This window comes from Streptomyces sp. bgisy159 (genome assembly GCF_057707805.1).
On sequence record NZ_JBYIQX010000022.1, the window covers coordinates 57,672 to 113,180 of the forward strand.

Consider the following 55,509-nt stretch of genomic DNA (forward strand, 5'->3'; position numbering starts at 1 on the left):
CGGGCTCGACCTCATCGCCACCGCCCCCAACGTGGTCTACCGCGTGATCATGGAGGACGGCAGCGAGGTCACCGTCACCAACCCGAGCGAGTTCCCCGAGGGCAAGATCGACGAGGTGTTCGAGCCGGTCGTGCGGGCGACCATCCTCGCGCCGACCGAGTTCATCGGCGCGATCATGGAGCTGTGCCAGACCCGGCGCGGCACCCTGCTCGGCATGGACTACCTCTCCGAGGACCGGGTGGAGATCCGCTACACCCTGCCCCTCGCGGAGATCGTCTTCGACTTCTTCGACCAGCTGAAGTCCAAGACCCGCGGATACGCCTCCCTGGACTACGAACCCACGGGCGAACAGAGCAGCAGCCTGGTCAAGGTCGACATCCTGCTGCACGGCGACAAGGTGGACGCCTTCTCGGCGATCACCCACAAGGACCAGGCGTACGCGTACGGCGTGCGGCTCGTCGCCAAGCTCAAGGAGCTGATCCCGCGGCAGAACTTCGAGGTGCCGGTGCAGGCCGCCATCGGCTCCCGGGTCATCGCCCGCGAGACCATTCGCGCCATCCGCAAGGACGTCCTCGCCAAGTGCTACGGCGGTGACATCTCCCGTAAGCGCAAGCTGCTGGAGAAGCAGAAGGAAGGCAAGAAGCGGATGAAGATGGTGGGTTCCGTGGAGGTTCCGCAGGAGGCCTTCATCGCGGTGCTCTCCAGCGATGACGGCTCGGGGTCGGCCAAGAGCAAGAAGTAACCGCGGGTTACCGGTGGCAGGCGGTGTGAACCGGGCAACGGGGGGTCCGTCGCGCGAGAGCGCGGCGGGCCCCTCGGGCCTCGACGTGGCACTCTCTGTGGGAAGTGACAGGGCGCGGGCCCTTACGAACCGGCCGGTCGGGCTCTACTCTGATCCCTGCTCGATAGTTACTCGTGAGTTAAACAACGGCGCGAGCGTGACGCAGCGGATGTGGATGACCGCAGCGAGCCGTGCGTGAACGCATCGAGCCGTGAGTGACCGCACTACAACGACCCGTGAGTGAACCCAGCCGCACTGAGCCAGCCGCACCGTCGCGGGCCCCGGAGGATGTCGTGAGCGACACACAGACCCTGATCGAGAACCGTCCGCCGTCCGTCGCGGGCCTCTTCCTGGAGCGGGTGGCGGCCACGCCGGACGCCGAGGCCTACCGCTACCCGGTGCCGGCGGCCTCCGGCGAAGGCCCCGACGAGTGGAAGTCGCTCAGCTGGGCGCAGGCCGCCGACCGGGTCTACGCCATCGCCGCCGGCCTCGTCGACCTCGGCATCGAGCCCGAGCAGCGCGTCGCGCTGGCCTCCTCCACGCGTCTGGAGTGGATCCTGGTCGACCTCGGCATCATGTGCGCGGGCGCGGCCACCACCACGATCTACCCGCAGACCAACGCCGAGGAGTCGGCCTTCATCCTCTCCGACTCCGAGAGCCGGGTGCTGATCGCCGAGAACGCCGACCAGCTCGCCAAGGCGGTCGACAAGCGCGGCGAGCTGCCCGACCTCACCCACGTGGTCGTCATCGACTCCGAGGGCGTGGAGACCGGCGACTGGATCCTCGGCCTGGACGAGCTGGAGAAGCGCGGCGCCGCCCGGCTGGCGACGGAACCCGAGCTGATCAAGGAGCGGGTCGGGGCGCTCACCTCCGAGCAGCTCGCCACCCTCATCTACACCTCCGGCACCACCGGCCGCCCCAAGGGCGTGCGCCTGCCGCACGACAACTGGTCGTACATGGCGAAGGCGATCGCCGCCACCGGCCTGCTCGGACCGGACGACGTGCAGTACCTGTGGCTGCCGCTCGCCCACGTCTTCGGCAAGGTCCTCACCTCCGGCCAGATCGAGGTCGGGCACGTCACCGCCGTCGACGGCCGGGTCGACAAGATCATCGAGAATCTGCCGGTCGTCCAGCCGACCTACATGGCGGCCGTCCCGCGCATCTTCGAGAAGGTGTACAACGGGGTCGCCGCCAAGGCCCGGGGCGCAGGCGGGGCCAAGTACAAGATCTTCCAGTGGGCCGCGGAGGTCGCCCGCGAGTACGCCAAGGTCGCGCAGGACACCTTCCGGCGCACCGGCACCATGTCCGTGCCCTTCGGCCTCGGAGCCAAGCACAAGGTCGCCGACGTGCTGGTCTACGCGAAGATCCGCGAGGCGTTCGGCGGCCGGCTGCGCGCGTGCATCTCGGGCTCCGCCGCGCTCGCCCCCGAGATCGGGTACTTCTTCTCCGGCGCCGGCATCCACATCCTGGAGGGCTACGGCCTCACGGAGTCCTCCGCCGCCTCCTTCGTCAACCCGGGTGAGGCCTACCGCACCGGCACGGTCGGCAAGCCGCTGCCCGGCACCGAGGTGCGCATCGCGGACGACGGCGAGATCCTGCTGCGCGGCCCCGGCATCATGCAGGGCTACCACAAGCTGCCCGACAAGACCGCCGAGGTGCTGGAGCCCGACGGCTGGTTCCACACGGGCGACATCGGCGAGCTGTCTCCCGACGGGTACCTGCGCATCACCGACCGCAAGAAGGACCTCATCAAGACGTCCGGCGGCAAGTACATCGCGCCCGCCGAGGTGGAGGGGCAGTTCAAGGCGGTGTGCCCGTACGTCTCCAACATCCTGGTGCACGGCGCCGACCGGAACTTCTGCACGGCCCTGATCGCGCTGGACGAGATCGCCATCCTGGCGTGGGCCGAGGAGAACGGGATGGCGGGCAAGGCGTACGCGGAGGTCGTCGCCGCCCCGGAGACGGTCGCCCTCGTCCAGGGATACGTGGACCACCTCAACCAGGGACTCCAGCGCTGGCAGACGATCAAGAAGTTCCGGCTGCTGCCGCGGGACCTCGACGTGGAGCACGGTGAGATCACCCCGAGCCTGAAGCTGAAGCGGCCCGTCGTGGAGCGGGAGTACAAGCACCTGATCGACGAGATGTACGAGGGGTCGCGCGAGGCGTAGGGCCGGTTCTTTCGCGCACAGGCCCTCGGAGTTCCGGACGGACCCGGCGGCGAAACGTTCGACTTCGGTCTACTTCTGTAACTCGGTGCTTAGGAACGGGTTCGGTCTGTCACCCTGGCGGCTGTTCGAGGCGTTGTCGATCCAGCCGTTCCGGGGAGCCGTCCATGGGGGCCGTACCGACCCAGCGGGAGAGCGGGTCCCACGCCGGGGAGCCGTCCGTCGCGCACGCCCGCGGATCCTGGACGGCGCGCACGGCGCTCCCCGGCAGCTCGCTCGCGCCGGGGGCCGCCCGCGGCCTGCTGACCGACGCGCTGCGGGAGTGGGCCGGGCTCGGGCTGACGGTCCCGGAGCAGCTCGCGGAGGACGCGGTGCTGGTCGTCAGCGAACTGGTCACCAACGCCGTCGTGCACGCCGGAACGGACATCGAGGTCGGCTGCCGCGTCGAGGAGAGCGACGGGACCGCGACCGGTGAGGCGCGCGCCCTGGTGGTGGAGGTGTCCGACCACCACCCGGCGCGCACCCCGCGCCAGAGCGACCCCGCGCATCCCTGGAGCACCCCACGCCGCGAGGCACCGGAGTACGGGCGCGGGCTGCGGCTGATCACCCTGCTCACCGAGTCCTGGGGCGTCACCTACCGCTCGGGCGTCAAGACGGTGTGGGCGCGGCTGGTCGCCGGGCACGCCGGCGAGGAACCCCCGGACGACGATCCCCTGGCCGGCCTGGCACCCGACCCGGACCCCCTCGGCCTCGCCGGCCCCGGTACGCCCGTTGCCGAGCCGCCCGCCTCCGGACGGGACCGGGAGTGGCTCAACCGGGGAGCGCTGTCCTTCCTCGCCGAGGCGTCCGACCTGCTCGCCGGGCAGCTCGACGAGGACCTGGTCGCCTCGCTCACCGGTCAGCTCCTGGTTCCGCGCCTGGCCGACTGGTGCGCGGTCTGGCTGGAGGACGAGGTGCCCGGGCGCGTCTCCTGGGGCGAGGCGGCCGGCGCCGACTGGCAGCGCCTGGCCCGCGTCTGGCACGGCGACGAACGCCACCTGGAGGAGCTGCGCCGCGCCCTGGAGAAGGACCCGCCGCCGCTCACCGAGCCGCCCCGCTCCGGCCCGGACACCTACCCGTGGCCCGGCGAGGCGCTCGGCGCGCGTGGCGCGGCACTGTCGTACCGGCTGATCGCGGGCGGCCGGCCGCTGGGCACGCTGGTCATCGGGCGGGCCGGACTGCTGCGCTTCCCCGACGAGGTCACCGGGCTCGTCGAGGACCTCGGCCGCCGGGTCGCGCTCGCCGTCGGCGCCGCCCGCCAGTACGCCCGGCAGGCCACCATCAGCGCCGTCCTGCAGCGCGGCCTGCTGCCCGGCGCGGTCGCCGAGATCCCCGGGGTGCGCAGCGCGCTCGTCTACGAGCCGTGCGAGCGGGGCGGGCCCAGCGGCGACTTCTACGACCTGTTCCCGGCCGGCGACGGCCGCTGGTGCTTCGCGGTCGGCGACGTCCAGGGCAAGGGCCCCGAGGCCGCCGTGGTGATCGGCCTGGCCCGGCCCTGGCTGCGGCTGCTGGCCCGCGAGGGCTACCGCGTCGCCGACGTCCTCGACCGCCTCAACCAGTTGCTCCTCGACGACGCGACCGAGGCGGCGGACGCGGCGGCCCGGGCGTTCGTCGGCCCCGCCGGCCCCGAGGACGGGCCGCAGACGCGCTTCCTGTCGCTGCTGTACGGCGAACTCGTGCCGTTCGCGGACGGCGGCGTCCGCTGCACCCTCGCCTCCGCCGGCCACCCCCTGCCGCTGATCCTCGGGCCGGACGGCGAGGTCCGTACCGCGGCCCGGCCGCAGACCCTGCTCGGCGTCGTCGAGGACGTGACGTACACCAGCGAGAGCGTGCTGCTGCGGCCCGGCGACAGCCTGCTGTGCGTCACCGACGGCGTCACCGAGCGGCGCTGCGGCTCGCGTCAGTTCGACGACGGCGACGGCCTCGCCCACGCGCTCGCCGCCTGCGCGGGCCTCGACGCCGACCGGATCGCCGAGCGGATCCGGAGCCTGGTGCACGACTTCGGGCGGCGCCCGCCGGAGGACGACCTCGCCCTGCTGGTGCTCCAGGCCGAGCGGACGCCCGCGACCCGGTAGCCGGCCGCGTGCGGGACAATGGAACGCATGCCCTCCGCACTCCCCGACGGCGAGCCCGTCCCCGCCGACGGCGCGCTGCCCGCGACCGCGCTCGCCGGGTCCGCCGACCGGCCTCTCGGCTTCTACCTGCACGTCCCGTACTGCGCGACCCGCTGCGGCTACTGCGACTTCAACACCTACACCGCGACCGAGCTGCGCGGTACCGGCGGTGTCCTCGCCTCCCGGGACAACTACGCCGACACCCTGATCGACGAGGTCCGCCTCGCCCGCAAGGTCCTCGGCGACGACCCGCGCGAGGTCCGCACGGTGTTCGTGGGCGGCGGGACGCCGACGCTGCTGGCCGCCGGCGACCTCGTGCGGATGCTGGGGGCGATCCGCGAGGAGTTCGGCCTGGCGCCCGACGCGGAGATCACCACGGAGGCGAACCCCGAGTCGGTCGACCCGTCGTACCTGGCCGCGCTCCGCGAGGGCGGCTTCAACCGCGTCTCCTTCGGCATGCAGAGCGCCAAGCGGCACGTGCTGCGGGTGCTCGACCGCACGCACACGCCGGGGCGGCCCGAGGCATGCGTCGTGGAGGCGCGGGCGGCGGGTTTCGAGCACGTCAATCTCGACCTGATCTACGGCACCCCGGGGGAGAGCGACGACGACTGGCGGGAGTCTCTGGAGGCGGCGCTCGGCGCCGGCCCGGACCACATCTCGGCGTACGCGCTGATCGTCGAGGAGGGCACCCAGCTGGCCCGACGGATCCGGCGCGGCGAGATACCGGCGACCGACGACGACGTCCACGCCGACCGCTATCTGCTCGCGGAGTCCGTGCTGTCGGCGGCGGGCTACGACTGGTACGAGGTCTCCAACTGGGCCACCTCCGAACCGGCCCGCTGCCTCCACAACGAGCTGTACTGGCGCGGCGCCGACTGGTGGGGCGCGGGCCCCGGCGCGCACTCGCACGTGGGCGGGGTGCGCTGGTGGAACGTGAAGCACCCGGGGGCGTACGCGGCGGCGCTGGCCGCCGGACGGTCGCCCGGGGCGGGCCGCGAACTGCTCTCGGCGGAGGACCGCCGCGTCGAACGCGTCCTGCTGGAACTGCGGCTGCGGGAGGGAGCCCCGCTGGACCTGCTGCGCGAGGCGGGCCTCGCGGCCGCGCGGCGGGCACTGGACGAAGGGCTGCTGGAGAGCGGTCCGTACGAGGAGGGGCGGGCCGTGCTGACCCTGCGGGGGCGGCTGCTGGCGGACGCGGTGGTACGGGACCTCGTGGACTGATCACTCGGGTGAGTGAATCAGTGCGGAGCGCCGGTTCGATCCCTAACCTGGTTCGTAGGCTGCCGCCAAAAGTACGCGGCGGATGTGGAGGGCCACGGAGATGACCGCTGTGGACGAGCGTGGGATGACCAAGTACTTCGAGGAGCTTGAGCCTCCCGAGGGCGTCAGGGTCGAGCTTCTCCGGGGGGAAATCGTGATGATGGCTGCTCTCGATCTGGTGCACAACCGGATCGTGGCGGACGTGCAGGACCAGATTCCGCGCAAGCCCTGGGAACGACTCCAGACGACGGACCTGGACATCATCGACGAGGCCAGCGAGCCCATTCCGGACCTCGTGGTACTGGAACGTGGTGTGGCTCCGGACTCAGGGAACCTCGTGCCGTCCCAGATGGTCACATTGGTGGTCGAGGTGGTCTCGAAGACGAGCGTCGACCGGGACTACGGGATCAAGCGATCTATCTACGCAGCAGGCAGAATCCCTGCCTACCTGATCATCGACCCGATCATGGCTCACTGCGTTCTCCTCACCGACCCCATCGGCGACGGAGATCAAGCCGACTATCGCGGGCAGTGGATCACGAAGTTCGGTGACCCCGTGTTGCTCGAACTGCTCGGTGTGGAACTGGACACGAGCGAGTTCGGAACCTTCACCGGGGTTCGGCGTCACCGGCTGCCGTGACGAAGTCGATCAGTTCCTCCACCCTCCCCAGCAGCTCCGGCTCCAGGTCCTTGTAGGAGCCGACCCTCTTCAGGATCGCCTGCCACACCGCGCCCGTGTTGCCGGACGGCCACCCCAGCGCCCGGCACACCCCCGTCTTCCAGTCCTGGCCGTGCGGCACCTTCGGCCAGCCCGGGATCCCCACGGCCGACGGCTTCACCGCCTCCCAGATGTCGATGTACGGGTGGCCCACCACCAGCGCGTGCTCGCTCGTCACCGACCGCGCGATGCGCCACTCCTTCGAACCCGGCACCAAGTGGTCCACCAGCACACCGAGGCGGGCGTCCGGGCCGGGGGCGAACTCGGCCACGATCGACGGGAGGTCGTCCACGCCCTCCAGGTACTCCACGACCACGCCCTCGACGCGCAGGTCATCGCCCCACACCTTCTCGACCAGCTCGGCGTCGTGGCGCCCCTCCACGTAGATGCGGCCGGCGCGGGCCACCCGGGCGCGGGCGCCGGGGACGGCCACCGAGCCGGACGCGGTGCGGGCGGGACGGGCCGGCGCCGCGGACGGCGGCCGCACGAGCGTCACCGCCCGCCCCTCCAGCAGGAACCCGCGTGGCTCCAGTGGGAACACCCGGTGCTTGCCGAAGCGGTCCTCCAGGGTCACCGTGCCCGCCTCGCAGCGGATCACCGCGCCGCAGAAACCGGTCCCGGGCTCCTCCACCACCAGGCCCGGCTCCGCCGGGACCTCGGGGACGGGCTGCTGCTTCTTCCACGGGGGAGTGAGATCGGAGGCGTACTGGCGCATTCGGACGACGATAGGAGAAGCCGGCGGCCGGCGCTCAGGACACGCCGAAACGAGTCGCGAGCGCGTCCCGCTGCGCCCGGACGAACGCCGCGTCCACCACCGCCCCGTGACCCGGCACGTACACCGCGTCCTCACCGCCCAGTTTCAGCAGCCGGTCCAGCGCGGCCGGCCACTGCCCCGGCAGCGCGTCCGGCCCGGCCTGCGGCTCACCGGACTCCTCGACCAGGTCGCCGCAGAACACCACCTCCCGCTCGCCGGGGACCAGCACCGCCAGGTCGTGCGCGGTGTGCCCGGGCCCCACGTTCGCCAGCAGCACCTGGCAGTCGCCCCCCAGGCCCAGCGTCCACTCGCCGGACACCAGATGCCGGGGCCGGACCACGGCGTCGGCGGCCTCCTCGGCCAGCGCCGGGTCCAGCCCCTGCCGCACCGCGTCCGAGCGCAGTTCCTCGGCGTGCGCCAGCACCGCGTCCACCCCGACCGCCCCGAACACCTCCGCGCCCGCGAACGCGGCCGCCCCGAGCACATGATCGAAGTGGGGGTGCGTCAGCGCGATATGGGTCACACGACGGCCGGCGAGTTCCTCCGCCTCGTACCGCAGCCGCGCCCCCTCGGCCAGGCTGGCCCCCGGGTCGATCAGCAGCGCCGCGTCCGCCCCGACGACCAGCCCCGCCGTGCAGTCCCAGACCGGGAGCCGGCACCGCCCCACCCCGGCCGCGAGGCGTTCCCAGCCCAGCTCTTCCCAAGTCACCGTCATACCGGGACGCTATCCGTAAGACCCGTACGAGGGGACCGACCTTGCCCAGTGCGCACCCCACCGCCGTACACTGGGCCGGGGAACGCTGGCACTCACCCGCGAAGAGTGCCAGGCGAGACGTCAAGGGACAGCGACCGCTGGAGGTGTGCGCGCGATGCTGAGTGAACGAAGGCTCCAGGTGCTGCGTGCCATCGTCCAGGACTACGTGGGCACCGAGGAGCCGGTCGGTTCCAAGGCGCTGACCGAGCGCCACAACCTCGGCGTCTCCCCGGCCACGGTCCGCAACGACATGGCCGCCCTGGAGGACGAGGGGTACATCGCCCAGCCGCACACCAGCGCCGGGCGGATCCCCACCGACAAGGGCTACCGGCTGTTCGTCGACAAATTGGCCGGCGTCAAGCCGATGACCGGTCCCGAGCGGCGGGCGATCCAGAACTTCCTCGACGGCGCCGTCGACCTCGACGACGTCGTGGCGCGCACCGTGCGGCTGCTCGCGCAGCTGACCCGGCAGGTCGCCGTCGTGCAGTACCCGTCGCTCAGCCGGTCCACGGTGCGGCACGTGGAACTGCTGGCGCTGGCCCCCGCACGGCTGATGCTGGTCCTCATCACCGACACCGGCCGGGTCGAGCAGCGGGTGATCGACTGCCCGGCGCCGTTCGGCGAGGCGTCCCTGGCGGATCTGCGGGCGCGGCTGAACAGCCGGGTCGCCGGCCGCCGCTTCACGGACGTGCCGCGTCTCGTGGAGGACCTGCCCGACGCCTTCGAGGCGGAGGACCGCAGCACTGTCTCGGCGGTGCTCTCCACCCTGCTGGAGACCCTCGTCGAGGAGAACGAAGAGCGGCTGATGATCGGCGGAACCGCCAATCTGACCCGCTTCGGACATGACTTTCCCCTCACCATCCGACCCGTCCTGGAAGCGCTGGAGGAGCAGGTCGTCCTCCTGAAGCTGCTGGGCGAGGCGGGGGATTCGGGCATGACCGTGCGCATCGGGCACGAGAACGCCTACGAGGGACTCAACTCCACCTCGGTGGTGTCGGTGGGCTACGGTTCGGGCGGCGAGGCGGTTGCCAAGCTCGGCGTGGTCGGACCGACCCGCATGGACTACCCGGGAACGATGGGAGCGGTACGCGCAGTGGCACGGTACGTCGGACAGATCCTGGCGGAGTCGTAAGTGGCCACGGACTACTACGCCGTTCTCGGCGTGCGCCGCGACGCGTCGCAGGATGAGATCAAGAAGGCGTTCCGGCGGCTCGCTCGCGAGCTGCATCCGGACGTCAACCCCGATCCGAAGACCCAGGAGCGGTTCAAGGAGATCAACGCCGCCTACGAGGTGCTCTCGGACCCGCAGAAGAAGCAGGTCTACGACCTCGGCGGCGACCCGCTCTCGCAGGCCGGCGGAGGCGGCGCGGGCGGCTTCGGCGCCGGCGGCTTCGGCAACTTCTCGGACATCATGGACGCGTTCTTCGGCACGGCGTCGCAGCGCGGCCCGAGGTCGCGGACGCGGCGCGGCCAGGACGCGATGATCCGGCTGGAGGTCGACCTCGACGAGGCGGCCTTCGGCACCACCAAGGACATCCAGGTCGACACGGCGATCGTCTGCACCACGTGCAGCGGCGAGGGCGCGGCGCCCGGCACCTCCGCCCAGACGTGTGACATGTGCCGCGGCCGCGGCGAGGTGTCCCAGGTGACCCGGTCCTTCCTGGGCCAGGTCATGACCTCCCGCCCCTGCCCCCAGTGCCAGGGCTTCGGCACCGTCGTGCCGACGCCGTGCCCCGAGTGCGCGGGCGACGGCCGGGTACGCTCCCGCCGCACCCTCACGGTCAAGATCCCGGCCGGTGTCGACAACGGCACCCGGATCCAGCTGGCCGGCGAGGGCGAGGTCGGCCCCGGCGGCGGTCCCGCCGGCGACCTGTACGTCGAGATCCACGAGCTGCCCCACTCGACCTTCCAGCGGCGCGGCGACGATCTGCACTGCACGGTGACCATCCCGATGACCGCGGCCGCCCTCGGCACCAAGGTGCCGCTGGAGACCCTGGACGGCATGGAGGAGGTCGACATCCGGCCCGGCACCCAGTCCGGCCAGTCGATCCCGCTGCACAACCGGGGCGTCACCCATCTGCGGGGCGGCGGGCGCGGCGACCTCATCGTCCACGTCGAGGTGCAGACCCCGACCAAGCTCGACCCCGAGCAGGAGCGCCTGCTGCGCGAACTGGCGAAACTGCGCGGCGAGGAACGCCCCCAGGGGCAGTTCCAGCCCGGTCAGCAGGGGCTGTTCTCGCGGCTGAAGGACGCCTTCAACGGCCGCTGAGGCGGCTCGCGACCAGTGGACCACGCCATCGGAAGCCCGGGTTCGGTGTTGTCCGGAGGACGTGACAACATGCCGTCATGTCCTCCGCACTGACCGATCTGTTCCCCCTGCCGATCGTGCAGGCACCGATGGCGGGCGGTGTCTCCGTGCCTCCGCTCGCCGCCGCTGTCAGTGAGGCGGGCGGACTGGGGTTCCTGGCGGCCGGGTACAAGACGGCCGACGGCATGTACCAGGAGATCAAGCGGCTGCGAGGACTCACCGGCAGGCCCTTCGGCGTGAACCTCTTCGTGCCCCAGCCGGAGTTCGCCGAGACCGGGTCACTGGAGCTCTACGCCCACCAGCTCGCCGGCGAGGCCGGCTGGTACGAGACCGGGCTGGGCGACCCGGACAGCGGACGGGACGACGGCTACGACGCCAAGCTGGCCGTCCTGCTCGACGACCCGGTGCCGGTGGCCTCCTTCCACTTCGGCGTGCCGAGCCCCGAGGCGCTGGCCGCGCTGCGCCGCGCCGGCACCGTCACCCTGGTGAGCGCCACCACCGCCGAGGAGGCCCTCGCCGTGGAGCGGGCCGGCGCCGACGCGGTGATCGTGCAGGGCGTGGAGGCCGGCGGCCACCAGGGCACCCACCGGGACCTCCCCGAGAACGACGGCGCCGGCATCGGGCTGCTCGCCCTGCTCGCCCAGGTCCGGGAGACCGTCCGGCTGCCCCTCGTCGCCGCCGGCGGCATCATGCGGGGCAGCCAGATCGCCGCCGTCCTCGCCGCCGGCGCGAGCGCCGCCCAGCTGGGCACCGCGTTCCTCGCCACCCCCGAGTCCGGCGCCGCCCCGGCGCACAAGCAGGCGCTGACCAACCCCCTGTTCACCCGGACCGAACTGACCCGGGCCTTCTCCGGGCGCCTGGCGCGCTCCCTGGTCAACCGGTTCGTGCGCGAGCACGGCCCGTACGCGCCCGCCGCCTACCCGGAGGTCCACCACCTCACCGCGCCGCTGCGGAAGGCCGCCGCCAAGGCGGACGACCCGCAGGGCATGGCGCTGTGGGCGGGCCAGGGCCACCGGATGGCCCGCGACCTGCCCGCCGGGCGGCTGGTCGAGGTGCTGGCGGACGAACTCGCCGCGGCCCGGACAGCGTTGTCGTACTACGAGGAGGAACGATGACGGCACCCGTCTTCGTGGTCGAGACCCTGCGCCCGTCGGACCTGCCCGGAGGGGAGTACGTCCTCGACGGGCCCGAGGGGCGGCACGCCGTCTCCGTCAAGCGGCTCAGGCCCGGCGAGGACGTCGTTCTCACCGACGGGCAGGGCCACTGGGCGCAGGGTGTCGTCAAGGCCGCCGAGGGCAAGGACCGCCTGGTCGTCATGGACCTGGCGAGCATCGACGAGGAGCCGCCGCCGCGGCCCCGGCTCACCGTCGTCCAGGCCCTGCCCAAGGGCGACCGCGGCGAACTCGCCGTCGAGACCATGACCGAGGTCGGCGTCGACGCCATCGTGCCGTGGGCCGCCTCGCGCTGCATCACCCAGTGGAAGGGCGAGCGCGGGCTGAAGGCGCTCGGGAAGTGGCGGGCCACCGCCCGCGAGGCGGGCAAGCAGGCACGCCGGGTGCGCTTTCCCGAGGTCGCCGACGCGGCCACCACCAAGCAGGTCGCGGCGCTGCTCGCCGACGCGGACTTCGCCGCCGTCCTGCACGAGAGCGGCGAGCAGCCCCTGGCGACCGCCGCACTGCCCGCCGACGGCGACATCGTGCTGGTCGTCGGGCCCGAAGGGGGTGTCGCGCCGGAGGAGCTGGCGCTGTTCGCCCAGGCCGGGGCCCACCCGTACCGGCTGGGCCCCAGCGTCCTGCGCACCTCGACGGCCGGCACGGCCGCCGCCGCCCTGCTGCTCGGCCGCACCGGACGCTGGTCCTGAACCGGCGCGGACCTCTGCCGTGCCGGGGCCCCTGCCGTGCGGGGACCACCGTCCGCCGGGACCCCTGCCCCGCCGGGGCCACCGCCTGCCGGGGCCACCGCCCGCTGTGCCCCTGCCGCGCGGCTCCGCCGACGGTCGGGTGCGCGTCGCCCGTCAACGACGGGCCGCGCACGCGGCGCCCGGCCTCAACGACCGGCCGCGCGCGCCGCGCCCGGCCTCAGCGACCCGCAGGGGAATCCGGCGGAACCGCGGGAGGGGGTGCCGCGCGGCTGACCGCGACTGCCTCGAACAACTCCCAGCCGTCGTACGCCCCGCCCTCGGCGAGCAGCCCGCGCCGGGCCGCCTCGTCGACGAACGCCGCGACGACGCCAGGCTCATGGAGATTGAGGTACCGCCCCTCCTCGTCCACCGCGAGGCCCGACGGCAGATACCCCCCGCCCACCGCCCGCCCCTCACCGGTGACGAACACCAGCCGGGTGCGCACTCCGTCCAGGATCAGCGTGAGTACGTCCCGGCAGGCCTCACCGTCGGTGTGCCGGTGGCGCAGCGACCACAGACAGACGGTGTCCGGGGCCACGGTGAGCCGGCGCAGACTGCTCTTCTTCCGCATGGGGCCACGCTAGGGCCTGGCGGGAAAGTCCCTTCCGCGTCGCGGCGCGTGGCCGCATGTCGTCTTCCGGGCCGGGAACACCCGTGGCAGGCTGCCGTGCATGAGGGCGCTTCGCAGACGGACGCGCGGGGTACGGCTGGCCGGCGCGGCGGGTGTGGTGGTGCTGGGCGTCGGCGGGGCCGTCGCCTGTGAGCCGGGCGGCGGGCTCGGCGCGGCCTCCGTGGCGTACACCACCGACCGGGCCGCCACCCACGAGATCGAGCAACACCACGTGAAGGTGCAGTGGTTGACCTGCACCGCGCGGTACGGCGACGGCGGGGACGCGACGGCTTCGGCCGGCGAGCGGGGCATCGCCTCCGTGGACTGCGAGGGCCGGACCGGCGACGGCAAGGACATCACCGTCAAGGGACGGGTCACCCGTGCCGTCGACGGGGCCTGTGTGCGCGGTGACCTCACCGCCGAGGTGGGCGACCGGCAGCTGTTCAAGGTGAGCGGTCTCGGCGACTGCGGCTCCCGCAGCCCCTCCCCGGTCGAACCCCCGGGCACCGGGCGGCCGAACGACCCGGGGCGTCCCACCGTCACCGTCACCACCACCGTGTGGTGCCCGGGTGATCCGCGCTGCCCCGTCCAGGGCAAGTGACCGGCCCGGCGGCCACCACGCTGCCGCGCCAAGTGATCGAAACCCCTGTCCGAAGGCCGGACGGGTGCATAGGGTTGATCGGGTGACACAGTCCTCGACGACCGCCGCATACCTCCGGTTCCCCCACCCGCACGGCGACTTGGTGACCTTCACCGCCGAGGACGACGTGTGGCTCGCGCCGCTCGACGGCGGTCGCGCCTGGCGGGTCAGCGCCGACAACGTCCCCGTGTCGAGCCCCCGTATCTCGCCCGACGGCGCCACCGTCGCCTGGGCCTCCACCCGCGACGGCGGCCCCGAGGTGCACATCGCCCCCGTCGACGGCGGGCCCTCCACCCGCCTGACGCACTGGGGCAGTTGGTACACCCGGGTGCGCGGCTGGACCCCCGACGGCCACGTCCTCGCGCTCAGCACCCACGACCAGGCGACGCTGCGCCGCAGCTGGGCGCGCGCCGTCCCGCTGGACGGTGGACCCGCCACCACGCTGCCGTACGGGCCGGTCGGCGACATCGCCTACGGTCCGCACACCGTGCTGCAGTCCGCGGCCAGCCGGGAGGCCGCCCACTGGAAGCGCTACCGGGGCGGCATGGCCGGCAAGTTGTGGATCGACCGGGACGGCACCGGCGAGTTCGTCCGGCTGCACGAGGACCTGGACGGCAACCTGGAGTGCCCGGTGTGGGCCGGCGACCGCCTGGCGTTCCTCTCCGACCACGAGGGCACCGGCGCCCTGTACTCCTCCCTCGCCGACGGCTCCGACCTGCGCCGCCACACCCCCCTCGGGGGAGGCTTCTACGCCCGCCACGCGGCCGGCGACGGCACCCGGGTCGTCTACTGCTCGGCCGGTGAGCTGTGGATCCTCGACGACCTCGACGGCGCCGAGCCGCGCCGGCTCGACATCCGGCTCGGCGGACAGCGCGTCGACCGCCGCCCCCGCCAGATCACCGCCGCCCGCTGGCTGGGCGGCGCCGCCCCCGACCACACCGCGCGGGGCAGCGCCGTCGAGGTGCGCGGCGCCGTCCACTGGGTCACCCACCGCAACGGGCCCGCCCGCGCGCTCGCCGCCGAGCCCGGCGTACGGGCCCGGCTGCCACGCACCTTCCGCGCCGACGGCGAGGAGTGGGCCGTGTGGGTGACGGACGCCGAGGGCGAGGACGCCCTGGAGTTCGCGCCGGCCACCGGCCTCGCCCCCGGCGCCACTCCGCGCCGGCTGGGCGCCGGACGCCTCGGCCGGGTGCTGGAGCTGGCCATGGCACCCGACGGCAGCCGGGCCGCCGTCGCCGCGCACGACGGACGGCTCCTCCTCGTCGAACGGGAGACCGGCGAGGTCCGTGAGGTCGACCGCAGCGAGGACGGCGACGTGAGCGACCTGGTCTTCTCACCCGACTCGGCGTGGCTGGCCTGGTCCCACCCCGGGCCGCGCCCGCTCAGCCAGCTCAAGCTGGCCAACACCACCGACCTGTCGGTCACCGAGGCCACCCCGCTGCGCTTCCGCGACTACGCGCCCGCCTTCACCCTCGACGGCAAACACCTCGCCTTCCTGTCCACCCGCGCCTTCGACCCGGTCTACGACCAGCACGCCTTCGACCTGTCCTTCGTCGTCGCCGCCCGTCCCCACCTGATCACCCTGGCCGCCACCACGCCGTCCCCGTTCGGGCCGCAGCGCCACGGGCGGCCCGTGGACGCGCCCGACAAGGACGAGACCCCGGACAGCGAGGGCACCCGGACCACCAGGATCGACCTGGAGGGGCTCGCCGAGCGCATAGTGCCGTTCCCGGTGGAGGCCGGGCGCTACTCCGGGCTGCGCGCCGCCAAGGACGGTGTGCTCTGGCTGCGCCACCCCGTCAGCGGCGTCCTCGGCGCCTCCCGGGCCACCCCCGAGGACCCCGGCCCGGACACCGAGCTGCAGCGCTACGACCTCCTCCAGCAGCGCGTCGAGCATCTCGCCGGTGACGCCGACGACTTCGAGGTCAGCGGCGACGGCAAGCGGCTGCTGCTGTGGACCGACGACAAGCTCAAGGTCGTCCCCAGCGACCGGCGCGCCTCCGGCGACGAGGACAGCGACTCCAACCTCAGCGTCGACCTCGGACGGATCCGGCAGACCCTCGACCCGGCCGCCGAGTGGCGGCAGATGTTCGACGAGAACGGCCGCATCATGCGGGACAACTTCTGGCGCGCCGACCTCGGCGGTGTCGACTGGGACGGCGTCCTCGACCGCTACCGGCCGGTGCTGGACCGGGTCGCCACCCACCACGACCTGGTCGACCTGCTGTGGGAGGTGCACGGCGAGCTGGGCACCTCCCACGCCTACGTGATGCCCGGCGGCGGGTACGGCGGCGGACCCCGGCAGGGGCTGCTCGGCGCGGACCTCTCCCGCCACGAGGACGGCACCTGGCGCATCGACCGGATCCTGCCCTCGGAGACCTCCGACCCGCAGGCCCGCTCCCCGCTCACCGCACCCGGCGTCGCGGTGCGGACCGGTGACGCGATCGTCGCCGTAGGGGGGCGTCCGGTCGACCCCGTGACCGGGCCCGGACCGCTCCTCGTCGGTACGGCGGGCAAGGCGGTCGAGCTGACGGTCTCCCCGGCCGGCGGGGGCGAGCTCCGGCACGCGGTCGTCGTACCGCTCGCGGACGAGGAGGCGCTGCGCTACCACGCGTGGGTCGCGGACCGGCGGGCCCATGTGCACGAGCGGTCGGCGGGCCGGCTGGGCTATCTGCACGTGCCGGACATGCAGGCGTTCGGGTGGGCGCAGATCCACCGCGACCTGCGCGTCGAGGTGGCCCGGGAGGGCCTGGTCGTCGACGTCCGCGAGAACCGCGGCGGGCACACCTCGCAGCTCGTCGTCGAGAAGCTGGCCCGGCGGATCATCGGCTGGGACGTGCCGCGCGGGATGCGGCCGTTCAGCTATCCGGAGGACGCTCCGCGCGGGCCCGTCGTCGCGGTCGCCAACGAGTTCTCCGGGTCGGACGGCGACATCGTCAACGCGGCGATCAAGGCGCTCGGCATCGGCCCGGTGGTCGGGACGCGGACCTGGGGCGGGACGATCGGGATCGACAGCCGGTACCGGCTCGTGGACGGGACGCTGGTGACCCAGCCCAAGTACCCCATCTGGCTGGAGGGTTACGGCTGGGGCGTCGAGAACCACGGGGTGGACCCGGACGTCGAGGTGGTCCAGCGGCCCCAGGACCACGCGGCCGGCACGGATGCGCAGCTCGACGAGGCCGTCCGCCTTGCACTGGCGGCGCTCGACGAGCACCCCGCGAAAGTACCCCCGGCCCTGCCCTGACCGCGGCCGGGCCGGCCCGCCCCGGGGCGCGGGGAACCGCGCGAGCGGCGGCGGTCGGCCGGGACCGGCGACGATACGATGCCCCATATTCCGCTGAACCCACCGGAGGAAACGTATGGCAGGGGAGCCGCAGGACGACTGCCTGTTCTGCAGGATCGTGGCGGGACACATCCCGGCGACGATCGTGCGGGAGACCGAGACGACCGTCGCCTTCCGGGACATCAACCCGCAGGCGCCCACCCACGTCCTGGTGATCCCGAAGGCCCACCACCGGGACGCCGCCGCCCTCGCCGCCGCCGCACCGGAACTCGCCGCCGACGTCCTGCGCGAGACGCAGGCCGTGGCCGACGAGGACAAGCTGGAGAGCTACCGCGTCGTCTTCAACACCGGCGCCGGCGCAGGCCAGACCGTCTGGCACGCCCATGCCCACGTCCTCGGCGGCCGTGGCCTGAACTGGCCCCCCGGATAACCGCGATGTCCGTCCGCGAACTCGTCGTCCTCGGCACCGCCAGCCAGGTCCCCACCCGGCACCGCAACCACAACGGCTACCTGTTGCGCTGGGACGGCGAGGGCATCCTGTTCGACCCGGGCGAGGGCACCCAGCGCCAGATGGTGCGCGCCGGGGTGGCCGCGCACGACCTGAACCGGATCTGCGTCACCCACTTCCACGGCGACCACAGCCTGGGCCTGGCCGGCGTCATCCAGCGCGTCAACCTCGACCAGGTCCCGCACCCGGTCACCGCCCACTACCCCCGCTCGGGGCAGCGTTTCTTCGACCGGCTGCGGTACGCCACCGCCTACCGGGAGACCGTCGGGGTCACCGAGGCCCCGGTTGCCGCCGACGGCGTGATCGCCGAGACGGGCGCCTACACCCTCGAAGCGCACCGGCTCTCCCACCCCGTCGAAAGCTACGGCTACCGGCTGGTCGAGCCCGACGGCCGCCGGATGCTGCCCGACCGGCTCGCCGCGCACGGCATCCAGGGCCCCGACGTGGGCCGTATCCAGCGCGAGGGCTCGCTGGGCGGGGTCCCCCTGGAGGCCGTCAGCGAGACCCGGCGCGGACAGCGGTTCGCGTTCGTCATGGACACCCGGCTGTGCGACGGGGTGCACGCCCTCGCCGAGGGCTGCGACATGCTGGTCATCGAGTCCACCTTCCTCGACGAGGACACCGACCTCGCCGTGGAGCACGGCCATCTGACCGCCGGTCAGGCGGCCGCCGCGGCCCGCGACGCGGGCGTACGGCACCTGGTGCTCACCCACTTCAGCCAGCGCTACTCCGAGCCCGAGGAGTTCGAGCGGCAGGCCCGGGCCGCCGGGTTCGAGGGCGAGCTGACCGTGGCGCGCGATCTGCTCCGGGTGCCGGTTCCGAAACGCAGGTGAAACGGCCGTACGATGCGTTGATGGTCCTACCCAAAGCGGAACTGCACCTCCATATCGAAGGCACCCTGGAGCCCGAGCTGGCGTTCACCCTGGCCGAGCGCAACGGGGTGACGCTGCCGTACGCCGACACCGACGCCGTGCGCCGCGCCTACGACTTCGACGACCTCCAGTCCTTCCTGGACCTGTACTACGAGCTGATGACCGTGCTGCGCACCGAGCGGGACTTCGCCGACCTCGCCGACGCCTACCTGGCCCGCGCCGCCGAACAGGGCGTCCGGCACGCGGAGATCTTCTTCGACCCGCAGGCCCACACCCAGCGCGGCGTCGGCCTCGGCACGGTCGTCGAGGGGCTGTGGCGGGCGCTGGGCCGCAGCGAGGAGAACCACGGGGTCTCCACCCGGCTCATCATGTGCTTCCTGCGCGACCAGCCGGCCGAATCGGCGCTCGCCACCCTGGACGCCGCCCGGCCGTACCTCGACCGGATCACCGGGGTCGGCCTCGACTCCGCCGAGGTCGGGCACCCGCCGGCGAAGTTCCGCGCGGTGTACGAGGCGGCGGCCGCGCTCGGGCTGCGGCGCGTGGCGCACGCCGGGGAGGAGGGACCCCCGCAGTACATCACCGAGGCCCTGGACGTGCTCGGCGTCGAGCGGATCGACCACGGCCTGCGCTGCCTGGAGGACCCGGCGCTGGTGGACCGGCTGGTGCGCGAGCGCGTCCCGCTGACGGTGTGCCCGCTGTCCAACGTCCGGCTGCGCGCCGTCGACACGCTCGCCGGCCACCCGCTGCCCGCCATGCTCGACGCGGGTCTGCTGTGCACGGTGAACTCCGACGACCCCGCCTACTTCGGCGGCTACGTCGGCGACACCTTCGACGCCGTGCACCGCACCCTGGGGCTCGACGAGGAGCGGCTGCGCGAACTGGCCCGCAACTCCTTCCTCGCCGCCTTCCTGGACGACGACGAGGAGCGGCGGGCGCGGTACCTCGCGGAGGTGGCGGCCCACCGGTTCTGACCACACCCCCCCACGCCGGCCGGCCCGGGGGTTCCGTCGCGGCGACGAGATCGCCATACTCATATATGGACGACGTCTATATGGGGAGACGGCATGACCCGTGACCTGACCATCAGCGAAGTGCGGTTGACGCCGATCCTCGTCGCCGACCCGCCCCTGCTGAACACCCAGGGCGTGCACCAGCCGTACACCCCCCGGCTGATCGTGGAGGTGGTCACCGCCGACGGCACCACCGGCCTCGGGGAGACCTACGGGGACACCAAGTACCTGGAACTGGCCCGGCCGTTCGCCGAGAAGGCCGTCGGACGCCGGGTCGACGAGCTGAACAGCCTGCTCCTGCTCGCCGACGAGGTCGCCGTCGACTCCTCACGGGTGGCCGACGCCGTCGACGTCGGCGGACTGCGCGGCGTCCAGACCGCCGACAAACTGCGGCTGTCCGTCGCATCCGCCTTCGAGGTCGCCTGCCTCGACGCCCTCGGCAAGGCGCTCGGCCGCCCCGTGCACGCGCTGCTCGGCGGCAAGGTGCGCGACACCGTCGAGTACAGCGCCTACCTGTTCTACAAGTGGGCCGCCCACCCCGAGGGCGTCACCGCCGAGACGGACGACTGGGGCGCCGCCCTCGACCCCGCCGGCATCGTCGCGCTGGCCCGCCGGTTCAAGGAGGTGTACGGCTTCACGTCGTTCAAGCTCAAGGGCGGCGTCTTCCCGCCCGCCGAGGAGATCGCCGCCGTACGGGCGCTGGCCGAGGCGTTCCCCGGCCACCCCCTGCGCCTGGACCCCAACGGCGCCTGGTCGGTGGAGACCTCGCTGCGGGTCGCCGGGGAACTCGCCGACGTCCTCGAATACCTGGAGGACCCCACGCTCGGCACCCCGGCCATGGCGGAGGTCGCCGCCCGGACCCACGTGCCGCTGGCCACCAACATGTGCGTGACCACGTTCGCGGAGATCCCGGAGGCCTTCACCCGCGGGGCCGTACAGGTCGTCCTCTCCGACCACCACTACTGGGGCGGTCTGTCCAACACCCGGCAACTCGCCGCGATCTGCCGGACCTTCGGAGTCGGAGTGTCCATGCACTCCAACACCCACCTCGGGATCTCGCTCGCCGCCATGACCCACGTGGCGTCCACCGTGCCGCACCTGCACCACGCCTGCGACTCCCACTACCCCTGGCAGTCCGAGGACGTCCTCACCGAGCGCCTCGCCTTCCAGGACGGCCGGGTGGCCGTCTCCGACCGGCCCGGCCTCGGTGTCGAACTCGACCGCGACCGGCTGGACCTTCTGCACCGGCGCTGGCTGGCCGACGACGGGGCGCTGCGCGACCGGGACGACGCGGCCGCGATGCGGGTGGCCGAACCGGGCTGGGTGACGCCGGTCATGCCGCGCTGGTAGGCGCTGGACCGGACCGACGAGCGGATCACCGCGTCGCGGGCGGACCAGCCGGCGTCATGAGCGCCGTCGGACAGGGCGGCGTGGTCCGCCCCGGCGACCCCGGCCGGGTGGACTCCCGGACGGCCCGCACCGCCCGCCCGACCGCGTCTGACACCCCCCGCCCGCCGGGGCGCGCGGCGTGAGCCGCGCACCCCTCACGAGCTGCGGTGAAGGCGAGAGTCGCCCGGGACGGTCGTGATCTGGTGCACACTGGCCGGGTCAGCACCACCTCAGGGAGCACCGCCGTGACCGCGTCCACCGCGCCCGTCGCGTCCACCGGAGAGACACCCGCGCCGTCCACCGGAGAGCAGCGACCGACCCGGGACCCCGCCCCGCTCGACCCCCTGGCCGCCCTGCGCGGACCCGACGACCCGCCCTGGGACGTGTACCTCACCGGCACCGTCTTCCTGGACATCATCTTCACCGGCCTGGACTCGGCCCCCGTGCGCGGCACCGAGTCCTGGGCACGCGGCATGGGCTCCAGCCCCGGCGGCGTCGCCAACATGGCCAGCGCACTCGCCCGCCTCGGCCTGCGCACCTGCCTCGCCGCCGCCTTCGGCGACGACCACTACGGCGACTACTGCTGGGACGCGCTCGAACAGGGCGAGGGCATCGACCTCTCCCCGTCCCGCACCGTGCCCGGCTGGCACTCGCCGGTGACCGTGTCGATGGCCTACGAGGGCGAGCGCACCATGGTCTCCCACGGCCACGAGCCGCCCCCCGAGGAACCCGCCCCCGACTGCCCGCCCGCCGCCCGCGCCGCCGTCGCCTCCCTCGCCCCCGGCACCGGCGCGCCCTGGATCGGGCAGGCCGCCGCCAAGGGCACCAGGATCTTCGGCGACGTCGGCTGGGACGACACCGGCGCCTGGGACCTGGCCGCGCTGCCCGACCTCAAGCACTGCGAGGCGTTCCTGCCGAACGCCGAGGAGGCCATGCGCTACACCCGCACCGACTGCCCGCGCCGCGCCGCCCACGCCCTCACCGACCACGTACCGCTCGCCGTCGTCACCCTCGGCGCGGAGGGCGCCTACGCCGTGGACCGGCGCACCGGCGAGAGTGCCGAGGTACCCGCCATCGCCGTGGAGGCGCTGGACCCGACCGGCGCCGGGGACGTCTTCGTCGCCGGCTTCGTCACCGGCACCCTGGCCGGCTGGCCGCTCGCCGACCGGCTGGCCTTCGCCGGGCTGACGGCGGCCCTGTCCGTCCAGGAGTTCGGCGGCTCGCTCTCCGCCCCCGGCTGGTCGGAGATCGCCGCCTGGTGGCGCAGGGTCCAGTCGGTCGAGGGCCAGGACCCGCAGGCCCTGCACCGCTACGCCTTCCTGGACGCCCTGCTCCCGGCCCGCGCACAGGCCCGCCCCTGGCCACTGCGGCGGGCGGTGCCGACCATCGGGTTCCGCAGGTCGGCGTGAGGGCCGGGGCGGCGTGCGGTCGGAAAAGCCCTACGGTCCTGTCGGCGCCCTGACGTACTCTGGAAGTCGCCAGGCCGCCCTCGTGGCAGGCGAGACGCATCCGGGAGGACGTAGAGGCCCTTGGGGCCGGCCTATGACTCAGACACCCACAGCTCAGACCCCCGCGCAGGAACCGGCGAGAGCCCAGATCACCGTTCCCGCCCAGCACCCCATGGTGACCGTGCTGGGATCCGGCGACTCCCTCCTGCGCGTGATCGAGAAGGCCTTCCCGGCGGCCGACATCCACGTCCGGGGCAATGAGATCAGCGCGGTCGGCGACCCGGCGGAAGTCGCCCTGATCCAGCGCGTGTTCGACGAGATGATGCTCGTGCTCCGCACCGGGCAGCCGATGACGGAGGACGCAGTGGAACGCTCGATCGCCATGCTGAAGGCGAGCGAGGCAGGGACGAGCGACGGCCAGGAGACCCCGGCCGAGGTACTGACGCAGAACATCCTGTCCTCGCGGGGCCGCACCATCCGCCCGAAGACGCTCAACCAGAAGCGCTACGTCGACGCCATCGACAAGCACACCATCGTCTTCGGCATCGGCCCCGCCGGCACCGGCAAGACCTACCTGGCCATGGCCAAGGCCGTCCAGGCCCTGCAGTCCAAGCAGGTCAACCGCATCATCCTCACCCGCCCGGCGGTCGAGGCCGGCGAACGCCTCGGCTTCCTGCCCGGCACGCTGTACGAGAAGATCGACCCGTACCTGCGCCCCCTGTACGACGCCCTGCACGACATGATCGACCCGGACTCGATCCCCCGGCTGATGGCGGCGGGCACGATCGAGGTGGCGCCGCTGGCATATATGCGGGGCCGTACCTTGAATGACGCCTTCATCATCCTCGACGAGGCGCAGAACACCTCGCCCGAGCAGATGAAGATGTTCCTCACCCGGCTCGGCTTCGACTCGAAGATCGTGATCACCGGTGACGTGACCCAGGTCGACCTGCCCGGCGGCACCAAGAGCGGTCTGCGGCAGGTGCAGGAGATCCTGGAGGGCCTGGACGACGTCCACTTCTCCCGGCTCTCGTCGCACGACGTCGTACGGCACAAGCTGGTGGGCCGTATCGTCGACGCGTACGAGAAGTACGACGACAAGCACGGCACTCAGAACGGCACCCACCAGGGCGGCCGGGGCGGCAGGGCCGGGCACAAGGGGAAGTAGAGAGCACGCACGACCATGTCGATCGACGTCAACAACGAGTCCGGCACCGAGGTCGACGAGCAGGCGATCCTCGACATCGCCCGCTACGCGCTCGCACGGATGCGCATCCACCCGCTGTCCGAACTCTCGGTGATCGTGGTGGACGCCGACGCCATGGAGCAGCTGCACATCCAGTGGATGGACCTGCCGGGGCCCACGGACGTCATGTCCTTCCCGATGGACGAGCTGCGCCCGCCGTCCAAGGACGACGACGAGCCCCCGCAGGGCCTCCTCGGTGACATCGTGCTCTGCCCGGAGGTGGCCGCCAAGCAGGGCGAGGACGCGCCGACCCGGCACTCCATGGACGAGGAGCTGCAACTGCTCACCGTCCACGGCGTGCTGCACCTGCTGGGGTACGACCACGAGGAGCCCGACGAGAAGGCCGAGATGTTCGGTCTGCAGGCGGCCATCGTGGACGGCTGGCGGGCGGAGAGGGGCCTGACCGGCCCGTCCCCGGCGCCCACTGTGTCATGACCCCGCAACTCGTGCTCGGCGCGACCGCCCTGGTCGTCGTCGCGTGGCTCGCCGCGTGCGCGGAGGCCGGCATCGCCCGGGTGTCCAGCTTCCGGGCCGCCGAGGCCGTGCGGACGGGGCGGCGCGGCAGCGCCCGGCTCGCCCAGGTCGCCGCCGACCCGACCCGCTATCTCAACGTGGCCCTGCTGGTGCGCGTGGCCTGCGAGATGGCGGCGGCCTCGCTCGTCACCTACATGTGCCTGGAGGACATCGACGGCACCTGGCAGGCCCTGCTCGCCGCGATCGGCGTGATGGTGCTGGTGTCGTACGTCGCCGTCGGGGTGTCCCCGCGCACCATCGGCCGCCAGCACCCGCTGAACACGGCCACGGCGGCGGCGTACGTCCTGCTGCCGCTGGCCCGGGTGATGGGCCCCATCCCGTCGCTGCTGATCCTCATCGGCAACGCGCTCACCCCGGGCCGGGGCTTCCGGCGCGGTCCGTTCGCCTCGGAGGCGGAGCTGCGGGCGATGGTCGACCTGGCGGAGGCCGAGTCGCTGATCGAGGACGAGGAGCGCCGCATGGTGCACTCGGTGTTCGAGCTGGGCGACACCCTGGTGCGGGAGGTCATGGTGCCGCGCACCGACCTCGTGGTCATCGAGCGCTACAAGACGATCCGGCAGGCGCTCACCCTGGCACTGCGCTCGGGTTTCTCGCGGATCCCGGTGACCGGGGAGAGCGAGGACGACGTCGTCGGGATCGTCTACCTGAAGGACCTGGCCCGCAAGACGCACATCAGCCGGGACGCGGAGAGCGAGCTGGTGTCGACGGCGATGCGGCCGGCGACGTTCGTGCCCGACACCAAGAACGCGGGCGACCTGCTGCGCGAGATGCAGCAGGAGCGCAACCACGTCGCCGTCGTGATCGACGAGTACGGCGGCACCGCCGGGATCGTCACCATCGAGGACATCCTGGAGGAGATCGTCGGCGAGATCACCGACGAGTACGACCGTGAGCTGCCGCCGGTGGAGGAGCTGGGCGAGGACCGGTTCCGGGTCACCGCCCGCCTCGACATCACCGACCTGGGTGAGCTGTACGGGCTGGAGGAGTACGACGACGAGGACGTGGAGACCGTCGGCGGCCTCCTCGCCAAGGCGCTCGGCCGGGTGCCCATCGCCGGGGCGTCCTCGCTGGTGGAGCTGCCGGACGGGCGGGCGCTGCGGCTGACCGCCGAGGCGGCGGCCGGCCGCCGGAACAAGATCGTGACGGTGCTGGTGGAGCCGGCCGAGCCGGTGGTGGCCCCGGGGAAGGAGTCCGGTCCGGAATGACCCCTCAGGAGTTGCGCGCCCTGTGTCTGTCCTTCAACGAGGCGGTGGAGGATTTCCCGTTCAGCCCGGAGGCCTCGGTCTTCAAGGTCCTGGGCAAGATGTTCGCGCTGAGCCGGCTGGACGCGCGGCCCCTGACGGTCAACCTCAAGTGCGACCCGGAGGACGCGGTCCGGCTGCGCGGTGAGCACGAGGGGCTGATCACCCCCGGCTACCACATGAACAAGCGGCACTGGAACACCGTCGTGGCCGACGGCGAGCTCCCGGACCGGCTGGTCCGGGAGCTCGTGGAGGACTCGTACGACCTGGTCGTGGCCGGTCTACCGCGAGCCGAGCGGCTCCGTCTCGACCGCTCCTGAGGCCGTGCGGCGGGTGCGCAGGCCGAGGCCCACCAGGACCGCCGCCGCCAGGACGATCGCCGCGTCCAGCGCCAGCACCAGGTGCACGCCCGCCAGCAGGCTGTCGGACGTGGTCGCGAGCACGCCGAGCAGCGGGATGCCGACGGTGATGCCGACCTGCTGGGTGGAGGTGACCAGGCCGGTGGCCAGGCCCTGCTCCTCGTCCGGGACGCCGGAGGTCACGGTCAGCCCGTAGGAGATGATCGCACCGAGGTGGCACATGCTGGCCAGCGCGACGGCGGCGGTGGCCAGCCACACCGACCGGCCGCCCTCGTCAAGGCCCAGCAGGGTGGCGATCAGCAGGCCCTGGCCGGTCAGGGAGGCGACCAGGGTGCGGCGGGCGCCGAGGCGGCCGATGACCTTCGGGGCGAAGGTGCCGGCGACCGCCGAGAGCAGGCCCTGCACACCGAAGACGAGACCGGTCCGGAACGCGGACAGGTCGAGGACCTCCTGCAGGTACAGGGTGAGGACGAAGACCACCGTGGACATCATGGAGAAGGTGACCAGGCCGCCCAGGTTGCCCCACGCCACCGTGCGGCGGCGCAGCATCGGCAGGGAGACCAGCGGGGCCGCGCTGCGGGACTCCACGACGGCGAACGCGGTCAGCAGGGCGAGGCCGGCGATCAGCGTGACGATCACGTCGGGGCGGGCGAAGCCGTGGTCGGCGGCCGTCGACAGGGCGTAGATCAGGGAGAGCAGTCCGCCGGTGACGGTGACCGCGCCGGGTACGTCCAGGCGGGGCCGCTCCGGGGTGCGGGACTCCGGCAGCAGGCCGGGCGCGAGCGGCAGGACGAGCACGGTGCACAGGGTCAGCAGGCCCATGGTGGAGCGCCACCCGAGCGCGTCGGTCAGGACGCCGCCCGCGATCATGCCGATGGTGAAGCCCAGGGAGAGCAGTGTGCCGGAGATGCCGAGCGCGCGGTCCCGGGCGGGGCCCTCGGCGAACGTCGTGGTCAGCAGGGACATTCCGGTCGGCACGATCGCCGCCGCGCCGAGTCCCTGCAGGGCTCGTCCGGTCAGGAAGGACGCCGGGTCCCAGGCGAGGGTGGCCAGCAGGGAGGCCGCGCCGAACAGCGCCAGCCCGGTGAGGAAGAGCCGGCGGCGGCCGAACAGGTCGCCGATGCGGCCGAAGAGCAGCAGGAAGCCGCCGGAGGGCAGCGCGAACGCGGTGACCGCCCACTGCAGCGCCGAGGTGGACATGCCGAGGTCGGTGCCGAGGGCGGGCAGTGCCACGGTCAGGACGGAGAAGTCCAGCGCGACCATGAACTGGGCCGCGCACAGGACGAACAGGACGAGCCTGTCGCGCGTCGACAGCCGGGGGGTGTCGGACGAGGGGGACAACGGGGAGGAGGAGTCGGGGTGTCGGGGGTCGGTGGGTCGGGTGTCGATCGCCATGCGGGAAGCCTGCGGCGGCCGGAACAATCCAGGGGAGTCGGAACTTATGGTGGTGGTGGCACCACCAGACACGCGAGGGGGAGCGACACGTGGCGGACGCGCTGACGACCGGACGGCGCAGTGAGCTGCGCGAGTTCCTCAGGAGCCGGCGGGCCCGGGTGACGCCGGCCGAGGCCGGGCTGCCCGACGGCGCGGGCCGGCGGCGTACGCCGGGGCTGCGGCGCGAGGAGGTCGCGGTGCTCGCCGGGGTGGGCGCGTCCTGGTACCAGTGGCTGGAGCAGGGCCGGGACATCTCCGTCTCGCCGCAGGTGCTGGACGCGGTGGCCCGCGTGCTGCGGCTGAGCAACGCCGAGCGGCGCCATCTGTACGTGCTGGCCGGGCTGAACCCGCCGGTGCCGGAGGTGGCGCCCGAGCAGCGGCAGGCCCGCTGCGAGGGGCTGCGCCGGCTGATCGACACGTGGATGCCGTATCCGGCGCACATCATGGACGCGTACTACCACTGCGTGATGTACAACGAAGCGGCCGGGGCGGTCCTCGGCATGCGGCCCGAGATCACCCAGAACTGCCTGGTCGACTTCTTCACCGACCCGATGTACCGCTCCCGTTCGCACAGCTGGGAGCGGAACGCCCGGACGGTGGTCGCCCAGTTCCGGGCGGTGGCCGGGGCGCGTCCCGACGACGGGGGCTACCGGGCTCTGGTGGCCGAACTGCGGTCGAAGAGCCCGGAGTTCGCGGCGATGTGGGAGGCGCGGGACATCGAGGACGCCGGGCAGATCCGCAAGGAGCTGGACCATCCGCTGGTCGGGCTGCTGGTCGTGGAGTCCACGGCACTGCGGGTGCCGGCCCGGCCGGACCTGACGATCGTGCTGCACACCCCGCTGGACGAGGCGAACACCGCGGCCAAGCTGGAGTGGCTGGCCACGCCGGAGGGCCGGCGCGGGGCGATGTACCAGGTGGCGGGGTGAGCGGGTGGCCGGCGGCGGGGCTCCGTATGCTCGGGGCATGACCGACAGCAACGCGCTTGACCCCGAGGACCGGAAGATCGTCACCCTGGCCCGTTCGGCCCGGGCCCGCAACGGGGTGCCCGAGGGGGCGGCGGTACGGGACGACACCGGCCGCACGTATGTCGCCGGCTCGGTGCACCTGGCGTCGCTGAGGCTGAGCGCGCTGCGGACGGCGGTGGCGATGGCGGTGGCGTCGGGGGCGAAGTCGCTGGAGGCGGCGGCGGTGGTCAGCGAGTCCGAGGGGGTGGCGCCCGAGGACCGGGCCGCGGTGGGCGATCTCGGCGGCCCGGAGACGCCGGTGCTGCTGGCGGGGCCCGACGGGACGGTACGGCTGACCGTGCAGGCCGGGGGCGCGGAGTAGGCCGGCGCCGGGGGCAGGCCGGCCCCGCGGAGTAGGCCGGAATTCAACCTTGTCGGGTCCGCTGCCCCGCGCATCAATGGAATGGTTGATTCCCGACGGACCGTCAGATCCGGCCCGGGGCCAGGTGACCGCACCCACCCCTCACGGGCCGGGGTCCGTCGTCGCGCACGGAATCCGGGAAGGGAGCCGGAACCCATGACAGGCAAGCGAACAGGAACAGGTGCGGCACTGCTGGCCGGGGCCCTCGCGGTCACCGGCCTCGCCCTCGCGCCCACGGCCGCGGCCGTCGCCCCCGACACGGCGACGATCACCGCGAGCTGCGGCATCTTCGGCGGCGGCGAGGCCACCCTCACGGCCACCCAGGACGGCACCGACGCCACCCTCACCCTCAGCTCGACCGCGATCACGGTGCCGCTGGCGCTCGGCGCGGACAGCATCCACTCCACCCTCACCCTGGTCCGGCCGGACGGCACCACCGCCGTCTTCGCCGGCACCGAGAACCCGGCCATGGCGGCCGGCGACCCGGTCACCGTCGGGCCGCTGCCCGGCACCGTGGCCTCCGGGGACAGCCTGGAGGCGTACGGCGGGTCGCTGAAGATGGTCGTCTTCGGCATCACCATCACCTGTACGGCGACCGGGCCGCAGGCGCCCGGACCGTTCGTCTTCGACTGAGCGCCCGCACCCTCGGCCGAACAGCTCCCGGATCCGCGCCCTGCCGCCGAAGGCTGATGGCACGTCATTTGACGGTTCATCAGTTTTAGGCGGCAGTTCCATTGACTTCTCACCTCCCCTCCACGTCAATGACCCCCGTCGGCGCAGAAGAGCCGCTGCGCCCGCATCCCTCAGGAGGGGAGACCATGGGTCCGACAACCCGAAGATCCCGTCGACGGCGCTGTGCGGCGCTGCTCGGGGCGGCCGCGCTCGCGGTCACCGCGGGCGGAGCGCTGGCGACCCCGGCCGGTGCCGCCGCGAACGCCTCCGCGAACGCCTCCGTGAACGTCGACTTCCCGACGCACTGCATCCCGCCGCCCGTCGCGGGACTCCCGCCGATCGACGGCACCACCACCGCGAAGATCGAGGTGGACAACGCCAGCCCCAAGGTCGGCGACACCGTCGGTGTGACCTACACCGTGGTCTCGCCCGCCGCCAGCAACCCCACCGACCTGGCGCTGCCCGCCGACATCATGACCCCGACCGGCAAGGTCGCCCTGGGTGGCGCGCAGACCGGCGCCGTCACCGTCACCGGACCGAGGAAGAACCCGCCGGTGCCCGGCCGGGGCGCCTTCCCGTCCTTCTCGATGACCGGCACCTTCACCGTCACCGCGCCCGGCGCGATCACTCTGTCGCCCGGCGACTACAACATCCACACCAGCTACATCCTGGAACTGGACACGCCCTGCACGGTGACCGACCCGCCCGCCCCGGTGTCGGAGACCGTCACGGCGGCCGACGACCCGCCCGCCAACACCCGGGCCATCTCCCTCGGCTCGGCCTCCGGCAGCCCGGGGGCGAGCGTCGTCGTCACCGGCAGCCACTTCACGCCGGGTGCCGCCGTCACCCTCGCCGGCCGGTCCGGGTCCGCCCAGACCGCGGACACCGCGACCGTGACCGCCGACGCCCAGGGAGCCTTCAGCGGCTCGCTCGTCGTCAACGACCTCACCACCACCGGTGTCGTGGCCTACGAGGGCGGCGCGTGGTCCGCGGACAAGGGCGCCGGGCCCGTCGCGTACGTCGTCGTCGACGACACTCCCGTGCCCGCGAACAGCCAGAAGCTGACGGCCACCGTGAAGGCGGGGACGCTGTCCATGTCCCAGGCCGGGGACTCCGTCGCCCTGACCGCCGTCGACTTCGGTGAGGGCGGTGCCGCCACCGGCGCGCTGCGGAGCGTGACCGTCAAGGACTTCCGCGGCGGTCCCGCGGGCTGGTCCCTGACCGGCAAGGTCACCGACTTCACCGGACCCGGCGCCACCGTCCCCGCCGGGAACCTGAGCTGGACACCCGCCTGCGCCACCGAGGCGGGCAGCCCCAGCACCTGCCGGGCCGGCTCCGCGGGCACCGTGGGCAGCGCGGGAGCCACCCTGGCGTCCGCCGCCGACGCCGCGCTCACCGGCGGTGAGTTCACCGCCGACGCCCGGCTCTCCCTCGACGTACCGGCCTTCACGCCCCCGGGCGGCTACGCCGGCGTCCTGACCCTCACCCTCACCTGACACCCAGTCGACCAAGGCCGGGCGCCCCGCCGTGCAACCCGGGGCCGCACCCGCCCGACCTGCCCGACGCCCCTGGGGGGTCCGCACCCATGCGTACGCCGCACCGCCTCCTCCTGAGCCTGCTCCTCCCGGCACTGTTCCTCGCCGCCCCCGGCACCGCCCGCGCCGCCGACAACGGCAGCTGGTCCGTGCGGCCCGTCTCCTCGGCCGTCGCCGCGCGGCCCTACTTCCAGATCGCCGCCGACCCCGGCCAGACCGTCCGGGACGAAGTGGTCGTCACCAACAGGACTGCCGGCCCGCTGACCTTCCGGCTGTACGCCGCCGACGCCTACAACACCCCCCGCGACGGCGGCTTCGCCGTGCGCGGCGCGGAGGAGCCCATGCGGGCCGTCGGAGCCTGGGCACGGCCCGCGAAGGACCGGATCACCGTCCCCGGGCACGCCTCCGTCACCGTGCCGTTCACCCTCCGGGTGCCCGAGGACGCCGAGCCCGGCGACCACCCCGGGGCGATCGTCGCCCTCGACGAACGGACGGAGAAGGCCGCCGCGGGCGGTGTCGCCCTCGGCGTCCGGCGGGCCGTCGGCGCCCGGGTGTACCTCCAGGTCAGCGGCCCCGCCCTGCCCGCGCTCACCGTCGAGGACGTACGGATCGTCCAGCACCGGCCGCTGGTGCCCGGCCTCGGCGGCAGCACGGCGACCGTCCACTACGTCCTGCGCAACACCGGCAACGTCACCCTCGCGCCCCGGGTGCGGCTGACGGCGCGCGGACTGTTCGGCCGCACCCTCCTCGACCGCGACCTGACAAAGGTCCCCGCCGAGCTGCTGCCGGGGCAGAAGGTCGAGCTCAGCGAGGTGTGGCGAGGCGCGCCCCAGCTGGACCGGGGCCGGGTCACCGTGACGGCCGCCGCGCGGGACACCCGCGAGCGGGCCGGCGCCTCGTTCCTCGCGGTGCCGTGGCTCGTGGCGGCGGTCGTCCTGGCGCTCGCCGGCGCGGCCGGGGCGCTGGGGGTCAGAGCGCGTCGGGCCCGCGCTCGCCGGTCCGTACCCGCACGACCGTCTCCACCGGCACGGCCCACACCTTCCCGTCCCCGATCTTCCCCGTCTGCGCGGCCCTGACGACCGCGTCGATCACGGGCTCCGCGTCGGCGTCCTCCACGACGACCTCGATGCGGACCTTCGGTACCAGGTCCACCTGGTACTCGGCGCCGCGGTACACCTCGGTGTGGCCGCGCTGCCTGCCGTACCCGCTGGCCTCGGTCACGGTCAGGCCCTGCACACCCAGCTCCTGCAGGGCGGTCTTGACCTCGTCGAGGCGGTACGGCTTGACGATGGCGGTGATGAGCTTCATGTCTGGCTCTTGACCTTCTGGGCGCTGGGGACGACGGAGTGGGCGGTGACCGGGGCACCGTGGCCGAGGACGCCGTGATCGTATGCCGTCTCGGCGTGCACCGTAAGGTCGAGGCCGGTGTGCTCCTCCTCCTCGCTCGCCCGGAAGCCCATCACCTTGTCGATCAGCTTGGCGATGCCGTACGTCACGGCGAAGACGTACGCCGCCACGGCGAGCACGGCGACCGCCTGCTTGCCGAGCTGGGCGAGCCCGCCGCCGTAGAACAGGCCCTCGGCGCCGCCGGTCATGGCCCGCTCGGCGAACAGGCCGATCAGCAGGGTGCCGATGACCCCGCCGACGAAGTGGACGCCGACGACGTCCAGGGAGTCGTCGTAGTTCAGCTTGAACTTCCAGCTCACCGCGTAGCTGCACACGACTCCGGCGGTGAGGCCGACGACGAGGGCGCCGAGCAGGGAGACCGAACCGCAGGACGGGGTGATCGCGACCAGACCGGCCACCGCGCCGGACGCGGCGCCCAGGGTGGTCGGGTGGCCGTCCCGCTTCTGCTCCACGAACAGCCAGCCCAGCAGGCCGGTGCAGCCGGCGGCGAGGGTGTTGAGGAGGGCGGCGGCGGCCAGGCCGTTGGCGCCCAGGGCCGAACCGGCGTTGAAGCCGAACCAGCCGAACCACAGCAGGCCCGCGCCCAGCACCACCATCGGCAGGTTGTGCGGCCGCATGGCGTCCTTCTTGAACCCCAGCCGCGGGCCCAGCACCAGCGCCACCGCGAGACCCGAGGCACCCGAGGTGATCTCCACGGGCAGGCCGCCCGCGAAGTCCAGGGCGCCGAGGCGGGTGAGGATCCAGCCACCCGGCCCCCACGTCCAGTGCGCCACCGGAACGTATACCAGCAGCGTCCACACCGGTACGAAGACCAGCCACGCGCCGAACTTGGCGCGGTCGGCGATCGCGCCGCTGATCAGTGCCGCCGTGATGATCGCGAAGGTCAGCTGGAAGGTGGCGAAGAGCAGGGTCGGCACCGTGCCCTGCACGCTGTCCGGTCCGACGCCGGACATCCCGGCGAGGTCCAGGCCGCCGAGGAGACCGCCGCCGATGTCGTCGCCGAAGGCGAGCGAGTAGCCGCAGACCAGCCAGACCACGGTGACGAGCGCGATCGACACGAAGCTCATCATCAGCATGTTCAGGACGCTCTTCGCGCGGACCATGCCGCCGTAGAAGAGAGCCAGTCCCGGGGTCATCAGCAGCACGAGGGCGGTGGCGGCGAGCAGCCAGGCGGTGTCGCCGGTGTCGACGCTTGCGGCGGCGAGGGTCACGGTCGTCTCCAACGGTGCGGGGGCTCGTCAGAGGGTCACCGGCGCGCGTTTCCGCTCGCGTACGGGTGTGTTTCCGAGACGTTTCGTTGCGGGCGGGTTTCCGGAAGCTCACGGGGGGACGGGCGGTGCGGCGGGGCTCCGTGGATCAGGGAGAATGGGGGCCATGAGCGTTCGCAGCCAGTCATCCAAGCCGTCGGAATCCTCGGGGGCACCCCATCGCGCCGGCTTCGCCTGCTTCGTGGGCCGCCCCAACGCGGGCAAGTCCACCCTCACGAACGCTCTCGTCGGCAAGAAGGTCGCGATCACCGCGAACCAGCCGCAGACGACGCGGCACACGGTGCGGGGGATCGTGCACCGGGAGGACGCCCAGCTGATCCTCGTCGACACCCCGGGGCTGCACAAGCCGCGGACGCTGCTGGGCCAGCGGCTCAACGACGTCGTACGCACCACCTGGGCCGAGGTCGACGTGATCGGCTTCTGCCTGCCGGCGAACGAGAAGATCGGCCCCGGCGACCGCTTCATCGCCAAGGAGCTCGCGGGGATCAAGAGGACCCCGAAGGTCGCCGTCGTCACCAAGACGGACCTCGTCGACTCCAAGACCCTGGCCGAGCAGTTGATCGCGATCGACCAGCTCGGAAAGGAGCTCGGCTTCGAGTGGGCGGAGATCGTGCCGGTGTCGGCGGTCCAGGACAAACAGGTGGACCTGCTGGCAGACCTGCTCGTCCCGCTCCTGCCGGAGGGCCCCGCCCTCTACCCCGAGGGCGACCTGACCGACGAGCCCGAGCAGGTCATGATCGCGGAGCTGATCCGCGAAGCCGCGCTGGAGGGCGTCCGCGACGAGCTGCCGCACTCCATCGCGGTCGTCGTCGAGGAGATGCTGCCCCGCGAGGACCGCCCGGCCGACAAGCCCCTCCTCGACATCCACGCCTTCGTCTACATCGAACGCTCCAGCCAGAAGGGCATCGTCATCGGCCCCAAGGGCAAGCGCCTCAAGGAGGTCGGCATCAAGTCCCGCCGCCAGATCGAGGCCCTGCTGGGCACGCCGGTGTTCCTCGACCTCCACGTCAAGGTCGCCAAGGACTGGCAACGCGACCCCAAGCAACTCCGCAAGCTGGGCTTCTGACCGTCCCCGCCGCCGGTGGGCACAGGGGAGCGCCGGCATGCCACCGCGACCCGTGATGGTCAAGATCAAGGCCGTCAGCACCCGGCGGTCGGCCGGGTCCGGTCGCCGTCGCGAAGACCGTGCCGGACGGTGTCCACCCCGTGTCGGTCAGGGCGACGTTCCCTGGGCATGCCTGACCGACCCCAACGCGTCTGCGCACGTTCACAGCGGACGAGCCCGGAGGGGTAGCGGTGTCGGATCGGGTGCCAGGGACCGGAACGCGGACTGTCAGGGCGGGTCCGCGTTGCCGGGGTCAGGGTCTGGCGTGGTCAGATCGGGAATCGCCATGTGTCGTCCGGAGACAGCAGGTGACTGCCTGCGGGCGAGAGTTCCGCGCGCATCGTGTGAAGAGGGAACCGGTTGTTCTCTTCCCACTTGCGGCGGACTCGTTCCAGGTCATCCCAGAGCCGGCGGGGTCCGCCCTGGTGGACCAGTGGCGTTGGCCCGTCCTCGGCACGCGCCCATGCCCCGTCCGCAGCGAGCAACCACACCACCCGCCGCCCGTCGTTCGGGTACGTGGCCGCTCGGGTCTCGACTCCGGGCGTGTCCAGCTCGTACAGCCACCGGAGCGGCCATTCCTGCCACAGGTCGGGAACCGGACCGTCCGGGGGCCGCACGTCCTCGCCCTCCCTCACACGGGCGGACACGAACACGCTGTTCAGCTTGGCCGGGTAGTCCGCTTCCTGCCGGGTCTCCATGAACGTTGCCGGATCGGGCTGGACCGTGCCGCGTGCGATGCCGTCCGTTCCCATGTCCGCCGTGATGAGTAGGGCGGTGTGGGCAATCGTCGTGACCAGCCGTCCGCCGGGACGGAGCGCACGCAGCCATGACGGAGGGACGGGCCGTACGGAGACAGTCGCCATGATGCGGTCATACTCCGCATCGGGAAGTTCCCCGGTGGCGTCGATGGCTTCCACGCGCGGCGTGCGTCCGAACTCGGCGAGGCGGGTCCGGGCTGCCTCCACCAGGTACGGGTCCACGTCCGCACTCGTCACGTTCTCGTCCCCGAAACGGTGAGCGAACAGAGCGGCGGAGTACCCGGAGCCCGTACCCACGTCCAACACCTTGTGGCCGGGCTTCACGTCGAGTCGGTGCGCCATGGACACGATGAGCCCCGGCAGGGTGCTGGACGACGTGGGGTCGCCCTTCCCGCGTTCACCGGGGGTCGCGTGGTCGGCGTGCGTGGGACCGACGCGGGTAACCAGCGTCTCATCCGTGTACGCGGCGTGCAGCCGCTCGGCGGAGTCCTCGGGGAAGTCCACCAACGCCCATTCCTGCGTCGGGCTGTCCGGGATGCGCTGCCACCAGCGGGGGACGAGCCGGTGACGGGGGGTGTTGCTCACGGCTTCGTGCCACGCGGGGGCGTCGGCGGTCACTTGGTCGGCAAGCACTTTGGCGGCTTCGGTCCACGGGTGCGCTTCGGTCATGCGGGCTCTCCTTGCAGGGCATCGGCCATGGCTTCAACGAGCGGCACGCCAGCCCTGACAGCGAGCCAGTGCCATTGACCGTTGGGGTTCACCTCGAAGAACACCCAACGTCCGTCCGGCGTGACGGCGAAGTCCAGCGCGCCGAAGAACAAGCCGAGTTCGTCCATGAGTTGGCGGACCCCCTTCTCTACCTTCGGGGGCATGTCCACCACTTCGTATCGGTGGGACTGGTAGTCCGTCCGCCAGTCGAGCCGTGCGGCTTCACTGTCCGTATGGATGGCCACGGGGAACATGCGCTCCCCGATCGCGGTCAAGCGCACTTCGTACGCTTTGTCCACACGCTCTTGGAACAGATGGGCGGTGCTGCTCACTCCGTCGTCCACCTCGTCCGCGGAGACGAGCGCCACGGGGAGGAACTGCCGCTTCCCCTCCGGGCCGAGCACGCCACCGCCGAGCCCCTTGTACACAACCGCGTCCTCCCCCATGAACGTGCGGGCGTGCTCGGGGTCAGATGTGATCACGGAGCGGGGTACGTCCAGCCCGCAGCGAGCGGCAACCGCCAGTTGAACGGGCTTGTAGTTCGCGGCAGCATCCTTGCTCGGATGGTTGACCCACCGCACGGGCAGGGAACCGAGCACGCCGAGCAACCCGGAGCGCGCTTCCGAGACCGCGAGGGCGCGAGCGTGTCCCGGCCAGTAGCCCGGTGTGCGGAACTCGTTGGGGCGTCGCCACCACACCGACTTGACGGACTCCAGGCGGACCGTACGGGAGCCGGTGAGAGGCCCCGTCCAGCCGTTCCCGGTGAGGGAGACGGCTAGACGGGAAGCGGTCGGGAAGTCAGCAGTATCGAACCTGACGACCTGTTCACCGCGATTCACCAGCTCCTCAACCACTGCATCGGCGGTGAGATCGTTCCGCCCGGTCAGGATGAGGATGGATGGCATGTCAGTACAGGTCGGTTCCGGAGTCGGAGCCGGGAGCCGAGCCGTCACCGTTGCTGGTCTCGGTCTGCGTCTCGGGCATCTCGGCCGTGATCGCGTGCCACGGGTTACCCTCGGCGGAGACGTTGAGCTGAAGCTCCTCGCTGTAGGTGATGACCGGTTCTTCGCTGTTCGTCGGAGCCGGCGAGACCAGGTGCCGGACCCCGAACGGAACGGACGTAGCCGCTGCGGTGTTCATACTGCGTTCCTCCTGTGTAGCCAGTTCTTGCGGTGTGGGTGGTGCTCGTCGTGCTCCTACAGAACCGGTCGGCTGCCGGACCGTCACGCACGACAGCCGACCGGGGTTGAGCCCCGCCCCCTGCCACAGAGCGAGTCGCGGCTCCGTGCTGTCCTGGTCCGGGTCCTATGTGGCGAGGGCGGGAGTATCAGCGCGCTACGCCCACGGGTCCGCAGCGAGGACGTACAGGGGGTGCGACAGTCCGCCGATTCGGTGGGCTATCGGCTCGGGTGTCACCTGGTCGGGCTCGTCGGCGGGGAGCCGGACCGGCCAGACGGACCGGGTGTACGTGCAGTCCGTGTCCGGAACCTTGACGAACAGCGGGTGCCCGCCCTTGATGTGCTCGCGTGCCTCGCGTTGCTCGTCCGGGGCGGTAGCCCACATGCGGAGTTCCGCGGGGCAGTCCGGGACGGGGACGGTTGCCGCGCGCATGGTCGGCTGTACCCACGCCGAACGGTGCGGGTCGGGGTCGAGCCGGTCCGCAATGCGCAGTGCCTCGCCGCGGAGCCATCGGAGCACCAGCACGGGGGAAATGCTCTGCGTGGTGCCTAAGACGTACGGCACGGTCTCGCCCGTGCCGTACACCGGGCCTTCCGCGCGTACCTCTGCCCAGTAGCCCGCCGGGTCCGGTCTGTCGTTCATACCGGGCACCCCCGCCACATGACCCACGGGCGTTCGATCACTTCGGCATAGCTGGTGTGCTCGGGGTGCTCGCGCATGTGGTCGAACGCCCACGTCTGCGGCTCGGTCGGGTCCTCGCTCGCGGGAGACTCCGCGGCACACTCGGTGTCGTCCTCGGTGAGCGTGAGACACCGGAACGCGTAGGTGGTGGGCGGGGCGTCGTCGTCCTGGTCCGGGCGCAACGTCCAGTCGGCGAACGCGAACATGCGACGGGTCGTAGTGGTCACAGCCGTTCACCCCGGCTCCGGGCGTTCACGCGGGCGGTCTCCGCGTGCAGACGCTCCATCGGGTCCGCGGGGCGCACGCGTCTGGGCTCGGCCTCCCACTCGATCCCGCCACCGATGGGGCGTAGTGACCAGTACGGGCCTGCGACCCCGCAGAACTCTCCGACACGGTTACAGCTCGTGTCCATCATCAGCACTCCCACGGAGGGCGGTACCGACTCTGCACTCACTCGCCCATCCCCTTCCGCCGCGACCTGGGCTGTTCGCTCCAGGTAACCGCGTGATCACCCCCGGCGGTACTGTTGGGAAGCGCACAAGGATTAAGAGCGTTAAGCGATTAGCGCAGTCGTGCATGGGGAGTTGAACGTCCGTGGGCACCAGCGAGCCGAACACAGCGTTAGAGCGTCTGTTCCGCGAGACCGGGTGGACGCTGCGGCAATGCGCGCAAGCGATCAACCGGATTGGAACCGAGCGCGGCACCCCGAAGCAGTACCGCGCACCTTCCGTTCACCAGTGGTTGAGCGGCAGCGTTCCGCGCGAGGATGCCCGGTCGCTGATCTTGGAAGCGTTCGCCCGACGGCTTGGGCGACCCGTCACGTACGCGGAAGTTGGCTTCCCGGCCCCTGACAGCGGGACGGAGGCGACACCATCCGGCACGGTAGACGGGGTCATTGATCTTGGAAGGCTGGACATGGACCCTTCCCGCCGTAGCGTGCTGAGCGTCGCTCTCTTCTCCGTTGCACTGACCGTCCCCGAGTGGCCAGACGTGGTGGGGCGGATTGAGGCTGCTCAAAAAGGCACGCGAACCCGTATCGGCATGTCCGACGTGCACACGGTTTCCGCCATGACGGAACAGCTCTCGTCCATGGATGACCAGTTCGGGGGCCGCACCGCTCGTCCGCTCGCCGCAACCTTCCTCGTCAACACAGTTGCCCCGTTCCTGCGGACGGACGGTCCCGAGGACGTGCGGAAAGCCATGATGTCCGCGGCTTCCGATCTCTGCTATCTCACCGGATACATGGCTGTTGACGAGGGGTTGCACGGTCTCGCACAGGGCTACTACCTCAAAGCGCTAGAGCTTGCGGGAGCGTCGGAAGACCACTTGACGTACTGCACCACGCTCCGCGGCATGAGCGTGCAAGCCGTAGACCTGGGCCAAGGGCCGATGGCAAAGCGGCTCGCCGATGCTGCCGCGGCATCCTCACCTCAGGCTGGTCCGCGGATGCGCGCCTTCCTCTCTGGCCAGCAAGCGCACGCCGCCGCGCAGATTGGGGACCGGCGGTCCGCACTCATGTACTTGCAGGAAGCCGAAGTGGCCATGGATAAGGCGGAGTCTCGCGGGAAGGTGTTCGGCTCGTACGACCCCGCATCGCTCAACTACCACACCAGCCAAGTGCGCTTCGAAATGGGCGACGTGCACGGAGCTGTTGCTGCCATGCAGGAATCGGATCGGCTTCGGTGCAGCATCTATCGACGGACGCGCGTCAAAGAACGGGCGATCCTCGCCGAGCGACAACTATCCGTGGGCCACCTTGAGGCCGCGTGCCAGACGTGGGGGCTCGCGCTGGACGATTACCCCCTAGTCAACTCGGGCCGTATCGACAAGCGCATGACGGATATGCTCAACCTGATCCGGCCGCACATCCGCAACCATGATGCGCAAGCTCTGTACGAGCGGGCTCGTACGGTTGTCCGTCCCGAGCTGGTCCCGGCATAGCAAAAGCCCCGCCACCCCCCCCGTTCGGGAAGCATGACGGGGCGATGGCTGCACGTCCGCGATCGGAAAGAGAGTCCACAGAAACGCTCTGATGGGCCATGCGAGTCTTTTCCCTCCCTGCCGTTTTTTGCGGCTCGGGGAGGGGGCCACCCCCTGGTCGGGGGCTCGGGCGAACGAGGACGGACCCGCTCGGCAGCCCAACCGCCCGGCTGATGCTTCGCGGTCTCACGGTTATGAAACGACGTGCACAGCGGACGGAGCCAAGACCACGCGTCCGGGTCGGACACGCCCCGAGCGACCAGCGAACGGCGCGACTCGGGGAAGTGGTCAGCCACCGTCGCCGGCTTGCTGCACAACGCGCACCACGGATGCGCAAAGGGGGCAGGTTGGGAGACCCCGAGGGCCACGAGTTCTGCGTGCTCACCCTGTCCTGACGCGAGGCCCGGCCTACCCCCGCTGAGCGCGCAGCACCCCCCGCAGCCACGCGTACGACGCCTTCGGGGTCCGCTCCAGGGTCGCTCGGTCCACGTGGACCAGGCCGAAGCGGCGGGCGTAGCCCTCGGCCCACTCGAAGTTGTCCATGAGGGACCAGACGAAGTAGCCGCGTACGTCGACGCCCGCGTCGATCGCACGGTGCAGGGCGCGGATGTGGCCGTCGAGGAAGGTGATCCGGGCCTGGTCCTCGACGCCCTCGTAGGAGCAGCCGTTCTCGGTGATGACGATCGGCGGGAGGCGGTCGCCGTAGCGGTCGTGGAAGGCGGTGAGGAGTTCGGTGAGGGCCTCGGGGACCACCGGCCAGCCGAAGTCCGTGACCGGCACGCCCTCGATCTCCCGCACGGAGAAGGGGAGTTCGGCGGGCATCCGGACCCCGCCGAAGTCGATCTCCGTGCCCTGGGGGGCGCCCACCCGTGTCGGGGCGTAGTAGTTGACGCCGTAGAAGTCGATCGGCTCGGCGATGGTCTTCAGGTCCGCCTCCACCTCCCCGGGCATCAGCTCCGCGATGCCGTCCGGGTAGCGGCCCAGCAGTACCGGGTCGGCGAACAGCCGGTTGAGCAGCAGGTCGTAGAAGTCGGCCGCCTCGACGTCCGGCTGCTCCCGCGACGCCGGCCAGGTCGGGCCGTGGGAGTTGGCGATCCCGACGTCCGTGGCGCCGGCCGCGCGCAGCGCCTGGACGCCGAGGCCGTGGGCGAGCAGCTGGTGGTGGGCGGCCGGCAGCGCGTCGAACAACAGCCGTTCGCCGGGCGCGTGAGTGCCCAGCGCATGACCCAGCAGGGTGTGCTCGGCGGGCTCGTTCAGCGTGATCCACTTGCTCACGCGGTCCCCGAGCCGGTCGGCGACGAGCGACACGTACTCCGCGAAGCGGGCCGCCGTGTCGCGGCGCAGCCAGCCGCCCGACTCCTGGAAGGCGGCCGGCAGATCCCAGTGGTAGAGCGTCACGACCGGCCGGACGCCCGCCGCGCACACCTCGTCCACCAGCCGGTCGTAGAAGTCCGCGCCGCCCTCCGAGCGCGTCCGGGGCCAGGAGACGGAGAACCGGTAGGCGTCCACGCCCAGGTCGGCGAGGAGCGCCACGTCCTCGCGGTAGCGGTGGTAGTGGTCGCAGGCCACGGCCGCCGTGCTGCCGTCCTTCACCCGTCCCGGGCCGTCCGTGAACACGTCCCACACGGACCGCTCGCGCAGGTCGGCCGCGCCCTCGATCTGGTGGGCGGACGTCGACACGCCCCACAGGAAGCCGGCCGGGAACGGGGGGATCGCGGGCGTCGGGATGCGCGCGCCAGTCGTGTCAGTCGCCATGCGCGGATCATCGGTACCGCCGGTAACAGAAGTCAACGCCCCCGCGCCGGCCGCGTGTTACGCGCCTTCCTTCAGCACCCGCGAGATCAGCTCGCGCTGCTCCTCGGTGAGCCGGGGGTCCGCGCAGTACACGGTCGTCCCGTCCACCGTGAGCTCGTACGCGAAGCCGTCCGGCACCCCGGCCGGAGGGCTGCCCCGGCCGTCGGCCACCGCCCGCTGGGCCAGGGCCTCCCACTCGCGCGCGTCGGGACGCCCGCAGGTGTCCACCTCCGCGTGCCGCTCGATCCCCGCGAACCCGCCCGTGCGCCGCACTTCGATACGCATGGGTCCTGTCTAGTACGGAGTCACAGGATCTGCACCCCCACCTGCTCCCAGGCCTTCTCCACCGCCTGGAACTCGTCGGTGCCGTCGCCGAAGCGCTCGCGGGCCGCCCGGACGGTCAGCGTGGCGAAGTCCGCGAACAGGGCCCGCTCCTGCAGCTCCCCGCCGGTGAGCACGTCGTACCAGATGCGGCCCGCCTTCTCCCAGGCGTGCCCGCCGATGGCTGTCGCCACGAGGTAGAACGCGTGGTTGGGGATGCCGGAGTTGATGTGCACCCCGCCGTTGTCGCGGCCGGTGCGCACATAGCCGTCCATGGTCGCGGGCTGCGGGTCCTTGCCGAGGACGTCGTCGTCGTAGGCGGTCCCCGGCGCCTTCATGGAGCGCAGGGCCTGCCCGGTGACCGCCGGGGCGAGCAGTCCGGCGCCGATCAGCCAGTCGGCCTCGGCGGCGGTCTGGCCGAGCGTGTACTGCTTGATGAGCGAGCCGAACACGTCGGACATCGACTCGTTCAGGGCGCCGGACTGGCCGTAGTAGGTCAGGTTGGCCGTGTACTGGGTGACGCCGTGGGTGAGTTCGTGGCCGATGACGTCGACGGGCAGGGTGAAGTCGAGGAAGATCTCGCCGTCCCCGTCGCCGAACACCATCTGCTCGCCGTTCCAGAAGGCGTTGTTGTAGTCCCGGTCGTAGTGGACGGTGGCGTCCAGGGGCAGGCCGTCGCCGTCGACGGAGTGCCGGCCGTACTCCCGCAGGAAGAGGTCGAAGGTGGCGCCGAGGCCGGCGTAGGCGCGGTTGACGGTGGCGTCCGGGCCGGCTTCCTCGCCCTCCCGGCGCGCCGGGGCGCCGGGCAGGTCGGTGCCGTGCCCGGCGTCGTAGACGGTGCGCAGCGGCTGGTCCGACGGCGCCTTCGCGGAGGGCGCGGACGCGAGCCGGAACTCGGTGGTCACCTGGCGCCGGCCGCGCAGCGCGTTGTCCCGGGCGAGGGTGCGCCGGGCGGGTCCGGAGCGGGCGGGGTCGTCGCTGCGGGCCAGCTTGTCGAGGACGTGGGGTGGTACGACGGTGCAGAAGACGGGCTCTCGGCCCCCGTTGGTCGTCATGTTTCGCACCATTGCACTCCGTGACGTGACTGTCACCACCCGCAACCATGATTGGTGAAACAGACCGACTCGCCCCCCTGGTTGCCGGGCTCCAGTGGTATGACGCACTTTTTGCCCCTCTTGTCCGCGCGGTCCCGCATACTGATACAGGCCCGCGCGCACCGGACGGCTTCGCTAGGCTGCGGAGCACCATGCGTATCGGGCTGCTTCTCCTTAGCTGCCGCGGCGAGGGCCTGTAGTCGAGGCCGACCCCCTCCCCGCGGAGCTTGGCGTTGCGTCGTCGGCCGTCCGTCCGGACACCCTGAGGAGCCCGAAGCATCATGGCCAACCGCCAGCAGCCCAGCCCCATGCCGATCCACAAGTACGGCCGCTACGAGCAGGTCGACCTCCCGGGCCGCACCTGGCCGGAGCAGCGGATCACCGCCGCTCCCCGCTGGCTCTCCACCGACCTGCGGGACGGCAACCAGGCCCTGATCGATCCGATGACGCCCGAGCGCAAGCGCCGGATGTTCGACCAGCTGGTCAAGATGGGCTACAAGGAGATCGAGGTCGGCTTCCCCGCCTCCGGCCAGACCGACTTCGACTTCGTGCGCTCGATCATCGAGGAAGAGGGCGCGATCCCGGACGACGTGACGATCTCCGTGCTGACCCAGGCCCGCGAGGACCTGATCGAGCGGACCGTCGAGTCGCTGAAGGGTGCCAGGCGGGCCACCGTCCACCTGTACAACGCGACCGCCCCGGTCTTCCGGCGCGTGGTCTTCCGCGGCTCCAGGGACGACATCAAGCAGATCGCCGTCGACGGCACCCGCCTGGTGATGGAGTACGCCGAGAAGCTGCTGGGTCCGGAGACGGAGTTCGGCTACCAGTACAGCCCCGAGATCTTCACCGACACCGAGCTGGACTTCGCCCTGGAGGTCTGCGAGGCCGTCATGGACGTCTGGCAGCCCGGCCCCGGCCGCGAGATCATCCTGAACCTGCCGGCCACGGTCGAGCGTTCCACGCCGTCCACGCACGCCGACCGCTTCGAGTGGATGGGCCGCAACCTCTCCCGCCGCGAGCACGTCTGCCTGTCGGTCCACCCGCACAACGACCGCGGCACCGCCGTCGCCGCCGCCGAACTGGCGCTGATGGCCGGCGCCGACCGCGTCGAGGGCTGCCTGTTCGGGCAGGGCGAACGCACCGGCAACGTCGACCTGGTCACCCTGGGCATGAACCTGTTCTCGCAGGGCGTCGACCCGCAGATCGACTTCTCCGACATCGACGAGATCCGTCGCACGTGGGAGTACTGCAACCAGATGGAGGTCCACCCGCGCCACCCGTACGTGGGCGACCTGGTCTACACGTCCTTCTCCGGCTCCCACCAGGACGCCATCAAGAAGGGCTTCGACGCGATGGAGGCCGACGCGGCGGCCCGCGGCGTCACCGTCGACGACATCGAGTGGGCCGTGCCGTACCTGCCCATCGACCCCAAGGACGTCGGCCGCTCCTACGAGGCCGTCATCCGCGTCAACTCGCAGTCCGGCAAGGGCGGCATCTCCTACGTCCTGAAGAACGACCACAAGCTGGACCTGCCGCGCCGGATGCAGATCGAGTTCTCGAAGATCATCCAGGCCAAGACGGACGCCGAGGGCGGCGAGATCACGCCGAAGGAGATCTGGGCCGTCTTCCAGGACGAGTACCTGCCCAACCCGGGCAACCCCTGGGGTCGCATCCAGGTCAAGAACAACCAGTCGACGACGGACACCGACGGCGTGGACACCCTCACCGTCGAGGCGACCGTCGACGGCCAGGACACGGTGCTGACCGGTTCCGGCAACGGCCCGATCTCGGCCTTCTTCGACGCGCTGGAGTCCATCGGCCTGGACGTACGCCTGCTGGACTACCAGGAGCACACGATGAGCGAGGGCGCCTCCGCGCAGGCCGCCTCCTACATCGAGTGCGCCATCGGCGACAAGGTGCTGTGGGGCATCGGCATCGACGCCAACACCACCCGCGCCTCGCTGAAGGCGGTCGTCTCCGCCGTCAACCGCGCGGCACGCTAGCGCCCGGCGGCTCCCCGCGCCCTTCCCGCGGGCGCGGGGGCACCGCCGGATACCGGCCAATCCTTGTGCAGGTCACGGAGAGGTCTCGTTCTGGGTGATGACTCCGCCTCCCCGATGTGGCTAACATCACGCAAGCGCGGCGATGTTGCCGTGGGGTTACGGAGGTGCGACGTGCTGCCAGTACGGGGACGAGACGGCCGTGCCGCCAGGCATGCGCGCATCCTGGGCACCCGCACCGCGTGGACGCCCGTGGGCGACGGGGAGTTCTTCTGCCCCGGCTGCGGCGGCGACCGCAACTACCAGCGGCTCACCGGACGGCGGCGGTTCACCCTGCTCGGTGTGCCGGTGCTGCCGCGCGGGGAGACCGGGCCGGTCGTGGAGTGCGCGGCCTGCCGCCGCCACTTCGGCACCGACGTCCTCGACCACCCGACGACGGTCCGGTTCTCCGCGATGCTGCGCGACGCCGTCCACACCGTCGCCCTCGCGGTCCTCGCCGCCGGCGGCGCCTGCGCCCGCCCCGCTCTGGAGACCGCCGCGGCCGCGGTGCGCCTCGCCGGCTTCCCGGACTGCACGGAGGAGCAGCTCGCCACCCTCGTCGAGGCCGTGGCCGCCGACACCGGCCGCGCCTACGACGCGCCCTGCGGGCCCGGCCTGGCCATAGAGCTCCACGAGGCCCTCGACCCCCTCGCCCCGCACCTCGCCGCCATCGGCCGCGAGTCGATCCTCCTCCAGGGCGCCCGCATCGCCCTCGCGGACGGCCCCTACACCCCCGCCGAACGCGAGGTCCTCACCACCGTCGGCACCGCCCTCACCATCCACCCGGACGACGTCCCCCGCCTCCTGGCAGCAGCGGCCCGCACTCCGTCCTGACCACGCCGCTCCGTCCCGGACCGCACCCTGGACCCGGCCTCACACCAGCACCGGCGTCACGCGCCCCGACTAGTACAGGCCCCGCTCCGGGCTTCGGCGCCTAGAGCAGCCCGGCCGTCTCCAGGGTCGTGCGGACCCGTGCCGTCTCCTCCCGCGACAGCGGGATCTGCGGGGCGGCCGTGGCCGGGCAGGCGATGACGCCGAGGAGGTGCAGGGCCGTCTTGAAGGCGCCCAGGGCGGCCGAGGTGGGGCCCATACGGGCGGGGGAGGCGGCGTGGACGACGCGGTACAGCGCGGCCAGGCGCTCCTGCTCGGCGCGGGCCGCGGCCCAGTCCCCGGCGCGGCACAGGCGGTGCAGGCGGACGTAGCCGACGGGGTCGACGTTGGCGAGGCCGGGCACCGCGCCGTGGGCGCCGGCGGCGAGGGCGCAGTCGACGAGGAGTTCGGAGCCGGTGAGCACGCTGAAGGCCGGAACCCCGCGGGTGCCGGTGACGATGTCGCGGAAGGCGGCCAGATCGCCGCTGGAGTCCTTCAGACCGGCAAGGACACCCTCCGCCGCCAGGTCCAGGACCACCTCGGCGGGCAGCTTGGCGCCGGTGGCGGACGGCAGGTCGTAGGCGAGCACCGGCACCGGGCTCGCCGTCGCGGCCAGCCGGAAGTGCGCGGCGGTCTCGGCCGGGCCGACGCGGGCGTAGAACGGCGAGATCACCACCACCGCGTCCGCCCCGGCCGCCGCGACCGACGCGATGTGCTCCCGGACGCGCGGTGTCGTCATGTCGATCGCCCCCGCCAGGACGGGGAGCCGGCCGGCCACGTGACCCGTGACCGTGCGGACCACCAGCGCGCGCTGCGCGTCCGTGAGGAACGCCGCCTCCGACGACGTCCCGAGCACGAAGAGGCCGTCCACCCCGCCCGCGACCAGGTGGTCGACCAGCCGCAGCAGCGACTCCACGTCCACCTCGCCCTCCGGTGTCAGGGGCGTGCAGACGGGCGGGACGACACCGGTGAGCGGGGCGGGGAGCGGCATGGGACTCCTAGGGCCTAGGGAAGGGTCTTCTCGTACGTCCTGTCCTTGTCCGAGTCGTAGACCAGCTTGCCCGAGGAGTCGTACCCCTTGATGTGCGGCGCGAGGGTGACCTGCCGGTGGAGCGTTCCGGTGGCCACGAACCAGCCATGGTCGAGTACGGCGGTGGCGGAGCCGTCGCCGTAGTCGACGGTCACCCGGGCCACCGACGGCTCGACCGTGCCGATGAGCCCCCAGCGGAACGGCAGCCGCCAGTGGCCGCGGTCGAGGAACGACTGCTGGTACAGCTTCCCGCTGTTGATGTCCGCCGCGACCGGCGGCAGGTCCGGGCCGGCGGCGCCGCCCCCGCTGGTGTTCATGCCGGTGATCTCGCCGTCCTTGACGGTGCAGATCACCCGGATCTGCTGGGGCCGTTCCCGGACCGCGACGACGAAGTGGCCGTCGCCGGGGGTGTTGGAGTCGCCGGTCGCGCGCATGGCCAGCAGGATCCGGTAGTCGGCGGCCCGGCCCAGGTCCGGCCGGGTCCCGGCCTTCGGTGCCGGGAGGGACCGGTCGTTCGCCAGGCACTTCTCCAGGTCCCCGGCCGCCTGCTCGAAGGTGACGCCGTCCAGCAACTGACCTTCAGTCGCGGGGCGTTGCGGTTCGGACGGGTCCGCCGACGCCGTCCCGGCCGGGGTCCCCGCAGTGGTCCCGGCCGAGGTCTGCGGGGCGCTGACCGACGGCATCGATGCCGCCGTGTCAGCGCCCCGTCCCCCGTTCCCCCCGGCCATGGCGTACGCCCCCACCGGCAGCACGGCCAGCGCGGCCAGCGCCGCGCCGGCCACCGCCGTCCTGCGGCGCCGCTCCACCACACCGCGCCGCCGGATCGCCGGATACGGCGCCGGCGAGGGCTGGATCGCGTACGCGTCCTCGGTGAGCAACTCCCGCAGCCGCTCCTCGAAGTCGTCGCCCCGGTCCTCGGTCTGCCGCACCTCGTCGGGTGTCTCGCTCACCGTCCACCTCCCTGCCCGGACGCGCTCACGGCCGGGGCCAGCCCCGGGAACGCGCGCAGCTTCGCCAGCCCCTTGGAGGCCTGGCTCTTGACCGTGCCCGCGGAGCAGCCGAGCACCTCGGCCACCTCCGCCTCGGAGAGGTCCTCCCAGTAGCGCAGTACCACCACGGCCCGCTGCCTGGGCGGAAGTCCGGCCAGGGCGGCGAGCAGCGTGCCGCGCTCGTCGACCCTGCGCTGCCCCTCGTCCCGCGACGCCACCTCCGGCGGCGCGTCGGTCAGCGACTCCCTGACCCGCCGCTTGCGGAAGCGGTCGCTGTTGCAGCTGACCAGCATCCGCCGGACGTACGCCTCCGGGTTGTCGGTCCGCGCCACCCGCCGCCAGGACCGGTAGGCCTTCGCCAGCGCGGTCTGCGTCAGGTCCTCGGCGTCATGGACGTCGCCCGTCAGCAGATAGGCGGTCCGCACCAGCCGCGACCACCGCGCCCTGACGAACTCCTGGAACTGGCCTTCCAGCCCGTCGTGCATCCAGCACCCCCTCCTCGCCCTCCAGACCACCGCGTGGGACGAACGGGTTGCCCGGGACGCGGAATTCCTTTCGAGAGCGGGGCGGACGGGCGGAACCGGTTGTCGTCGCCTCCCGGTCACCGGTCGAATGGGTCCGTGACCGACGAGACGGCGACGGGCTGGCGGGCGGGGGAGCCCGGGGTGCTGAGGCTGCCCTCCGGGCGGCTGGTGCGGGGCCGGGGGCTGCGCCGCCCGCTCGATCCGGCGGCCCCCCTCCCGGCCTACGGCGTGTACCTGCTCGGCAGGCCGCCCCCCGCCCTGCCCTGGGACGCCCACTGGCTGCGCTGGCCCGACTTCCGGCTGCCGGCCGAGCGCGACCGGGCCCCGGCGGTGCTGCGCGAGGCGTGGCGGCGCTGCGCCGACGAGCGGGTCGAGATCGCCTGCGGCGGCGGCCGCGGCCGCACGGGCACCGCCCTGGCCTGCCTCGCGGTCCTCGACGGGGTGCCGCCCGAGGAGGCCGTGGCCTTCGTGCGGCGCCACTACGACCGGCGCGCGGTGGAGACCCCATGGCAGCGGCGGTACGTGCGACGGTTCCCGTCGGCCGGGTGAGCGCCGAGGGAGTGCCGGGTGAGCGGCGAGGGAGTGGCGGGGAATGGCGGGTGAGCGGCGGGAGCCTGCCTGACCAGCGCCGGATGAGGTCTGGGCGGGGTCGGGTGAGAGCCGGGTGGGGGCCGGGGACGGTGATGGCGGGACGTGGTCAGTGGCCGCCGCTCGGCCGGTCGCAGCCGGTGTGGTCGGGGTAGCCGCCGAAGGCGTCGGTCCTCGTGGCCTCGCGGTTCATGGCGCCCTCCAGGCACATCCCGGAGTCGTCGATGAGGAAGCCGACGGCGGTCGGCCCGGAGGGGTACACCCGCAGTCCCGCGTCGTCGTAGCCGAGGCGGGTCAGCGCGGCCCGGGTGTGCGCCGGGTCGAAGTCGCCGCTCGTGCGCAGCGGTTCGAGGGCCTCCTCGATCCGGGCCGCCGCCGCGAGACCGGCACAGCGGGCCTGGCCGCGCAGGGGGAGGGGGTTCATGAAGCCGTGGTTCTCGGCGTAGTGGTCGCCGGGCGGGTGCATCGCCGGGTCCTCGACCGTGGCGGTCGGTGTCGGGGTCGGGGTCTCGCCGGGGCAGGTGACGTCCGCAGGGGCGCCGGACGCCGACGGCCGTGCGGAAACCGCCCCGCCGGGCGCTCGCGCGCCGGTGTCGTCGTCCGCCCGTTCCGCGCCGCACCCCGTCACCAGCAGGGCCAGCAGGGCCGGCGCCGCCACCGGCAGCAGGCCCCGTCGTACCGCGTTGATCATCGTCATCCTCCGATGGTCTCCCGGATGGTGCCGGCGGCACCATGAGCTGTCCTACTCAGATGCCCGCACGGCCTCGGCGGCCGGCGCCGCGGTCGGGAGCAGGGCCGACGGGTCACGGCGGACCGGGGCCAGCAGCAGCGGGGTGGCCAGCAGCAGCGCCCCCGACAGGGCGAGCGCGGCCCGCGGGCCCGTCAGACCGGCCAGCAGCCCCCACAGGGCCGTCAGCGCCGCGATCGCCGCCTTGCTGCTCACCGACCACGCCGCCAGCACGCGGGTGGTCCGGTCGGTCGGGGCCAGCTCCAGGCGGGCCGTCGCCAGCAGGGGGTTGTAGACGCCCATGCAGGTGATCAGCGCGAACTGCACGGCCATCACCAGCGCCAGGCCGCTCGCCCCCGGCCGCACCAGGACCAGCCCCAGCGACCAGCACGCCCGCAGGGTCCCCGCCGCCAGCAGCACCCGGCGCCGCCCGTACCGCTCGGGCAGCCGCCGGGCCAGCCGGGAGCCGAGCAGCCCGCCGGCGCACGGGAGGGCGAACGCGAGACCGTACTGCCAGGGCGAGAAGCCGAGCGGCCCGAGCATCAGCAGGGCCAGCGGTGGTGAGGCGGCCATGATCAGCCCGTTGACCAGTACACCGTTCAGGAACAGGGGCCGCAGCACCGGGTGGCTCAGCAGACACCGCCAACCCTCCAGCAGCTCTCCGCCGCCGATACGCTCCCGACGACCGGCCGCACGGTCCCCACGGTGGCCCTCGTGCCCGCTGCCCGCACCGACCTCGTACCCGCTGCCCGCGCGGCCCGCCTGCCCCTCGCCCTCACGCCCCCCGTGACCACCAGCCGTAGCCGCCTCTCCTCCCGCCCCGCGCACCATCGCTCGTTCCGCCCCGCCCCCGACCGCTCGTGCCGCCCCGCCCGCGACCGCCCGTTCCGCCCCGCCTCCGATCGCCCGCAGCCCCAGGGCGGACAGCAGATAGCTCACCGCGTTCGCCGTCACCGTCGTCACCGGGCCGAGCACGCCCATCGCGAAGCCGCCCAGCGGCGGGCCCAGCATGGTCGACGTCCAGGCGGTCGCCTCGAAGCGGGCGCCGGCGGCGAGCAGGTCCTCGCGGGGCAGCAGCGCCTTCAGGAACGCCCCGCTCGCCGCGCTGAAGGTGATGTCGGCGGACGCCACGACCACCGTCACCAGCAGCAGCTGGCCGAGCCCCAGCACACCGAGCGCGTAGGCCGCCGGGACGCTCAGCAGCGCCGCGCACCGCACCAGGTCCGCCGCGATCATCACCGGCCGCTTGCGGCGGAACTCCACCCACGGCGCGAGCGGCACCGCCGCCAGCGCCCCCACCGCGGGCCCGACGGCCGCCAGCGCGGCCAGCTGGGCCGGACCCACGTCCAGCACCAGTACCGCGATCAGCGGGAACGAGTCGAACGCCAGCCACGTCCCCACCGCGCTGACCGAGTACGCGCCCCACAGCCACCCGAAGTCACGCCCCAGCCCCCGCCGCCCGCCACGGCCTCCGCCACGTGCCGCCCGCCCCGTCACATCCAGCCACCTTCCCTCACGGACCGGGCGATCGTAGTGGCTGCCGCACGGGACCCCTCGCGCGTAGGCGAGAATGGGCCACATGAGTCTGTTCCGCGACGACGGCATCGTGCTGCGCACCCAGAAGCTGGGTGAGGCGGACCGGATCATCACGCTGCTCACCCGCGGCCACGGCCGGGTGCGCGCCGTGGCGCGGGGCGTGCGGCGCACCAAGTCCAAGTTCGGCGCCCGGCTGGAGCCCTTCTCCCACGTCGACGTGCAGTTCTTCGCGCGCGGCGGCGAGCTGGTGGGGCGCGGGCTGCCGCTGTGCACGCAGAGCGAGACGATCGCGCCGTACGGCGGAGGGATCGTGGCCGACTACGCCCGGTACACCGCCGGCACGGCCATGCTGGAGACCGCGGAGCGGTTCACCGACCACGAGGGCGAGCCCGCCGTCCAGCAGTACCTGCTGCTCGTCGGCGCGTTGCGCACCCTGGCCCGCGGCGAGCACGCCCCGCACCTCGTCCTGGACGCCTTCCTGCTGCGGTCGCTCGCCGTCAACGGGTACGCGCCCAGTTTCGACGACTGCGCGAAGTGCGGAATGCCCGGCCCGAACCGGTTCTTCTCCGTGGCCTCCGGCGGCTCGGTCTGCGCCGACTGCCGGGTGCCCGGGAGTGTCGTACCGTCGCCGCAGACCCTGGTCCTCCTGGGGGCGCTGCTCACGGGAGACTGGGAGACCGCGGACGCGTGCGAGCCGCGGTACGTGCGGGAGGGGAGCGGCCTGGTCTCCGCCTATCTGCACTGGCACCTGGAACGCGGACTGCGCTCGCTGCGGTACGTGGAGAAGTAGGTGCCGAGACCTGAGCCAGGATCTGGGCCGAAGCCGTAGGGCAAGACCGGAAGAGGAGACGAGAGCACCATGGTCGTACGCGGGTTTCTGGGGCGGCAGCGCCGGGAGTACAAGGCGCCGGAGCCGCACCCGTCGGGTGCCCGCGCGCCGAAGCTCCCCGGTGAGCTGGTCCCCAAGCACGTGGCCATCGTCATGGACGGGAACGGCCGCTGGGCCAAGGAGCGCGGGCTGCCGCGCACCGAGGGGCACAAGGTGGGTGCCGAGCGGGTCCTCGACGTCCTGCAGGGCGCGGTCGAGATCGGCGTCGGCGCCATCTCCCTCTACGCCTTCTCCACCGAGAACTGGAAGCGTTCGCCCGAAGAGGTGCGCTTCCTGATGAACTTCAACCGCGACTTCATCCGCAAGACCCGTGACCAGCTCGACGAACTCGGCATCCGGGTGCGCTGGGTGGGGCGGATGCCCAAGCTGTGGAAGTCCGTCGCCAAGGAGCTCCAGGTCGCCCAGGAGCAGACCAAGGACAACGACCGGCTCACCCTCTACTTCTGCATGAACTACGGCGGCCGTGCCGAGATCGCCGACGCGGCGAAGGCGCTCGCCGAGGACGTGAAGGCGGGCCGGCTCGACCCGGCGAAGGTCACCGAGAAGACCCTGCAGAAGTACATGTACTACCCGGACATGCCGGACGTCGACCTGTTCCTGCGGCCCAGCGGCGAGCAGCGCACCTCCAACTACCTGCTCTGGCAGAGCGCCTACGCCGAGATGGTGTTCCAGGACGTGCTGTGGCCGGACTTCGACCGCCGTGACCTGTGGCGGGCCTGCGTCGAGTTCGCCTCCCGCGACCGCCGCTTCGGCGGTGCCGTCCCCAACGAGGAACTGCTCGCCATGGAGGGGAAGCAGCCCTGAGCGAGCCGGTGGTGCGGGAACGCGATCCCGCGGACGCCGCAGCGGTGTCGTCTCCCGGGTTCCGCGGCTGCCTGGCGGTCGTGTCGCTGCTGTTCGCCGTGTGCCTGGCGCTGTTCAGCCACGCCGGCACCATCGAGATGGAGACCTTCCCCGGGCTGCGCGAGAACAGGGCGCCGGTCGTCGTCTGGATGCTGGTGCTCGCGGCGCCGGCCGGCGTGGCGGGGCTGGCGTGCGCGGGGTGGCGCAGTACGGCCGGACGGATCGGCATGGTGCTGCTCGTGGTGATCGTCGCCCTGCGGATGTGGACCCTCGCGCCGATGCTGCACTGCTGGTCGTACGACAGTGTCGGCCGCGAGGACGACGGCTCGTACTCCTGCTACAACCGGGACATGACCGCGGGCTGACCTCGCTCGACGACAGCGCGCCCCCCGACGACGGCACAGGGCGCCGCCCGGCGACGACACAGCGCGCCCCTCACCCGAGCGAGACGGGCGAGGGGCGCGCGACTTCCAGGCGGCTCTGCCGCCGGGGTCAGCAGCCGATCAGGCGCGAGGCCAGGTAGCCCTCGATCTGGTCCAGGGAGACCCGCTCCTGCTTCATGGTGTCGCGCTCGCGGACCGTCACCGCGTTGTCGTCCAGGGTGTCGAAGTCGACCGTCACGCAGTACGGCGTGCCGATCTCGTCCTGGCGGCGGTAGCGGCGGCCGATGGCGCCGGCGTCGTCGAACTCGATGTTCCAGTGCTGGCGCAGCGCCTGGGCGAGGCCCTTGGCCTTCGGGGAAAGCTCCGGGTTCCTCGACAGGGGGAGCACGGCGACCTTCACCGGGGCCAGGCGGTGGTCGAGGCGCAGCACCGTGCGCTTCTCCATCTTGCCCTTGGCGTTGGGCGCCTCGTCCTCGATGTAGGCGTCGAGCAGGAAGGCGAGCATGGCGCGGCCGACACCGGCCGCGGGCTCGATGACGTACGGTGTCCAGCGCTCCCCGGCCTCCTGGTCGAAGTAGGAGAGGTCCTGGCCGGAGGCCTTGGAGTGCGCGCCGAGGTCGTAGTCGGTGCGGTTGGCGACGCCCTCCAGCTCGCCCCACTCGCTGCCGCCGAACTGGAAGCGGTACTCGATGTCGGCGGTGCGCTTGGAGTAGTGGGAGAGCTTCTCCTTCGGGTGCTCGTACCACCGCATGTTCTCAGTGCGCAGGCCCAGGCCGGTGTACCAGTTCCAGCGCTGCTCCATCCAGTACTCCTGCCACTTCTCGTCCTCGCCCGGCTTGACGAAGAACTCCATCTCCATCTGCTCGAACTCGCGGGTGCGGAAGATGAAGTTGCCCGGCGTGATCTCGTTGCGGAACGACTTGCCCATCTGGGCGATGCCGAACGGCGGCTTGCGACGCGAAGTGGTCTGCACCTGGGCGAAGTTGGTGAAGATGCCCTGGGCGGTCTCGGGACGCAGGTAGGCGATGGAGCCGGTGTCCTGGGTCGGGCCGAGGTGCGTCGACAGCAGGCCGGAGAACTGCTTGGGCTCGGTGAACTGGCCCTTGTTGCCGCAGTTGGGGCAGTTGACGTCGGCGAGGCCGTTCTCCGGGGCGCGGCCCTTCTTCTCCTCGTACGCCTCCTCCAGGTGGTCCGCGCGGAACCGCTTGTGGCAGGAGGTGCACTCGGTCAGCGGGTCGGTGAAGGTGGCGACGTGACCGGAGGCGACCCACACCTCGGAGGCCAGGATGACGGACGAGTCGATACCGACCACGTCCTCGCGCGACGTCACCATGTAACGCCACCACTGGCGCTTGATGTTCTCCTTGAGCTCGACACCCAGCGGCCCGTAGTCCCAGGCGGCGCGCTGGCCGCCGTAGATCTCACTGCAGGGGAAAACGAAGCCACGGCGCTTGCTCAGGCTGACGATGGTGTCGATCTTGTCGGCGGCCACGGTGCTCTCTTCATTACGACGACGGGCGACGAAGCGAGATGCGCTTCACAGCGAATGCTTCAGGGTACCGGCGGGGGCTCCCCCTCAACCAAATCGGTCCCCGGATACCGCATTGTTGACAACGGTTTCCATCTTTGTTGAAAATGACTGTCATGAACGCACGACGACACCTCATACCCGTGGCGGCGACCCTGGCCACCGTCCTCGGCGCCACGACCCTCACCGCCTGCTCCACCGAGAGCGCCGCCGCGGGCGACACGGGCAAGTTCGACGTCGTCGCGTCGTTCTACCCCATGGCCTTCCTCGCCGAGCGGATCGGCGGCGACCACGTGCATGTCACCAGCCTCACCGAGCCCGGCACCGAA

The 55,509-nt window shown here is 72.2% G+C and carries 55 protein-coding genes (2 of these 55 running past the window's edge); 34 read left to right on the forward strand and 21 right to left on the reverse strand.

The genetic code is table 11. The features are described from left to right. The 5 genes from lepA to AC3ET3_RS21505 form a co-directional block, all read left to right on the forward strand. Positions 1-742 carry the end of a translation elongation factor 4 gene (lepA, locus tag AC3ET3_RS21485; RefSeq protein ID WP_432137461.1) on the forward strand. 1,127 nt of this gene lie to the left of the window's left edge, so only the last 742 of its 1,869 coding nucleotides appear in the window; its start codon lies off the left edge, out of view; the stop codon is at positions 740-742. A 332-nt stretch (positions 743-1,074) separates the two neighbouring features. Beyond that, positions 1,075-2,949, forward strand: a complete 1,875-nt coding sequence (locus tag AC3ET3_RS21490; RefSeq protein ID WP_432137462.1) for an AMP-dependent synthetase/ligase — start codon at positions 1,075-1,077, stop codon at positions 2,947-2,949. 164 nt (positions 2,950-3,113) lie between these two features. Further along, positions 3,114-5,060: a SpoIIE family protein phosphatase gene (locus AC3ET3_RS21495; protein ID WP_435612669.1), complete on the forward strand. Its 1,947-nt coding sequence runs from the start codon at positions 3,114-3,116 to the stop codon at positions 5,058-5,060. 27 nt (positions 5,061-5,087) lie between these two features. Then, positions 5,088-6,320 (forward strand): radical SAM family heme chaperone HemW, encoded by a 1,233-nt coding sequence (hemW, locus tag AC3ET3_RS21500; RefSeq protein WP_432137464.1) that lies wholly within the window; start codon positions 5,088-5,090, stop codon positions 6,318-6,320. A gap of 100 nt (positions 6,321-6,420) precedes the next feature. Next, positions 6,421-6,999: a Uma2 family endonuclease gene (locus tag AC3ET3_RS21505; protein WP_432137465.1), complete on the forward strand. Its 579-nt coding sequence runs from the start codon at positions 6,421-6,423 to the stop codon at positions 6,997-6,999. Here AC3ET3_RS21505 and AC3ET3_RS21510 read toward each other — a convergent pair. Together AC3ET3_RS21510 and AC3ET3_RS21515 are read right to left on the reverse strand one after the other, a co-directional pair. After that, positions 6,968-7,792 (reverse strand): DUF3097 domain-containing protein, encoded by an 825-nt coding sequence (locus tag AC3ET3_RS21510; RefSeq protein WP_432137466.1) that lies wholly within the window; start codon positions 7,790-7,792, stop codon positions 6,968-6,970. The two genes, AC3ET3_RS21505 and AC3ET3_RS21510, sit on opposite strands and share 32 nt — an antisense overlap. Positions 7,793-7,826: 34 nt before the next feature. After that, entirely contained in the window at positions 7,827-8,546 is a 720-nt protein-coding gene (locus AC3ET3_RS21515) for an MBL fold metallo-hydrolase (protein WP_432137467.1), read from the reverse strand. Between the two features lie 154 nt (positions 8,547-8,700). Here AC3ET3_RS21515 and hrcA point away from each other — a divergent pair, with 154 nt between their 5' ends. The 4 genes from hrcA (at position 8,701) to AC3ET3_RS21535 (ending at position 12,754) form a co-directional block, all read left to right on the forward strand. After that, a complete protein-coding gene (gene hrcA, locus AC3ET3_RS21520; protein ID WP_432137468.1) occupies positions 8,701-9,717 on the forward strand; it encodes a heat-inducible transcriptional repressor HrcA in 1,017 nt (338 codons plus the stop codon). After that, positions 9,718-10,854 carry a molecular chaperone DnaJ gene (gene dnaJ / locus AC3ET3_RS21525; RefSeq protein ID WP_432137469.1) on the forward strand — a complete coding sequence of 379 codons (1,137 nt, stop codon included), beginning with the start codon at positions 9,718-9,720 and terminating at the stop codon, positions 10,852-10,854. A gap of 77 nt (positions 10,855-10,931) precedes the next feature. After that, complete coding sequence (locus tag AC3ET3_RS21530; RefSeq protein WP_435612670.1) at positions 10,932-12,008, forward strand: nitronate monooxygenase; 1,077 nt, start codon at positions 10,932-10,934, stop codon at positions 12,006-12,008. Further along, positions 12,005-12,754 (forward strand): 16S rRNA (uracil(1498)-N(3))-methyltransferase, encoded by a 750-nt coding sequence (locus AC3ET3_RS21535; RefSeq protein WP_432157136.1) that lies wholly within the window; start codon positions 12,005-12,007, stop codon positions 12,752-12,754. Before AC3ET3_RS21530 ends, AC3ET3_RS21535 begins: the two co-directional genes overlap by 4 nt. A gap of 217 nt (positions 12,755-12,971) precedes the next feature. Here the strand turns inward: AC3ET3_RS21535 and AC3ET3_RS21540 are convergent, their stop codons facing one another. After that, complete coding sequence (locus AC3ET3_RS21540) at positions 12,972-13,364, reverse strand: hypothetical protein (protein WP_435612671.1); 393 nt, start codon at positions 13,362-13,364, stop codon at positions 12,972-12,974. Positions 13,365-13,464: 100 nt separating this feature from the next. On the opposite strand from AC3ET3_RS21540, the gene AC3ET3_RS21545 reads away from it, so the two are divergent. From AC3ET3_RS21545 to AC3ET3_RS21595, 11 genes are all read left to right on the forward strand, one after another. Then, positions 13,465-14,004: a hypothetical protein gene (locus AC3ET3_RS21545; RefSeq protein ID WP_432137473.1), complete on the forward strand. Its 540-nt coding sequence runs from the start codon at positions 13,465-13,467 to the stop codon at positions 14,002-14,004. An 82-nt stretch (positions 14,005-14,086) separates the two neighbouring features. Then, positions 14,087-17,287 carry a S41 family peptidase gene (locus AC3ET3_RS21550; protein ID WP_435612672.1) on the forward strand — a complete coding sequence of 1,067 codons (3,201 nt, stop codon included), beginning with the start codon at positions 14,087-14,089 and terminating at the stop codon, positions 17,285-17,287. A 115-nt stretch (positions 17,288-17,402) separates the two neighbouring features. Then, positions 17,403-17,756: a histidine triad nucleotide-binding protein gene (locus AC3ET3_RS21555; RefSeq protein WP_432137475.1), complete on the forward strand. Its 354-nt coding sequence runs from the start codon at positions 17,403-17,405 to the stop codon at positions 17,754-17,756. A gap of 5 nt (positions 17,757-17,761) precedes the next feature. Continuing rightward, positions 17,762-18,667, forward strand: coding sequence for a ribonuclease Z (locus AC3ET3_RS21560; protein WP_432137476.1), 906 nt, complete (start codon positions 17,762-17,764; stop codon positions 18,665-18,667). Between the two features lie 20 nt (positions 18,668-18,687). Next, positions 18,688-19,677, forward strand: coding sequence for an adenosine deaminase (locus tag AC3ET3_RS21565; protein ID WP_432137477.1), 990 nt, complete (start codon positions 18,688-18,690; stop codon positions 19,675-19,677). 93 nt (positions 19,678-19,770) lie between these two features. Then, on the forward strand, positions 19,771-21,066 hold the full coding sequence (locus AC3ET3_RS21570; protein WP_435612673.1) for a glucarate dehydratase family protein: 1,296 nt from the start codon (positions 19,771-19,773) through the stop codon (positions 21,064-21,066). 284 nt (positions 21,067-21,350) lie between these two features. Further along, positions 21,351-22,514, forward strand: coding sequence for a carbohydrate kinase family protein (locus tag AC3ET3_RS21575; protein WP_432137479.1), 1,164 nt, complete (start codon positions 21,351-21,353; stop codon positions 22,512-22,514). 133 nt (positions 22,515-22,647) lie between these two features. Next, positions 22,648-23,721 (forward strand): PhoH family protein, encoded by a 1,074-nt coding sequence (locus AC3ET3_RS21580; protein ID WP_432137480.1) that lies wholly within the window; start codon positions 22,648-22,650, stop codon positions 23,719-23,721. A 15-nt stretch (positions 23,722-23,736) separates the two neighbouring features. Next, complete coding sequence (ybeY, locus tag AC3ET3_RS21585; RefSeq protein WP_432137481.1) at positions 23,737-24,234, forward strand: rRNA maturation RNase YbeY; 498 nt, start codon at positions 23,737-23,739, stop codon at positions 24,232-24,234. Beyond that, positions 24,231-25,538: a hemolysin family protein gene (locus AC3ET3_RS21590; RefSeq protein ID WP_432137482.1), complete on the forward strand. Its 1,308-nt coding sequence runs from the start codon at positions 24,231-24,233 to the stop codon at positions 25,536-25,538. Before ybeY ends, AC3ET3_RS21590 begins: the two co-directional genes overlap by 4 nt. Further along, positions 25,535-25,894 carry an MmcQ/YjbR family DNA-binding protein gene (locus tag AC3ET3_RS21595; RefSeq protein WP_432137483.1) on the forward strand — a complete coding sequence of 120 codons (360 nt, stop codon included), beginning with the start codon at positions 25,535-25,537 and terminating at the stop codon, positions 25,892-25,894. Before AC3ET3_RS21590 ends, AC3ET3_RS21595 begins: the two co-directional genes overlap by 4 nt. Here the strand turns inward: AC3ET3_RS21595 and AC3ET3_RS21600 are convergent. Then, the gene (locus AC3ET3_RS21600; protein WP_435612674.1) at positions 25,856-27,328 is read right to left on the reverse strand and encodes an MFS transporter; all 1,473 of its coding nucleotides are present in this window, start codon (positions 27,326-27,328) and stop codon (positions 25,856-25,858) included. The two genes, AC3ET3_RS21595 and AC3ET3_RS21600, sit on opposite strands and share 39 nt — an antisense overlap. Before the next feature lie 89 nt (positions 27,329-27,417). Here AC3ET3_RS21600 and AC3ET3_RS21605 point away from each other — a divergent pair, with 89 nt between their 5' ends. The 5 genes from AC3ET3_RS21605 to AC3ET3_RS21625 all read left to right on the forward strand — a co-directional run bounded on the left by AC3ET3_RS21605 (position 27,418) and on the right by AC3ET3_RS21625 (position 32,015). Then, positions 27,418-28,293: a helix-turn-helix transcriptional regulator gene (locus tag AC3ET3_RS21605; protein ID WP_435612675.1), complete on the forward strand. Its 876-nt coding sequence runs from the start codon at positions 27,418-27,420 to the stop codon at positions 28,291-28,293. 37 nt (positions 28,294-28,330) lie between these two features. Then, positions 28,331-28,693 carry a cytidine deaminase gene (locus AC3ET3_RS21610; protein ID WP_435612676.1) on the forward strand — a complete coding sequence of 121 codons (363 nt, stop codon included), beginning with the start codon at positions 28,331-28,333 and terminating at the stop codon, positions 28,691-28,693. A 195-nt stretch (positions 28,694-28,888) separates the two neighbouring features. Further along, positions 28,889-29,365, forward strand: coding sequence for a hypothetical protein (locus tag AC3ET3_RS21615; RefSeq protein ID WP_432137487.1), 477 nt, complete (start codon positions 28,889-28,891; stop codon positions 29,363-29,365). Positions 29,366-29,550: 185 nt separating this feature from the next. Then, positions 29,551-30,900 carry a beta-xylosidase gene (locus AC3ET3_RS21620; protein ID WP_435612677.1) on the forward strand — a complete coding sequence of 450 codons (1,350 nt, stop codon included), beginning with the start codon at positions 29,551-29,553 and terminating at the stop codon, positions 30,898-30,900. An 89-nt stretch (positions 30,901-30,989) separates the two neighbouring features. Further along, on the forward strand, positions 30,990-32,015 hold the full coding sequence (locus AC3ET3_RS21625) for a WxL protein peptidoglycan domain-containing protein (RefSeq protein ID WP_432137489.1): 1,026 nt from the start codon (positions 30,990-30,992) through the stop codon (positions 32,013-32,015). Here the strand turns inward: AC3ET3_RS21625 and AC3ET3_RS21630 are convergent. After that, on the reverse strand, positions 31,909-32,247 hold the full coding sequence (locus AC3ET3_RS21630; RefSeq protein ID WP_432137490.1) for a P-II family nitrogen regulator: 339 nt from the start codon (positions 32,245-32,247) through the stop codon (positions 31,909-31,911). The two genes, AC3ET3_RS21625 and AC3ET3_RS21630, sit on opposite strands and share 107 nt — an antisense overlap. Next, positions 32,244-33,557: an ammonium transporter gene (locus tag AC3ET3_RS21635; protein WP_432137491.1), complete on the reverse strand. Its 1,314-nt coding sequence runs from the start codon at positions 33,555-33,557 to the stop codon at positions 32,244-32,246. Before AC3ET3_RS21635 ends, AC3ET3_RS21630 begins: the two co-directional genes overlap by 4 nt. Positions 33,558-33,711: 154 nt before the next feature. Here AC3ET3_RS21635 and era point away from each other — a divergent pair, with 154 nt between their 5' ends. Continuing rightward, positions 33,712-34,680: a GTPase Era gene (era, locus tag AC3ET3_RS21640; RefSeq protein ID WP_432137492.1), complete on the forward strand. Its 969-nt coding sequence runs from the start codon at positions 33,712-33,714 to the stop codon at positions 34,678-34,680. Positions 34,681-34,988: 308 nt separating this feature from the next. On the opposite strand, the gene AC3ET3_RS21645 is transcribed toward era, so the two are convergent. From AC3ET3_RS21645 to AC3ET3_RS21670, 6 genes are all read right to left on the reverse strand, one after another. Beyond that, positions 34,989-36,146 carry a methyltransferase domain-containing protein gene (locus tag AC3ET3_RS21645; protein WP_432137493.1) on the reverse strand — a complete coding sequence of 386 codons (1,158 nt, stop codon included), beginning with the start codon at positions 36,144-36,146 and terminating at the stop codon, positions 34,989-34,991. Further along, the gene (tgmB, locus tag AC3ET3_RS21650; RefSeq protein ID WP_432137494.1) at positions 36,143-37,090 is read right to left on the reverse strand and encodes an ATP-grasp ribosomal peptide maturase; all 948 of its coding nucleotides are present in this window, start codon (positions 37,088-37,090) and stop codon (positions 36,143-36,145) included. Before tgmB ends, AC3ET3_RS21645 begins: the two co-directional genes overlap by 4 nt. 1 nt (position 37,091) lies before the next feature. Further along, on the reverse strand, positions 37,092-37,325 hold the full coding sequence (gene tgmA, locus AC3ET3_RS21655) for a putative ATP-grasp-modified RiPP (protein WP_432137495.1): 234 nt from the start codon (positions 37,323-37,325) through the stop codon (positions 37,092-37,094). Between the two features lie 195 nt (positions 37,326-37,520). Then, the gene (locus tag AC3ET3_RS21660) at positions 37,521-38,006 is read right to left on the reverse strand and encodes a hypothetical protein (protein WP_432137496.1); all 486 of its coding nucleotides are present in this window, start codon (positions 38,004-38,006) and stop codon (positions 37,521-37,523) included. Further along, positions 38,003-38,272 (reverse strand): DUF7848 domain-containing protein, encoded by a 270-nt coding sequence (locus AC3ET3_RS21665; protein ID WP_488187263.1) that lies wholly within the window; start codon positions 38,270-38,272, stop codon positions 38,003-38,005. Before AC3ET3_RS21665 ends, AC3ET3_RS21660 begins: the two co-directional genes overlap by 4 nt. Beyond that, positions 38,269-38,460 (reverse strand): hypothetical protein, encoded by a 192-nt coding sequence (locus AC3ET3_RS21670; RefSeq protein WP_432137527.1) that lies wholly within the window; start codon positions 38,458-38,460, stop codon positions 38,269-38,271. The genes AC3ET3_RS21665 and AC3ET3_RS21670 overlap by 4 nt, the downstream gene beginning before the upstream one ends. A gap of 179 nt (positions 38,461-38,639) precedes the next feature. Between AC3ET3_RS21670 and AC3ET3_RS21675 the strand changes: the two genes are divergently transcribed. After that, positions 38,640-39,986, forward strand: a complete 1,347-nt coding sequence (locus AC3ET3_RS21675) for an NsdA family TPR-like regulatory protein (RefSeq protein WP_432137498.1) — start codon at positions 38,640-38,642, stop codon at positions 39,984-39,986. Positions 39,987-40,433: 447 nt separating this feature from the next. On the opposite strand, the gene AC3ET3_RS21680 is transcribed toward AC3ET3_RS21675, so the two are convergent. From AC3ET3_RS21680 to AC3ET3_RS21690, 3 genes are read right to left on the reverse strand one after another with little or no spacing between them, the layout of a single operon-like run. Beyond that, complete coding sequence (locus AC3ET3_RS21680; RefSeq protein ID WP_435612678.1) at positions 40,434-41,780, reverse strand: GH1 family beta-glucosidase; 1,347 nt, start codon at positions 41,778-41,780, stop codon at positions 40,434-40,436. A gap of 57 nt (positions 41,781-41,837) precedes the next feature. Beyond that, positions 41,838-42,104, reverse strand: coding sequence for a protealysin inhibitor emfourin (locus tag AC3ET3_RS21685; RefSeq protein WP_435612679.1), 267 nt, complete (start codon positions 42,102-42,104; stop codon positions 41,838-41,840). Between the two features lie 20 nt (positions 42,105-42,124). Continuing rightward, positions 42,125-43,195: a M4 family metallopeptidase gene (locus AC3ET3_RS21690; protein ID WP_432137501.1), complete on the reverse strand. Its 1,071-nt coding sequence runs from the start codon at positions 43,193-43,195 to the stop codon at positions 42,125-42,127. Positions 43,196-43,515: 320 nt separating this feature from the next. Here AC3ET3_RS21690 and leuA point away from each other — a divergent pair, with 320 nt between their 5' ends. Next, the gene (gene leuA / locus AC3ET3_RS21695) at positions 43,516-45,237 is read left to right on the forward strand and encodes a 2-isopropylmalate synthase (protein WP_432137502.1); all 1,722 of its coding nucleotides are present in this window, start codon (positions 43,516-43,518) and stop codon (positions 45,235-45,237) included. 171 nt (positions 45,238-45,408) lie between these two features. Further along, a complete protein-coding gene (locus AC3ET3_RS21700; protein WP_432137503.1) occupies positions 45,409-46,107 on the forward strand; it encodes a TerB family tellurite resistance protein in 699 nt (232 codons plus the stop codon). A 100-nt stretch (positions 46,108-46,207) separates the two neighbouring features. Here the strand turns inward: AC3ET3_RS21700 and AC3ET3_RS21705 are convergent, their stop codons facing one another. The 3 genes from AC3ET3_RS21705 to AC3ET3_RS21715 are packed head-to-tail and all read right to left on the reverse strand — an operon-like array spanning position 46,208 to position 48,647. Continuing rightward, complete coding sequence (locus AC3ET3_RS21705; RefSeq protein ID WP_432137504.1) at positions 46,208-47,134, reverse strand: dihydrodipicolinate synthase family protein; 927 nt, start codon at positions 47,132-47,134, stop codon at positions 46,208-46,210. A 14-nt stretch (positions 47,135-47,148) separates the two neighbouring features. After that, positions 47,149-48,123, reverse strand: a complete 975-nt coding sequence (locus AC3ET3_RS21710) for a hypothetical protein (protein ID WP_432137505.1) — start codon at positions 48,121-48,123, stop codon at positions 47,149-47,151. Next, positions 48,120-48,647 (reverse strand): SigE family RNA polymerase sigma factor, encoded by a 528-nt coding sequence (locus AC3ET3_RS21715; RefSeq protein WP_432137506.1) that lies wholly within the window; start codon positions 48,645-48,647, stop codon positions 48,120-48,122. Before AC3ET3_RS21715 ends, AC3ET3_RS21710 begins: the two co-directional genes overlap by 4 nt. A gap of 135 nt (positions 48,648-48,782) precedes the next feature. Here AC3ET3_RS21715 and AC3ET3_RS21720 point away from each other — a divergent pair, with 135 nt between their 5' ends. Beyond that, positions 48,783-49,235, forward strand: a complete 453-nt coding sequence (locus AC3ET3_RS21720; RefSeq protein ID WP_435612680.1) for a protein-tyrosine phosphatase family protein — start codon at positions 48,783-48,785, stop codon at positions 49,233-49,235. Between the two features lie 148 nt (positions 49,236-49,383). On the opposite strand, the gene AC3ET3_RS21725 is transcribed toward AC3ET3_RS21720, so the two are convergent. Both AC3ET3_RS21725 and AC3ET3_RS21730 read right to left on the reverse strand, forming a co-directional pair. Then, positions 49,384-49,971 carry a hypothetical protein gene (locus AC3ET3_RS21725; protein WP_432137508.1) on the reverse strand — a complete coding sequence of 196 codons (588 nt, stop codon included), beginning with the start codon at positions 49,969-49,971 and terminating at the stop codon, positions 49,384-49,386. Between the two features lie 45 nt (positions 49,972-50,016). Then, entirely contained in the window at positions 50,017-51,498 is a 1,482-nt protein-coding gene (locus AC3ET3_RS21730; RefSeq protein WP_435612681.1) for an MFS transporter, read from the reverse strand. An 82-nt stretch (positions 51,499-51,580) separates the two neighbouring features. Between AC3ET3_RS21730 and recO the strand changes: the two genes are divergently transcribed. From recO to AC3ET3_RS21745, 3 genes are all read left to right on the forward strand, one after another. Further along, positions 51,581-52,327, forward strand: a complete 747-nt coding sequence (gene recO / locus AC3ET3_RS21735; protein ID WP_432137510.1) for a DNA repair protein RecO — start codon at positions 51,581-51,583, stop codon at positions 52,325-52,327. A 69-nt stretch (positions 52,328-52,396) separates the two neighbouring features. Continuing rightward, positions 52,397-53,230: an isoprenyl transferase gene (locus AC3ET3_RS21740; RefSeq protein WP_432137511.1), complete on the forward strand. Its 834-nt coding sequence runs from the start codon at positions 52,397-52,399 to the stop codon at positions 53,228-53,230. Positions 53,231-53,274: 44 nt separating this feature from the next. Continuing rightward, positions 53,275-53,634, forward strand: coding sequence for a hypothetical protein (locus AC3ET3_RS21745; RefSeq protein WP_432137512.1), 360 nt, complete (start codon positions 53,275-53,277; stop codon positions 53,632-53,634). A gap of 127 nt (positions 53,635-53,761) precedes the next feature. Here the strand turns inward: AC3ET3_RS21745 and AC3ET3_RS21750 are convergent, their stop codons facing one another. After that, the gene (locus AC3ET3_RS21750; RefSeq protein WP_432137513.1) at positions 53,762-55,144 is read right to left on the reverse strand and encodes a glycine--tRNA ligase; all 1,383 of its coding nucleotides are present in this window, start codon (positions 55,142-55,144) and stop codon (positions 53,762-53,764) included. Positions 55,145-55,296: 152 nt separating this feature from the next. Between AC3ET3_RS21750 and AC3ET3_RS21755 the strand changes: the two genes are divergently transcribed. Continuing rightward, positions 55,297-55,509, forward strand: partial view of a metal ABC transporter substrate-binding protein gene (locus AC3ET3_RS21755; protein WP_435612682.1) — the 5' end (the start) only. It continues 741 nt past the right edge of the window; only the first 213 of its 954 coding nucleotides appear in the window; it begins with the start codon at positions 55,297-55,299; its stop codon lies beyond the right edge, outside the window.

Excerpts from the sequence above, each read along its gene's own strand:
- AC3ET3_RS21495 (WP_435612669.1), top strand. The coding sequence starts at position 3,114 with ATGGGGGCCGTACCGACCCAGCGGGAGAGCGGGTCCCACGCCGGGGAG.
- hemW (WP_432137464.1), top strand. The coding sequence starts at position 5,088 with ATGCCCTCCGCACTCCCCGACGGCGAGCCCGTCCCCGCCGACGGCGCG.
- AC3ET3_RS21505 (WP_432137465.1), top strand. The coding sequence starts at position 6,421 with ATGACCGCTGTGGACGAGCGTGGGATGACCAAGTACTTCGAGGAGCTT.
- AC3ET3_RS21510 (WP_432137466.1), bottom strand. The coding sequence starts at position 7,792 with ATGCGCCAGTACGCCTCCGATCTCACTCCCCCGTGGAAGAAGCAGCAG.
- AC3ET3_RS21515 (WP_432137467.1), bottom strand. The coding sequence starts at position 8,546 with ATGACGGTGACTTGGGAAGAGCTGGGCTGGGAACGCCTCGCGGCCGGG.
- hrcA (WP_432137468.1), top strand. The coding sequence starts at position 8,701 with ATGCTGAGTGAACGAAGGCTCCAGGTGCTGCGTGCCATCGTCCAGGAC.
- AC3ET3_RS21530 (WP_435612670.1), top strand. The coding sequence starts at position 10,932 with ATGTCCTCCGCACTGACCGATCTGTTCCCCCTGCCGATCGTGCAGGCA.
- AC3ET3_RS21535 (WP_432157136.1), top strand. The coding sequence starts at position 12,005 with ATGACGGCACCCGTCTTCGTGGTCGAGACCCTGCGCCCGTCGGACCTG.
- AC3ET3_RS21540 (WP_435612671.1), bottom strand. The coding sequence starts at position 13,364 with ATGCGGAAGAAGAGCAGTCTGCGCCGGCTCACCGTGGCCCCGGACACC.
- AC3ET3_RS21545 (WP_432137473.1), top strand. The coding sequence starts at position 13,465 with ATGAGGGCGCTTCGCAGACGGACGCGCGGGGTACGGCTGGCCGGCGCG.
- AC3ET3_RS21555 (WP_432137475.1), top strand. The coding sequence starts at position 17,403 with ATGGCAGGGGAGCCGCAGGACGACTGCCTGTTCTGCAGGATCGTGGCG.
- AC3ET3_RS21560 (WP_432137476.1), top strand. The coding sequence starts at position 17,762 with ATGTCCGTCCGCGAACTCGTCGTCCTCGGCACCGCCAGCCAGGTCCCC.
- AC3ET3_RS21565 (WP_432137477.1), top strand. The coding sequence starts at position 18,688 with ATGGTCCTACCCAAAGCGGAACTGCACCTCCATATCGAAGGCACCCTG.
- AC3ET3_RS21570 (WP_435612673.1), top strand. The coding sequence starts at position 19,771 with ATGACCCGTGACCTGACCATCAGCGAAGTGCGGTTGACGCCGATCCTC.
- AC3ET3_RS21580 (WP_432137480.1), top strand. The coding sequence starts at position 22,648 with ATGACTCAGACACCCACAGCTCAGACCCCCGCGCAGGAACCGGCGAGA.
- ybeY (WP_432137481.1), top strand. The coding sequence starts at position 23,737 with ATGTCGATCGACGTCAACAACGAGTCCGGCACCGAGGTCGACGAGCAG.
- AC3ET3_RS21590 (WP_432137482.1), top strand. The coding sequence starts at position 24,231 with ATGACCCCGCAACTCGTGCTCGGCGCGACCGCCCTGGTCGTCGTCGCG.
- AC3ET3_RS21595 (WP_432137483.1), top strand. The coding sequence starts at position 25,535 with ATGACCCCTCAGGAGTTGCGCGCCCTGTGTCTGTCCTTCAACGAGGCG.
- AC3ET3_RS21600 (WP_435612674.1), bottom strand. The coding sequence starts at position 27,328 with ATGGCGATCGACACCCGACCCACCGACCCCCGACACCCCGACTCCTCC.
- AC3ET3_RS21610 (WP_435612676.1), top strand. The coding sequence starts at position 28,331 with ATGACCGACAGCAACGCGCTTGACCCCGAGGACCGGAAGATCGTCACC.
- AC3ET3_RS21615 (WP_432137487.1), top strand. The coding sequence starts at position 28,889 with ATGACAGGCAAGCGAACAGGAACAGGTGCGGCACTGCTGGCCGGGGCC.
- AC3ET3_RS21620 (WP_435612677.1), top strand. The coding sequence starts at position 29,551 with ATGGGTCCGACAACCCGAAGATCCCGTCGACGGCGCTGTGCGGCGCTG.
- AC3ET3_RS21625 (WP_432137489.1), top strand. The coding sequence starts at position 30,990 with ATGCGTACGCCGCACCGCCTCCTCCTGAGCCTGCTCCTCCCGGCACTG.
- AC3ET3_RS21630 (WP_432137490.1), bottom strand. The coding sequence starts at position 32,247 with ATGAAGCTCATCACCGCCATCGTCAAGCCGTACCGCCTCGACGAGGTC.
- era (WP_432137492.1), top strand. The coding sequence starts at position 33,712 with ATGGGGGCCATGAGCGTTCGCAGCCAGTCATCCAAGCCGTCGGAATCC.
- AC3ET3_RS21645 (WP_432137493.1), bottom strand. The coding sequence starts at position 36,146 with ATGACCGAAGCGCACCCGTGGACCGAAGCCGCCAAAGTGCTTGCCGAC.
- tgmB (WP_432137494.1), bottom strand. The coding sequence starts at position 37,090 with ATGCCATCCATCCTCATCCTGACCGGGCGGAACGATCTCACCGCCGAT.
- tgmA (WP_432137495.1), bottom strand. The coding sequence starts at position 37,325 with ATGAACACCGCAGCGGCTACGTCCGTTCCGTTCGGGGTCCGGCACCTG.
- AC3ET3_RS21660 (WP_432137496.1), bottom strand. The coding sequence starts at position 38,006 with ATGAACGACAGACCGGACCCGGCGGGCTACTGGGCAGAGGTACGCGCG.
- AC3ET3_RS21670 (WP_432137527.1), bottom strand. The coding sequence starts at position 38,460 with ATGATGGACACGAGCTGTAACCGTGTCGGAGAGTTCTGCGGGGTCGCA.
- AC3ET3_RS21680 (WP_435612678.1), bottom strand. The coding sequence starts at position 41,780 with ATGGCGACTGACACGACTGGCGCGCGCATCCCGACGCCCGCGATCCCC.
- AC3ET3_RS21685 (WP_435612679.1), bottom strand. The coding sequence starts at position 42,104 with ATGCGTATCGAAGTGCGGCGCACGGGCGGGTTCGCGGGGATCGAGCGG.
- AC3ET3_RS21690 (WP_432137501.1), bottom strand. The coding sequence starts at position 43,195 with ATGACGACCAACGGGGGCCGAGAGCCCGTCTTCTGCACCGTCGTACCA.
- leuA (WP_432137502.1), top strand. The coding sequence starts at position 43,516 with ATGGCCAACCGCCAGCAGCCCAGCCCCATGCCGATCCACAAGTACGGC.
- AC3ET3_RS21705 (WP_432137504.1), bottom strand. The coding sequence starts at position 47,134 with ATGCCGCTCCCCGCCCCGCTCACCGGTGTCGTCCCGCCCGTCTGCACG.
- AC3ET3_RS21715 (WP_432137506.1), bottom strand. The coding sequence starts at position 48,647 with ATGCACGACGGGCTGGAAGGCCAGTTCCAGGAGTTCGTCAGGGCGCGG.
- AC3ET3_RS21725 (WP_432137508.1), bottom strand. The coding sequence starts at position 49,971 with ATGACGATGATCAACGCGGTACGACGGGGCCTGCTGCCGGTGGCGGCG.
- recO (WP_432137510.1), top strand. The coding sequence starts at position 51,581 with ATGAGTCTGTTCCGCGACGACGGCATCGTGCTGCGCACCCAGAAGCTG.
- AC3ET3_RS21740 (WP_432137511.1), top strand. The coding sequence starts at position 52,397 with ATGGTCGTACGCGGGTTTCTGGGGCGGCAGCGCCGGGAGTACAAGGCG.